Genomic DNA, 47612 nt, shown 5'->3' on the forward strand with positions numbered 1-47612 from the left:
TCCCCGCCCCGGGGACAGCGGCCCGGGGCCCTCGCTATCCTCCGGTGCATGAGCCGTGAGCGTGGCGCCCGACGCGGCGCTGACCAGGCACGACGAGGCCGCGGGTGACCGAGGTGACGGGCCCCGCACCGGCGGGCGCCCGGACCGTAGGGGCCTGGCGCGTCTTCGGCGCCCGGCTGCGGCACTGGCGCAGGCGGGCCGGTCTCACCCAGGCCCAGGTGGGCGCCCGGGTCGGCTACGACCACACCGCCATCAGCAAACTCGAACACGGCAGCCGCAGGACCCCGCTGCCGCTGGCCCGCCGCCTGGACCACCTGCTGGGGTCCGAGGGTGACCTCGTGGCCGCATGCGAGGAGGCCGAACGGGTGGAGGAGGCCGAACGGGCCGAGGCGGGAGAGCGGGCCGAGACGGGGGAGCCGACGGCGCCGGCCCCCGTCGCTCCGATACCGCCGCCGGCCCCGGTCCGGCAGGGCCCGCTGCCCGGCGAACCCGTCGGCGGAGCGCTCACGGCGATGCTCCCGCCCGGAGCCGTCCTGCCCCGGCGGCTGCCCGCGTACGGCGTGGTCTGCCCGCTGCACGGCGGGGACGGCTGCGCGGTCCCCGCGCTCGCCGATGTGGCCGCCCTGCACACGCGGTTCTGCTCCCTGGGCCCCGACACCGCGTACCGTCCGGCCCTGGACACCGACACCCTGCACGCACTCACCGCGCTGCTCGCGGTCTGCCTGCGCGCCGACGACGAGCAGGCCTGGCCGGGGGCGACCGCCGTGGTCGAGCGCACCCTGCACGCCATGCTCCGCTGGATGGACCTCCCGGCCGCCCCCTATCAGCAACAACTCGCGCCGCTGGCCGCCGAGTACGCCCAGTCGGCGGGAAGCCTCCGGCTGCTGTGGGGGCGCAACGGCACGGCGATGGCCTGGCTCGACCGGTCACTGCTGTGGGCGTCCATGGCCGGGCACACCGGTGCCCGGGTGGCGGCGCTCGGCGACATGAGCACCCTGGCCCGGCAGGAGGGCGACGGCGCCTCGGCGCTCGCGTACGGCGAGGCCATACACGGGGCCGCGGCCGGCCGGCTCTGGGCCGGTGCCCTGGGCGATCTCTACCAGGCCCGCGGCCATGCCGTCCGCGGCGACACCGAACGCACGCTCCACCACATCGGCCGGGCCCGGTCGCAGGCCGACCTGGCCGGTGAGCGGGACGAGGCGGAGGCGCCCTGGCTGTCCGTGGCCTCCCTGCGGCTGCGGACCGAGTCGGGCGCCGCCGGTGCGCTGCGCGATCTCGCCGCCGCGACGGGGGAGCGCCGCCTCGCGTTCCGCGCCCTCGACGCGATCGGCACCGCGACCAGGCTGCTGCCGCCCGGCATGCGCTCGGCCCGCATGCTGTTCCTGGCCCGGACGGCCGACGCGTACGTCTGCGCGGGGGAGCCGGTCGCGGCGTCGGCCGTCGCCGGGCACCTCCTGGACAGCACCGAGGTGCACCCCCGGACCCTGCTCGGCCAGGAACTGCGCGGGTTGCACAACAGACTGGCCGGCCGCACCGGCGACCGGGCCGAGATCGACGACTTCGTCCGCAGGCTGGCCGCCGTCGTCCGCTGAGGACGCGGCGAACGGCGGGGGCGGGACGTGTCGGACACGTCCCGCCCCCTCTCACCCGTGCGACCGGGTCAGCTCACATCGAGGGCGACATCGTCCAGGACGAAGCTGGTCTGCAGATAGGCGTCCTCCTTGCTGGTGAAGCCCAGCGTCACCGTCTGCCCGGCGGCCGACGAGACGTCGAAGGTCTTCAGCGCATAGCTGTTGGTGGCGTCGAGGTTCGAGTACGTGGCCAGCGTCCGCGACCCGAGCTTGACGGTGAACGTGTCGTACGCGTTCCCGTCGGGCGTCTCTGCGGTGTCGGTGCGCAGATAGAACGACAGCCGGTACGTCGCACAGCCCGAGGGCACCGTCAGCGACTGGGTGGCGGTGTCGCTGTGGGTGCTGCCCCAGCCGCCGAACCAGGCCTGGTAGGAGCCGCTGTGCGCGGGCTTCTCGGAGGTCCGGTTGTTGATGACGCCGTCGGTCTGGGTCCAGGGCGCGGTCCCGTTCTCGAACCCGCCGTTGGCCACGACCTGGCGCGCCTGGCAGGTGCCGCCGCCACCGACCACGAGCGAATACGTGGTGGTGTGGGTGGCGGTGCCGCTGCCGGTCACGGTGAGCGTGTACGTACCCGCCGCGGCCTGGGAGCCGGCGGAGACGGTCATCGTGGCCGAGGACCCCGACTGGACGGAGGTGGGCGAGAACGAGACGGTGACACCGCTCGGCGCACCGGACGCCGTCAGCCGCACGCTCTGCGCGGAGCCGCTGGTGGTGGCCGTGGAGACGGTCGCGGTGACCGAGCCGCCCGGCTGGACGCTGCCGGAGACCGGGTTCACCGAGACGGAGAAGTCGTCGGCGGGAGCGGTGGAGCCGACCGCTGTCTTCCACACCGTGTAGGCGACCCCGTCGGCGCTGCGGTCGAGTGCGGTGGCGTTGATGTTGGAGGTGGTGTCGCAGGACTGGTGGTAGCAGGGGTCGTACGAACGGCCCGCGGTGCCGCCCCACTTGGTCGCCTGGGCCGAGGTCTTGGTGTCACTGGCACCGGTCGCGTAGCCCGAGGTGGCGATCCCGCCCTGCTGGAACGAGTAGTCGTCGGAGCGCCCCTGGCCCTCCACGTTCTCCTCCGGGGCGAGCCCGAGGGAGGTCCAGTACTCCTTCATCGGCGCTGAGGCGGCCGAGTTGAGGTTGTTGATGAAGTAGCCGCCGTTGACCGAGGCGACCATGTCGAAGTTGTAGTAGGCGGTGATGGCGCTGCGCTGGGCCGAACTCAGCTGGCTGACGTAGTACTTGGAGCCCTGGAGGCCCTGCTCCTCGCCGTTCCACCAGGCGAACCGGACGTGCTTGGTCATGGTCGGGTTCTGCTGGGCCAGGGCGAGCGCGTTCTCCAGCAGGGTCGCGGAGCCGGAGCCGTTGTCGTTGATCCCGGGCCCGGCGGAGACGCTGTCCAGGTGGGCGCCGAACATCACGGTGCTGTCGGCGGGGCCGCCGGGCCAGTCCGCGATGAGGTTCTTGCCGGAGTAGGTGCACGTGGTGCAGGTCTGCTCACTGACGGTGTAGCCGGCCGCCTGGAGCTTGCCCTTCACGTAATTGAGCGAGGCGGTGTAGCCGCTGCTGCCGGCCCGCCGGTTGCCGCCGTTCTGCGAGGCGAGGGTGTTGAACTGTGCGAGGTGCGCCTGCACGTTGGCGACGCTGATGTCGGGTGCGGTGCCGCCGGGGTTGCCGCCGCCGTCATTGACGGTCAGCGTGTACTGGGCGGTGTGCTCCTGGGTGCCCGCGCCCTTCACCGTGAAGGTGTACGAGCCGGGGGTGGCGGCCGACGTCGTCGACACCGTCATCGTGGACGTGGCGCCGGACTGCACCGAGGAGGGGCTGAAGGAGACGCTCACACCGGCGGGCAGGCCGCTCGCGGACAGGTTCACCGTCTGGGCGCTGCCGGAGGAGACCGTCGTACGGACGGTGGACGTCACCGAGCTGCCGGGTTTCACCGAGCCGGACGCCGGGTCGAGGGACATGGAGAAGTCGTTGTTGCCGCTGGGCGAGCAGGTCGGGTCACCGCTCTGCGCGGGCACGCTGACCGCGTCCCACGCCGCCTTCGCGCGGTTGTACAGCACACAGGTGGCATCGAGGTTCTTGGCCGCGGTGAGGGTGGCCGTGCGGTAGCGCTTGTACGTCATCCCGCTGGTCTTGAGGAGCATGCCGCCGTAGAACACCTTGCCGGCGCTCTGGATGCCGACACCGGTCACCGTGGAGCTGTTGCAGGTGGGGCTGGTGGGCTTGCCGCCGCCGGGGTTCGAGCCCTCGGCGAGCAGGTAGAACCAGTGGTTGAGGGGCCCGGCCGCCGCGTGCTCCTCGGTGTTGGGTATGGAGGAGCTGTAGCAGTTGGGGTCGCCGATCTGACCGGGGTTGTACATGATCCGGATCGGCCCGTTGCCGACGAGGTTGATCTTCTCGCCGACGGTGTAGTCCGGGTCGTCGTACGGGGAGGGCTCGTTGGTGTACGCCTCGGTCAGCGCGCCCATGATGTCGCCGGTGGCCTCGCCGAGGCCGGACTCGTTGTTGGCGCCGCCCGGGGTGTACTGGTCGATGCCGTGGCCGAACTCGTGGCCCACGACGTCCATCGCGCCGATCCACTGGTTGGCCTGGTTGTGCCCGATCGAGACCGTGGAGCCGTCCCAGTACGCGTTGACGTCGTTGAGGCCCACCTTGACCGGCCAGCTGCGGCCGTTGCCGTCGTGGCCGTTGCGCCCGAGCCAGTCGCGCAGCATGTTCCACTCGTGCTGGGCGGCCCACATGACGTCGACGCAGCCGGTCTCCTTGCTGGACGCGTTGCCGGTGCCCCAGGAGTCCGAGGACTTGGTGAAGACGCTTCCGGTGCTGTAGTCGGCGCAGCTCAGTCCGGGGCGGTTCGGGTCGCGGAGTGAGTAACTGCCGCCGGAGGAGGTGGTGTCGATGGAGAGCGGGGAGGGCCCGTTCCACTGGCTGTTGCCGGTGCCGGCCTTGACGTCGTCATAGCTGTCGATGACCGCGCCGGTGCCCGCGTCGACGAAGACGTGCATCCGGCTCGGCGCCTTCGCGGTCCGGCCGGTCAGCACGGTCTCCCAGGCGAGCCGCGAGCGCGTGCCGGTGGCCCGCACGACGAGCCGGTGGCTCTCGACCTCGTTCACCGTACGCAGCTGCTTGCGCGAGGTGGCCTCGGCCTTCTTCGCGGAGACCGTCGCGGTGGTGGGCACGTTGATGCGCCGCGAGACGGCCGACTGCGAGCCGCGCACCCGCCCCTTGGAGTCGGCCACCACGACGGCGTCCCCGCCCACCACGGGCAGGCCGCGGTAGGTGCGCTCGTACGCGACGGAGTAGAGGCCGTTGACCCACGGGGTGACCATCCGGCGCTCGTAGCGCTCCTCCGGGCCCTTGGCCAGGGTGTCGAGCCCGCTGGCGGCCGCCTTGTCGGCGGCCGAGACGGCGGCGGTGAGTGCCTTGGGGGCCGGCGGCGGTGTGGGTTCCGCGGAGGCCGGCTGGCCGCTGACGGCGACCAGCATTCCGGCGAGGACGGCCAGGGTTGTCCCGGCCGTCAACGGTCTGCGTTTCATCGAGGCTCCTCGTTTCGTGGGGAGCCCGGTCACGGGCAGCGGCGTGGGGAGACGCGCCCGCCCGTGCGGCCGGCGCGGCCGTCCGACGGGTGGTGTCCGTGATCGAGCGACCGAACACTCACACGCGGTCATGGCCCCGTCAACGAACTGCGTTGGCCCGCCGGGGAGTTGGCAAGTCTCGTCAAGTCGTCCGGAGGCGTCGCGGGGCGCACGGGAGCCCGCGCGCATGCGAAAAAGGGGGATGGACAGGCGGGGAGGCGGACGGTATCCTGCACTCTCACCAACAGGTGATCCACACGCAACTGTCGAGGCGAGCGTATCACTCAACAGGCCTGCGCACAAGTACCGCTGGCTCACCCTCATACGGCACTCCTCTCCTCGTCTCCCACACACAAGGAAGGCACCAGCCTTGACCTCGTACTCCCTCACCGCAGCGGCCGCCGGAACCTGGCGGCTCGGTGATCTGACCGTCAATCGCATCGGCTTCGGCGCCATGCGGCTGACCCAGAACGGCGCGGCGTTCAGTAACGAGCGCACCCCGCACGACCGGGACCGGGCGGTCGCGGTGCTGCGCCGCGCCGTGGAGCTGGGCGTGAACCACATCGACACGGCGGCCTTCTACTTCTCACCCCTGCGCTCCGCCAACGAGCTGATCAACCGGGCCCTCGGCCCCTACCCGGACGACCTCGTCATCACCACCAAGGTCGGCCCCGGCCGCGACCCCAGCGGCGACTGGACCGACTGGGCCAGCCCCGAGCAGCTGCGCGGCCAGGTCCAGGAGAACATCCGTCAGCTCGGCCTCGACCACCTCGACGTGGTGAACCTCCGGATGAACGAGAACCGATCCGTCGCCGACCTCTTCGGCGCCCTGGCCGAACTCCGCGAGGAAGGGCTCATCCGCCACCTCGGCCTCTCCAACGTCCGGCCTGAGCAGATCACCGAGGCCTTGGCCATCGCACCGGTCGTCTGCGTGCAGAACCCCTACGGCATAGGCGAGCGGCGCGCCGGCTCCCGGGAGGTCATGCGCATGTGCGGTGAACTCGGCATCGCCTTCGTCCCGTTCTATGCCATCGCGGGCGCCGGCCGTGAGTCCGGGACCGGCGCCGCCGAGCACGAGACGCTGCTCGGCATCGCCCGCGCCCACGACGCCTCACCCGCCCAGGTCCGGCTGGCCTGGACGCTCCAGAACGGCCCGCACGTCCTGGCGATCCCCGGCACCGGCAATCCGGCCCATCTGGAGGCCAACGTGGCGGCGGGCGCCCTGCGACTCACCGACGAGGAGATGGCGCGCCTCACCGCTCTCGGGCAGCCCGCCGGAGCGGACGTAGCATGATCCTCATGGAGCAGCGCGAACTGGGCAGGACCGGACGGAACGTATCGGTCGTCGGACAGGGCACCTGGCAACTCGGCGGGGACTGGGGCGACGTCCGCGAGGCGGACGCCCTCGGGGTGCTCGACGCGGCCGTCGAATCGGGGGTCACCTTCTTCGACACGGCGGACGTGTACGGGGACGGCCGGAGCGAACAGCTCATCGGCCGCTACCTCAAGGAACGGCCCGACGCCGGGGTCTTCGTCGCGACGAAGATGGGCCGCCGCGCCGACCAGGTGCCGGAGAACTACACCCTGGACAACTTCCGCGCCTGGAACGACCGTTCCCGCGCCAACCTCGGCGTCGACACGCTCGACCTCGTCCAGCTGCACTGCCCGCCCACCCCCGTCTACTCCCGCGACGAGGTGTACGACGCGCTGGACACGCTCGTCGCCGAGCGGCGGATCGCGGCCTACGCGGTCAGTGTCGAGACGTGCGCCGAGGCGCTGACGGCCATCGCCCGGCCGGGCGTCGCGAGCGTCCAGATCATCCTCAACCCGTTCCGTCTCAAGCCGCTGGACGAGGTCCTGCCGGCGGCGCGGGAGGCCGGGGTCGGCATCATCGCCCGAGTGCCGCTGGCTTCCGGGCTGCTGTCGGGCAAGTACACCGCCGACACCGTCTTCGCGCCCGGGGACCACCGCACGTACAACCGGCACGGCGAAGCGTTCGACCAGGGCGAGACCTTCTCCGGCGTGGACTACGGGACCGGTGTGGCGGCCGCCGCCGAGTTCGCCGCGCTCGCCCCCGAGGGCGCGACCTCGGCCCAGACGGCGCTGCGCTGGATCATCCAGCAGCCCGGCGTCACCAGCGTCATCCCGGGCGCGCGCTCGACGGAGCAGGCACGGGCCAACGCCGCGGCCGCCGCGCTCGACCCGCTGCCGCAGAGCACGCTGGACGCGGTGCGCGACCTGTACGACCGCCGGTTCCGCGCGGCGGTGCACGACCGCTGGTAGTTACCGGCCGGCCCCGGGGGCCGAGGGCGCGGTCGTCGTCGTGCCGTCCGGCGTGGTGGCCGAGCCGGTGTCGGGGGAGAACAGGCTCATCCCCAGGAACACGGCCGCCAGGAAGGCGATGGCGCCCGCGATGGCGCTGGCCACCCGGGGCCGGCGCCGGATCGCCTCACCCGCGGTGCGCCGCTTGGGTTTCGCGGTCCGGGCCGCCGCGCGCCGCCCGTGCCCCTGTCCCTGCCCGTGGCCGTGCGCGGCGGGGGCCTGCGGCAGCCGGTACGTGGTCGGCGCGGCGGGGTCCGTCCCGGGACGCGGGACCGGCGCGGCGGCGAAGGGTGCGGGCTGCGGTGGCTGCGCGGGCGCCGGACGGTGCAGCGGCAGCGGCTCGGCCCGGCCGCGCCAGGCGTCGCTGTGGAACCAGTCGGCGACCTGCTGGGCGGTGGGCCGGTCCTCCGGCTGCTTGGCCAGCAGGCCGAGGAGATACGTGTCGAAGGCGGCGGAGACGTCCACGCCGCGCTGACGCAGCGGCACCGGCGGTGTGTCCACGTGCTGGTAGAGCGTGGCGGTGGCGGTGTCAGAGCGGAACGGCGGCTGGCCGAGCAGCAGTTGGTAGATGACACAGCCCAGTGAGTACATGTCGGACGCGGCGTCGGCCGTACGGCCGAGCGCCCGTTCCGGGGCGAGGTAGAGGCTCGTACCGACGATGTGGCCCGTCGTCGTCAGCGCGGCGGACGGGTCGTCGACGAACTGCGCGATGCCGAAGTCGCCGATCTTGACGGTGCCTTCGCCGTCCAGCATCAGGTTTCCGGGCTTGATGTCGCGGTGGACGATGCCCTGTCGGTGCGCCGCGGCGAGACCGGCGGCCGCCTGGCCGGCGATGTGGGCGGCCTGTTCGGGACCCAGCCGTTCCTGAGCCAGCAGCAGGTCCGCCAGACTGCGGCCCTCGACGAGCTCCATCACGAGGAAGAGCCGGTCCTCCCACGCCCCGAAGTCGAAGACGGCCACCAGGTGAGGGTGGCTCAGACGGGCGGCCGTCTGAGCCTCCAGACGGAACCTGGCGGTGGCCGACTCGTCGGCGTGTTCCCCCAGCAGCAGCTTGACCGCGACGGCGCGGCCGAGGACTTCGTCGGTTGCGCGCCAGACCTCACCCATCCCACCCCGGCCGATCGCGGATATCAGCCGGTACCGACCAGCAACCAGCACCTGTGCACACCTATCTCGATAGCTGGGGGGTGTCCTGCCGAACATGGCCGGGCCCGCCCCCAGGACCTCCCGCGCGGCCCGGACCGAGGGCCGCTTCGACTGCCGCGGCGGCGGCCTCGCCSSGGCGAGGGCGGGGTGGGGGAGCGCGGCAAGATCAGGATATCCGGCGCGCGGACCCCGTACGACCGTCGGCCGTCAACGGCCGCCCGCGACCGGCCGGCCCAGCGATTCGACCAGGGGCAGCAGCCGGTGCGGTACGCGTTCGCGCAGCGCCACCTCGGTCCGGGTCCTGACCACGCCGGGCAGCCGGATGAGCCGCTGGATGACGTCCTCCAGGTGCCCGTTGTCCCGGGCGACCACCCTGGTCAGCAGGTCGCCGCCGCCCGTCGTCGAGAAGGCCTCGACGATCTCCGGCACGGCGGCGAGCGCGTCACCGACCTCGTCGAGATGGCCCTGGGTGACCTCCAGGTGCACGAACGCGAGGACGGGGTGGCCGAGCGCGGCGGGCGAGAGGAAGGGGCCGCTCCCGGTGATCACGCCGTCCCGTTCCAGCCGGTCGATCCGCGCCTGGAGGGTGCCCCGGGCGATGGACAGGATGCGTGCGTACTCGCGCACGCTCGTCTGCGGCTGTTCGATGAGCAGCCGCAGGATACGGGTGTCGAGTGCGTCCACCGCCATGCTTCGCCGGCCTCTTTCGTGCGTCCTTCGGGGGCCAGCGACTGTATCAACGGCATCGGGCCGGGCCCGGTCGCCCGGCCGCCGTCGCGGACGGATGTGCCCCGCGCACGGGCGGGTGGCGCGGGGCACGGCCGGGACGGTCAGAACTGCACGTCGGAGCAGGCGTAGAAGGCGTTGCCGGTGTCGGCGATCGTCCACACGCCGAGGATCAGGTGCTTGCCCGACTTCTGCGGCAGCACGCCCGAGTGGGTCACCGTCGAGCCCGGCAGCCTGCCGCCGAACGGCACGGTGAGGAACGGCTGCGGGTCCAGGTCGGCCCGGGTGAGGGGCTTCGTGGGGTCGTAGCCGTCCTTGGTGATGTAGTAGCGGAAGTCGGTCGTGGCGTGACGCGCCTCGATCCGCCAGTTGAAGGTGTAGCTCTGGTTGGCGGTGACCTTGGTGGCGGGCCAGGCGCCGCCGCGCGGGTCGTCGAGCTCGGAGAAGCGGCCGATGCCGCCCGAGCAGATGTGGCCGTCGGCCGGGCCGCGGGTGGGGAAGCCCTTGGGGCCCTCGACGCTCGGCGGCTCCCACTGGATCTGCCCGCAGTGCTTGACGGTGCCGATGCCGCAGAGCTGCTGACGGCTGATGGGGGAGTCGGTGTAGCCGTGGCTCTGGGCGGGGGCGGAGGTGGCCAGCAGGGCCGCCCCGGCGAGCCCGAGCCCGGTCAGTAACGAAGTGATCTTTCTGCGCATCCGTCGCTCCTGGAGATGTGGGGTGATGTCCGGAGAATTCTGCGGTCTAGACCAAGGGTGAGCGTAGCGATGTCAAGTTGACATGTCTAGACCAAGGAAATCTTCTCCTCGGGAAGGCCTGCGCGGCGGACGGCCGCCGCGCAGGCCTCCGGAGCGACGGGGTTCTACCGGCGGGACGCCTTGACCTTCCAGGTCAGCCGCTCGGTGGTCTCGGCGCGGACCGCGGGGTCGCGGACCGACTTCGTGCGGTCCGTCGACTCGAGCGTGACCGTGTGCGTCCTGCCGTCCCTCGGCACGCCCAGCGAGGAGGGGGCGGCGGCGGTGAGACCCGTGGCCCGCTTCACCCGGACCCCGTCGACGTACCAGCGCAGCTCGGGAGCCGCCAGTCCGGTCAGGGCGGCCCGCGTCACCTCGATCCGGTCGGTCCTGCGGATCGTGGCGCCCGAAGGGGTGCTGCTGCTCAGCGCGTTGGCCTCGCGGTAGAAGCCCGCGATCATGGCCTCGCGCCCGGGGAGGTTGAAGTCCCTGACGTTCAGGGCCCGCATGATCGAGTTGGCGGTCGGGCGGTAGATCCCGTACGGGTAGTAACTGCTGCCCTCGTACGTGCCGACTGTGCCGCCCGTGGGGTCGGTCTCGCCGAGCCAGCGGTACCACTTGCTCCTGTCGGAGGCCATCCGGTCCGCGGTGAAGATGCTGGAGTTGATGTCCGGAAGCTCGCCGCCCGTCCAGGTGCCGTAGCTGTCGTACGTGTACTCGTCCGCCAGCAGGCCCACCGAGTGGGCTATCTCGTGGGCGGCGATCATGTTCGACTGCTCGTTGTCGGACGAGAGGGTCGAGACACCGTCGAAGGGGTAGCCCTCGGCCTCCAGGCCCGAGTAGCCGGCGCCGCCGTACTTGGTGGAGTGGGAGACGACGACGACCAGGTCCGCGTCCGGCGCCTTCGCCGCGTACGAGGCGACCTTGTCGATGTCGGCGCAGATCAGCCGCTCGGTCTGCGAGCACCAGAAGTAGCTGCCGAGGGCCGTGTCCTTGGCGACGTCCGCGGTGGGGTCCCCGCTGATGCCGGACTCGGCGGAGACGGCGTCGACCGTCCACACGTTCATCAGGCCCTGATAGCTGGCATAGGGCTCGATGGTGGTGATGTCCGCCCACTTGGCGGCGGCCGCGGAGTGGAAGGCCTCCTGCTCACCGGCCGTGTAGCCGTCGCCGACGATCACCACGTCGAGCCGGTCGTCCGAGGAGCCGGTCACCGACAGCCGGCCGACCGCCCCGTCCGTCGTCGGTGCGGCGGACGCGGAGCTCCGGGCCGCGGTGTGCTTCGTCTCCGTGCGGAGCGGGACCTCGGTCCGGTGTCCCGGACCGCCCGGCTCGGGGAAGTACTCGACGCCGACGTGCGGTTCCCGCGTGGGCTCCGGGTCCGAGGCCGACGCGGGAGCGGCGAGCGCCGCCCCGAGGAGGGTCATGAGCGCGACGCCCGTGGACAGGGCGGCCGCCTTTTTTGTGTTCATGTCAATCCTTTCCTCACGCCCGCACTGGTTAAGTTGTTGGTTCAATGGGCTTGAGTTGGCGCTTAACCTAGGTTGTGCGACGGGGGCGCACAAGGGGTGGCCGGGAGGGTGTGGCGTATCGAGGAGGTATCGCTTCGCGGACCCGACAACGGCCGGTACGTGTGGGAATATGCGTGTCCCCACGGGTGACGAGTCCGACCGGCGCACGCGGCCGCCGGGACCACTGGGGGACGAGAAGCGAGGGGCTGTCATGGCGCAGGCCGACGGGGTGCCGGTCAACGGTGAGGGAACGATCCGCTCCGAGGCCGGGCGGCCGGAGGGGCCGGGGGATCCCGCGGCGATCGGCCGGCGCGTGAGGAGTCTGCGCAAGGAGCGCGGGCTGACCCAGCGGCAGCTCGCCGAGCCCGAGTACACCGCCGCGTACGTCTCGACCCTGGAGGCTGGCAAGGTGCGCCCCTCCGGGGCCGCCCTGCGGTACATCGCCGAGCGGCTCGGGGTCGCCGAGGAGGAGCTGGCCACGGGCAGGCCCACCCATCTCGTCGCGGAGCTGCGGGTCGGGCTGACCGACGCGCAGCGGGTGCTGGCCGTGGGCGACGCGGCGGACGCGCGCGCCGCCTACGAGCAGATCCTGCGCAGGGCCGACGAGTACCAGCTCGCCCAGGAACGGGGAGCCGCGCTCACCGGCCTGGGGGAGTGCGCGCTGGAGACGGGCGAACTCGCCGAGGCCGTCGGCCGCTTCGAGGCGGCGGAAGTCGCGCTGGCCCGCGAACCCCTCCCGGCCCGTGCGCGGGCGGTCCGGGGCCGGTCGATCGCGCACTACCTCGCGGGCGAACTCCGTTACTGCTGCTACCTGCTGGAAAGCGCGATCGACGAGCTGAACACGTCGGGGCTGCACGATCCGGGCGCGCTGCTCCAGCTGTACACGGCGTCGATCGCTCCGTACATGGACATGGGTGCCCACGCCCGCGCCGCGCAGGCCGCCGAACTCGCGCTCGCCCTGGTGCCCCAGGTGTCCGACCCCGCTCTCGTGGCCGGCATGCACCGCACCGTGGCCCGCACCCTGATCGCCGAAGGCAGGGCCGACGACGCCCGGACCTCGCTGGCGCGCGCCACCGAGCTCTACGAGCAACTGCAGATCCGTACCGAACTCGCGCACTGCCACTGGATGCGGGGCTACGTCTGCGCCCAGGACGGCGACCTCGTCCAGGCGGAGGCGGCGCTGCGGACCGCTCGCTCGATGCTGGTCTCCAAGCGCGCGGCCCTGTACGTCTCCCAGGTGGAGGTCGAACTCGCCGACGTCCTGCGCAGGAGCGGGAAGTCGGCCCAGGCCGCGGAGCTGCTGGGGACTCTGCTGGCCGGTCTCCAGCACGACCGCGGCGCGCTGCACGCCGGTGGGGCCCACCGGCTGCTCGGGCTGATCGCGGAGGAGGCCGGGGACACCGAGTCCGCCGAGCTGCACTACGCGACCGCGCTCTCCCTGCTCGAACAGACCGGAGCCGCCGGGGACCTCGCCGACATCTGCCGCCTCCTCGGCGATCTGATGCGCCGCGAGGGCCGTACGGAGGAGGCGCTGAACGCGTACCGGACCGGGCTCGGACACCGCGCCGAACCGGGGACCACCACGCTCGGCCCCGCTCCCGCCCGCCCGCCCTTCACGCCCTGGACCTGAGGCGCGGGCAGGACCGGGCGGGGCCCGCGGCGGCGGCCGTTCGCACGGGTGGCCTGCGAGGCTGGTCCGTTGGCTCTGCCGTGGCCGAGATGAGCGACAGAATTCTGGGCCAGCGGCTCAATGAACCAGGCTCGATTTGAACCATTAGCCCGTCGGATGCTGAGATAGGTCAATCAATGGCGCTGCGGGTCCCTCGGGGACCCATGCGGCGCCTTTCTCATGTCCGGGCATGGTCCAGATACGAAGAAGGGGCGGGGCAACTTGCTGAAGAGGGCGTTCGTCGCACCGGACCCGGGCCGGATCCGGCTCCGGTTCGCCTGCCGGGCCGTGCTCGGCATCGGGCTCGCCGTGGTGGTGTGCGGGCTCGTCGGCCACTCGCTCGTGGCGGCCATCACCGGCGGCCTCGCCGCGCTGCTCGCCCTGTTCACCGTGACCGACCCCACCGTCCGCGGCCAGGCGGTCACCACCGCGCTGCTGCCCGCTGTCGGCTTCCCGGTGCTCGCCCTCGCCGCGGTCCTCCACGACCACCCCGTCGCCCGCGACGCCGCGTTCCTCGCGGTCATGGGCGCGGGGGTCTACGCGAGGCGGTGGGGGCCGCGCGGGCACTCCCTCGGCGTCTTCGCGTTCATGGCCTTCTTCAGCACGCAGTTCCTCCACACCCTGCCCCGCCAGCTTCCCGAGCTCTACTCCGCCGTCGCCCTGTCCCTGCTCTGCGCGGGGCGCGCCGCGGGGCGGGTGTCGGTCGACATCGCGTCACATACCTTCCCGGGTGGAGCGCATGTTCCCGAAGCCGCTGAAGCGGACGAGGATCAGCGAGATCGCGGTGGCCACGACGACGAGGGCGGTCGCGATCGCGGCGGCGTACCCGAGGTCGTAGGTCTGGAAACCGGTGCGGTACATCAGGTACGGCAGGATGGTGGTGTCCGTTCCCGGACCGCCCTTGGTCATGATGAGCACGGTGTCGAAGTAGGTCAGCGAGCCGACGATCATCAGGACCGAGGAGGTCGTGATGGTGTTTCGCAGCTGCGGCAGGGTGATGTGGAAGAACTGCCGGAACATGCCCGCGCCGTCGATCTCGGCGGCCTGGTAGAGGACCTGGGGGATCTGCCGGGTGCCGCCCTGGTAGATCAGGGTGTGGAAGGGCATGAACTGCCAGCCGCCGACGAACGCCACGGTGAGCAGGGCACCGGTGGACGAGCCCATGATGTTCGGGTCGATGCCGAACCAGGGCCCGATCTCCTTGATGACCCCGAAGTTGGGATCGAGCAGCGCGTGGAACAGCATCGCGATGGCTGTGGTGGACAGCAGCAGCGGGACGAAGAAGATCGCGGAGAGCACGGCGCGGCTGCGCTGCCGGCCGGCCGCCCAGACGCCGAGGAGCAGGGCCACCGGGGTCTGGAAGACCCAGCTGATGGTGGTGAGCAGCAGGCTGAGCCAGGCGGCCTGGCGGAACTCGGGGTCCTTGAAGAGCCGCGTCCAGTTGGCCGTACCGGCGGAGGTCGGGGAGTTCAGCCCGTCCCAGTGGCAGAAGGAGAGGTACACGGCGATCGCCAGCGGGACGATCGCGAAGAGGGCGAAGAAGAGGATGCCGGGCAGCGCCCAGGCGACCGGGGGGCGGCCGACGTTGCCGGCGGCCGCCTTCCGTCCTCCGCGCACCTTGGGTGACGAGGAGACGTGCGACATCGTTACTTGACGGCCTTCATTGCGGCGACGAACTGCTCGGGCGTGGACTTGCCGGCGAACAGCTTGCTGATCTCGGTGAGCAGCGGGGTGGCGATCCTGGACTCCAGCGCCTGGTCCCAGGACAGGGTGAAGTCGGGGGCCTTCTGGACCATCTCGTACTGGTCGGTGGCGAACTTCGGGTTCGGCGATCCGCTCAGCATGGAGGCGGCGTTGGAGGTGGTGGGCACGTCGCCGTTGTCCACGAGGGCCTGGGCGTAGGACTTGGAGGCCATGGTCTTGAGGAAGGCTATGGCCGCGTCCTTGTGCTTCGTGCGGGCGTTCACCGACCAGTAGTTGGTGGGGTTGCCGACCACGTCGGCCGGGTCACCGACGCCGCCGGCGACGGTCGGGAAGTTCGTCCAGCCGAGGTCCTTCTCGGCGAATTCGGGCGCCTTGCCGAGCTGGGTGGAGTACTCCCACGAGCCCATCAGGTGCATGGCCGCCTTGCCCTTGTTGAGCAGGGTGGGCGCACCGCCGTTGCCGTAGTCGACGGAGTTGAAGTTCTTGCCGAACGCGCCGTCGTCGACGAGCTGCTTGACGGTCTGGGCGGTCTTCAGGACGGCCGGGTCGCCCCAGGCGGTGCTGTCGCCGTTCTGGATCTTGCGGAAGACGTCGGGGCCGCCGATCCGGTCGAGCAGGTACTCCAGCCACATCAGCTCGGGCCACTTGTCGGACCCGCCGAGGGCGAACGGCGTGATGCCCTTGCTCTTGAAGGTCTTGATGGCCTTCTGCAGGTCCTCCCACGTCTTGGGGGCCGTGACGTCGTTCTCGGCGAAGAGGGTCTTGTTGTAGAAGAGCATCACGGGCTGCATACCGCGCATCGGGACGCCGTAGACCTTCCCGTCGAGGCTGCCGGCCGTGACGATCGACGGCAGGAAGCCGTCCTTCAGGGTGGCGTCGCTCTTGAACGTCGAGGTGAGGTCGACCAGCTGGTTCGCGTCGACGTACGGCTTGATGGAGCCGCCGCCCCAGTTGAAGAAGATGTCGGGGGCGCTCGGGGAGCCCATGGCGCTGCGGAGCTTGTTGACGTAGTCGGTGCCGGGTACGGAGACGAGCTTGACCTTCACGTCGGAGGTCTTGTTGAACTCCTTCACCGCGGCCTGCTGAACCTTCACGGCATCGTCGCCGTAGACGTACGCGGTCAGCGTGGCGCCACCGCCGCCGCTGCCGCCGTCCGATCCGCAGCCCGCCAGGACTCCCGCCATGACCATGGCCGCACCGGCCGCGGTCCATCTCGCCGCCCGCTTGCCCTGAGTGAAAATTCCCGACCGCATGACCGCACCTCTGTCGAATCTTTCGGAGTTGCTTGCGAATGTTGCCGGAACCGTACGGTTGGGTTTCGGGCCAGTCAAGAGGTCGCGGAGCGCGAATTTTTCGCCGGGGCACCCCGCTCGGTTCGGGCGCCGGGCGGTTACGATTCGCTGTATGAGCCCCGCAAACGTCCAGTCACATCAGGAGAATGCGCCTGCCGGAGCGTCGTCGGACGGCGCTGCCACGCTGGCGGAAATCGCCCGAGCGGCCGGAGTCTCGGCTCCGACAGTTTCGAAGGTGCTGAACGGGCGCGCCGATGTCGCGCCCGGTACGCGCACCAAGGTCGAGGAACTGCTGCTGCAGCACGGCTACCGCCGCAGACGCGGTTCCACCACGCAGTCGCAACTCATCGACCTGGTCTTCCACGAGCTGGACAGCGCGTGGGCGATGGAGGTCGTGCGCGGCGTGGAGAACGTCGCGCGCGAGGAGGGCCTGAGCCTGGTCCTCTCGGAGAGCGCGGGCCGCCTCAGCCCCGGGCAGACCTGGGTCGACGGCGTGCTGGCCCGCCGGCCGGTCGGGGTGATCCTGGTCCTCTCCGACCTCACCGCCGCCCAGCGCGCACAGCTCACCAGCCGCAGCATCCCTTACGCGGTGGTGGACCCGGCCGGCGATCCGGGCGACGACATCCCGTCGGTCGGCACGACGAACTGGCAGGGCGGTCTGGCCGCCACCCGCCACCTCACCGGGCTCGGCCACCGCAGGATCGGCGTCGTCAGCGGACCGTCCCGGATGATGTGCAGCCGGGCCCGGGTGGACGGCTACCGCGCCGCCCTGGAGACGGCGGGGGTACCGATCGACCGGTCACTGATCCGCGAGGCCGAGTTCTCGCACGAGGCCGGGTACGCGGCCGGCATGGAACTGCTGCGCTCGGCGGAGCGGCCGACCGCCGTCTTCGCGGGCAACGACCTGCAGGCACTCGGCGTGTACGAGGCGGCGCGCGAGCTGGGTCTGCGCATCCCGGAGGACCTGAGCGTGGTCGGTTTCGACGACCTGCCGCTCACCCGGTGGATCGGTCCGCCGCTGACCACGGTGCGCCAGCCGCTGATCGAGATGGCCGAGACGGCGGCCCGGCTGGTCCTCGACCTCGGCCGGGGCAGGCAGCCCGCGACGACGCGCGTGGACCTGGCGACGAATCTGGTGGTCCGCAGCAGCACGGCCCCGCCCTGCCGCTGAGCGGCGGACCGCGCCGGGACCGGGACACCCGGGCCGTCGTCCACGCCGTTGTCAGTGCCGGGGTACAGACTGGCGCGTATCCGGCACAACGGCGTTTCGGGAGGTTCGGTCATGACCGATGTACTGCTCACCGTGGGCACTCGCAAGGGGCTCTTCATCGGCCGCAGGCGCGGCGGTACGTGGGAGTTCGAGGGGCCGCATTTCAACGCCCAGGCGATCTACTCGGTCGCCATCGACACCCGGGGCGACCGGCCCCGGCTGCTCGTCGGCGGGGACAGCGCGCACTGGGGCCCGTCCGTCTTCCACTCCGACGACCTGGGCGCGAGCTGGGTCGAGCCGAAGACCCCGGCGGTGAAGTTCCCGGAGTTCACCGGGACCTCGCTGGAGCGGGTGTGGCAGCTGCAGCCGGCGGGGCCCGAGGCGCCGGGCGTCGTCTACGCGGGCACGGAGCCGGCCGCGCTGTTCCGCTCGGCGGACGGGGGCGAGTCGTTCGAGCTGGTACGCCCGCTGTGGGAGCACCCGACGCGTTCGCGGTGGGTGCCCGGCGGGGGCGGCGAGGGGCTCCACACCATCCTGACCGACGAGCGGGACGCCCGCGCCGTGACGGTCGCGGTGTCCACCGCCGGGGTGTTCCGGACCGCCGACGGCGGCGCGAGCTGGACCCCGGCCAACAAGGGGGTCTCCGCCGTCTTCCTGCCCGACCCGGACCCGGAGTTCGGCCAGTGCGTGCACAAGGTCAGCCGGGACGCGGCCGACCCGGACCGCCTCTACCTCCAGAACCACTGGGGCGTCTTCCGCAGCGACGACGCCGGGGGCAACTGGACGGACATCGGCGCGGGCCTGCCCTCGGACTTCGGCTTCGCCGTGGCCGCCCACCCGCACCGCGCGGACACGGCGTACGTCTTCCCGATCAACGCCGACGCCGACCGGGTGCCCGCCGAGCACCGCTGCCGGGTCTTCCGGACGACCGACGCGGGCGCCCACTGGGAGCCCCTGTCGGCGGGCCTGCCCGAGAGCGCCCACTACGGCACGGTGCTGCGCGACGCGCTCTGCACGGACGACGCGGACCCGGCCGGGGTCTACTTCGGCAACCGCAACGGCGAGCTGTACGCGAGCGCGGACGACGGGGACAGCTGGGAGCAGCTGGCCTCGCACCTGCCGGACGTGCTGTGCGTACGGGCGGCGGCGGTCGACGTGTGAGGCACCCCGCCTACGGGAGCCGCCAGTCGACCGGCTGGGCGCCCTGTGCGGCGAGGAGTTCGTTGACCCGGCTGAACGGCCTGGACCCGAAGAAGCCGCGGTCGGCGGACATCGGGGAGGGGTGCGCGGACTCGATGGCCGGCAGGTCGCCGAGCAGCGGGCGCAGATTGCGGGCGTCGCGTCCCCAGAGCACGGACACCAGCGGCTTGCCCCGGGCGGCCAGGGCGCGGATGGCCTGTTCGGTGACTTCCTCCCAGCCCTTGCCCCGGTGGGCGCCGGGCGAGCGGGGTGCGGTCGTCAGCGCCCTGTTCAGCAGCAGCACGCCCTGGCGGGTCCAGGGGGTCAGGTCGCCGTTCGACGGGCGGGGCAGCCCGAGGTCGGTGTGGAGCTCGCGGTAGATGTTCTCCAGGCTGCCCGGCAGCCTGCGGACGTCCGGGGAGACCGCGAAGCTCAGACCGATCGCCATCCCGGGTGTGGGGTAGGGGTCCTGACCGACGATCAGGACCCGTACGTCCTCGAAGGGCTGCTGGAACGCGCGCAGCACGTTCGCCCCGGACGGCAGGTAGGTGCGGCCCGCCGCGACCTCCGCACGCAGGAAATCACCCATCGCAGCGATGCGCCCCGCCACGGGGGCGAGGGCGTCGGCCCAGCCGGGCTCGACTACTTCGTTCAACGGTCGTGCTGTCACGGAAGATCACCCTACCGGCGCAACGAGGCCCCCCGGGGATAGGGTGCTGCCCGTCCTCACCCTTCGTCCCCGGGAGCCGGTCCATGACGTCACACGGGCACCCCGCCGGGGAACCGGGCGCGTACGTACTCGGGGTGGATTCGGGCGGCTCCGGGCTCCGGGTGGCGCTCGGCACGACGGAAGCGGACGCTCCGGTGGAGACCGCCGAGTGCGGCGGTCCGGTGCGCACCGGACCGCGCGGCATCGACGCCGCCCATCTGCTGGAGCAGATACTGCCCGCCGTACGCGCTCTGCTCGACGGACTCGGCACCGGTGGGCGGATCACCGCCGCGGCGATCGGCGCCGCGGGCATGGCCACGCTCGGCGACGAGTTGCGCGCCGAACTGCCGGGCGCCCTGGCCGACGCACTGGGCGTGCACCGGATCGCGCTCGCGGCGGACGCGGTGACCGCGTACGCCGGGGCGGTCGGGCAGCGGCCCGGAGCGGTGGTGGCCGCCGGTACCGGGCTGATCGCGCTGGGCACGGACCTGACGGCGTGGCGGCGGTGCCGTCCGGACTGGCGAGGTCGCGGCATTCGTACAGGCAGGCCGGAAGCGGGCCCAGTGGGGGTGCTCATGGCGCCGCATGCTACTGGTTTCGGACGGCCCCTTGCGCGGGGAGGGGCCGGTCGAGCGGGGCGGGGCCTGGATCGGGCGGGCCGGACTCGATGCCGCGATGCGCGCGCACGACGGGCGGCGCGGCGGTTCGTCCACGCTGCTGGCGCGCTTGGAGGCGGTGTTCGGGCCGCCGCAGGAGCTGCCCGGTCTGCTCTACCCACGCGCGGACCGGCCGGCCATGCTGGCCTCGTTCGCACCGGAGGTGGCCGCGTGCGCGGACCGCGACCCGGTGGCCGAGGGCATCCTGCGGGCCGCCGCCGCGCACATCGCGGAGGCCGCGGCGGCGGTGTGCCCGGAGGCGAAGGCGGACGAGGAGGCGTACGAAGTCGCGCTCACGGGCGGGCTGTTCCGGATGGGCGAGCCGTTGCTCGTACCCCTGCACGAGGAATTGGCGCGGCTGTTGCCACGGGCTCGGGCGGTCCCCGGTTCGGGTGATCCCCTGATCGGCGCGCTGCGCATCGCCCGGGCCCTGGCCACCGGGGGGCTGCGGCTGCCGCACCACCCGACGCTGCTCCGCGTTCCTGCGCCCGCGCCGCAGGCGTAGGGTGACGGGCACCCGCACGCTGACGACACTTCAGGGCAGTTGCCCAGTAAGCCACTGATCGGATAAAAGCGGACAGAGGCCGCTCGACCGGCCCCTCCCCGCGCAAGGGGCCGTCCGAAACCAGTAGCATGCGGCGCCATGAGCACCCCCACTGGGCCCGCTTCCGGCCTGCCTGTACGAATGCCGCGACCTCGCCAGTCCGGACGGCACCGCCGCCCGGAGCCCGTGGTCGCACCCGAGGGCGCTGCCGCGCTCGTTCTCGCCGTTCCCGGTACCCCCTCTTCGGAAAGCCGCGGTCTGGCCGAGGAAGTCATCAGCATCGCCCGTTCCGAGCTGCCCGGCCTGAACGCCCTGATCGGTTACGTCGACGGCGACGACGCGGAGTACCCGGCGCTGGCCTCCGTGATCGCGCATTCCGCCGCCGAGCGCACCGCGCGCTACGAGCAGGCGCTGGCCGTGGGCCGTGAGGTCGCCGAGCCCGAGGGCCCGGCCGCCGTGGTGGTCCCGCTGCTCGCGGGTCCGGACAGCGCACTGGTCCAGCGGATACGTCAGGCGATCACCGACAGCGACGCCCCGGCGGAACTGACCGATGTGCTCGGTCCGCACCCGCTGCTGGCCGAGGCGCTGCACGTCCGGCTGTCGGAGGCCGGGCTCGCCCGCGCGGACCGGGCGAGGCTCTTCACGGTGGCGACGGCCGCCGACGGGATCGTGCTCGCCACGGTGGGCGGCGAGGAGGCCGTGCAGGCCGCGGGGATCACCGGCATGCTGCTTGCGGCCCGGCTCGCGGTGCCGGTGATGGCCGCCGCCCTGGACGTGGAGGGTTCGGTCGCCGCGATCGCGGAGCAGCTGAAGGGCTCCGGCTCGCTGCAGCTGGCCGTGGCGCCGTATCTGGTGGGTCCGGAGCTGGCGGACGGTCTGCTGGACGCCGCGGCGAAGGAGGCCGGCTGCGCGACCGCCGAGCCGCTGGGCGCGTACCCGGCTATCGGCAAGCTGGTGCTGTCGATGTACACCTCGGCCCTCGGGATCGCTCCCCCGGTGGCCCAGGGGGCGCAGGCCCGCTGACCTTTTCGGCATGAGTGAGGCCCCGTACCGGACGGCAGTCCCGTACGGGGCCTCACGCGTACCCCGGAGGGATCAGCCGAAGATCACGCAGGAGGCCGCAGGCGCCTCCAGGGAGCCGTCGTGGCGCGGGATGCCGGTCTCCGGGTCCACCGTGAACCAGGCGACGTTCCCGCTGCGCTCGTTGGCCGTGTAGAGCCGGCGCCCGGCCGGGTCGAGCGCGAGGTCGCGCGGCCAGTGGCCGCCGCAGTCCACGGTCGTGACCAGGGACGGCTGCTCGCCGGTCGCGTCGAGCGCGAGCACGGAGATGCTGTCGTGGCCGCGGTTGGCCGCCCACAGGAAGCGGCCGTCGTGCGCGACGACGACCTCGGAGGCGTAGCTCTCGCCGGTCGCGTCCTCGGAGAGCACCGGCGTCTCACCGACCGGCTCCAGGACGCCCGCGGTGGCGTCCCAGCGGCACACGGTGACGGTGGGCTCCAGCTCGTTCAGCACGTAGGCGTGCCGGCCCGAGGGGTGGAAGGCCAGGTGGCGGGGGCCGGTGCCGGCTCGGAGCGCCGTCTCGCCGTGCGGGCGCAGCTCCCCGGTGGCCCGGTCGAGCGCGCAGATCCGCACCGAGTCGGTGCCGAGGTCGACGCTGAGCACCCAGTCCCCGGAGGGGTCGGGCAGCACCTGGTGGGCGTGCGGGCCCTCCTGGCGGTCCGCGACCGGTCCGCCGCCCTCGTGCGCGAGGACCGCGGCGACGGGGCCGAGCGTGCCGTCCCCGGCGACGGGCAGCACGCTGACGCTGCCCGAGCCGTAGTTCGCGGTGACCAGGTGGTCCGCGGCGAGGGCGAGGTGGGTGGGGCCGTCCCCGTCCACCGCCCGGACCTCACCGACCGGGCGGGGTTCGTCCGCGGTGACGTCGAGGGCCGCCGCGGCTCCCGGCTCGGTCTCGCTGACCGCGTAGAGGACCCTGCCGCCGGGGCCGAGCGCCAGGTAGGACGGGTCGGTTACGGCGTCGGTGGCGCCCAGGACCGTGAGCGCGCCGGTCTCCGGGTCCACGGCGGCGACGGTGATGCCGCGCCCGCCCGCCGAGGTGAACGACCCGATGAATGCCCGTCCCGCACCGTTGCTGCTGTCCACCGCTGCTCCTCTCCGCCGGCTGTGCGCGGCGGACGTGCCGTCGTGATCTTTGCGGCGACGGTAGCAGTGCGGCTGCGTGGTCTGGACCAAGGGTGCCGGATCGGGCCGCGCCGAAGGGGGTCAGGCAGTGACCAGGGGTGCGCTCGGCGGGCTGTGCAGCGGTGCGGCGAGCTCGGCGAGCGCGCGTTCCAGGCTGTGCAGGTGGGCGAGGGCGGGTTCGGAGGCGGCGGGGTGCGCGGGCAGGGCGGCCGTGACGGCCGTACGGGCGGGCCGCCCGGGTGCCGTGAGCGCTTCGACCGCGTTCTCGACGCGCCAGCAGGCGGCGGCGAGCCGGGCGTCGTGGGACGCCTCCGGGTCGGCGGCCACCGAGGCGAGACCGCGCACCTCGCGCGCGCACTCGTCGAGCAGGGCGAGGACGTGCCCGGCCCTGGCCCGGCGGGCGCGGAGCGGGCTCAGCGGGTGGACCAGCGGGGCGAGCGAGAGCCGGACGCGTCCGAGAAGGGCCTCCAGCTCGGCGACGCGCGGGGCCGGGTCGGCGGTGGCGGAGCCGGAGAGCCGGGCGGCGGCCTCCTCGGTGCAGGCGTGCACGCAGCGCAGGGCGCGCTGGATCCAGGCATCGGTCGTGGCGTGCGTGGTGACGGGCAGGACGAGCAGCACCGCGAGCATCGCCCCGAGCGCGCCGACGGCCGTCTCGCCGAGCCGCAGGGCGAGCAGGGCGGGATCGAGTACGCCGAGGGACCCGTACAGCGCGCCCGCCATGACCGTCACGGAGAGCATCATCCAGGTGTAGGAGACCGCGGCCGTGTAGAAGATGCCGAAGATCCCGGCGGCGACGATCAGGGCGGTGGGCACGGGCGCGCCGTGCACCGGGATGACGACGGCGAGGCCGATCGGGATGCCGATGAGGGTGCCCAGGATCCGGCGGAAGCCGCGTACCAGGGTCTCGCCGCGCGAGGCGGTGTTCACGAAGACCCACCAGGTGGCGCCGACGGCCCAGTACCAGCGCTGGTCCGACATGAGCTGCCCGGCCAGCAGCGCGACGGCCCCGCCCGCGACCGCCTGGACGGCCTGGCGGGTGGTGACCCGGGCCAGACCGGTACCGGCGGGCGGGGCCGTCGCGCTGCTGGCCGGGCAGCTCATGTCGGACCAGCGCCTCGACGACGGTGCCGCCGTACATGACGAGGACCCGTTCGCAGGCGCGGGCGACGACGCCCATGTTGTGCGTGATGAGGACGAGGGCGGTGCCGGTCTCGCGGTTGAGGTCGCCGAGCAGGGTGAGGATCTGGTCCTGGACGGTGGCGTCGAGCGCGGTGGTCGGCTCGTCGGCGAGGAGGATGTCGGGTTCGCCGGCGAGGGCCATCGCGATGAGGATGCGCTGACGCTGCCCGCCGGAGAACTGGTGGGGGTGGTCGTCGGCGCGGCGGTGCGGGTCGGGGATGCCGACCCGGTCGAGGAGTTCGACGGTACGGGCGCGGCGGGCGGCCTTGTCGTGGTTGCCGTGGGCGCGCAGCACCTCGTCGATGTGGCGGCCGGCGGTGAGGACGGGGTTGAGGGCGGTCATCGGGTCCTGGAAGACCATGCCGATGCGGGCGCCGCGCACGGCCCGCAGTTCCGCGTCACCGGCGGTGACGAGGTCGCGGCCGTTCAGACGGACCGTGCCGCTGGTGATGCGGCCGGTGCCGGGGAGCATCCGGTTCAGGGCGAGCGCCGTGGTGGACTTGCCGGACCCGGACTCGCCGACGACGGCCAGGGTCTCGCCCCGGCGCAGGGTGAAGGAGACCCCGCGCACGGCGTGCAGCGGTGAGCCGTCGGGGGCGGTGAAGTCGACGCCGAGGTCGCGGACCTCCAGCAGCTCCTGGGCGGTCATCGGCGTATCTCCCGGTTGAGCGCCTCGGCGATGAGCGAGAGGCCGAGGACAAGCGCGGTCACGGTGATCAGGGGACCCGCGGCGAAGTGCGGGGCCTGGGCGAGGTAGGGCATGGACTGGCTGAGCACGGCTCCGAGCGTGGGCTGCGGCGGCCGGACGCCGACGCCGAGGAAGCTCATGGCGCCCTCGATGAAGACGGCGACGGTCAGCGAGACGGCGATCTGCACGACGAGCGGGTCGGCCGCGTTGGGCAGGATGTGCCGGACCAGCACCCGGCTGCCCGAACCGCCGCCGACGCGGGCGGCGGTGACGTACTCGCGTTCCCGCTGTACGAGGACGCCGCCGCGCAGCAGCCGGCCGAAGACCGGGACCTCGGCGAGGGCGATGACGAGGACGACGGGGGTACGTCCCGGGCCGAGGATCGCGGTGACGGCGAGCGCCAGGATCAGCCCGGGGAACGCGAGGAGCAGGTCGAAGACGCGCTGGACGACGGTGTCGGCCACCGGGTGGGCGGCGGCGGCCAGGGCGAGCAGGCAGCCGAGCACCGCTCCGGCGGGCACCGCGACGGTGATGATGCCGAGGTCGGTGCGGATGCCGTACAGCACCCGGCTGAGCAGGTCGCGGCCGAGGTCGTCGGTGCCGAGGAGATGTCCGGGCGTGCCGGGTCCGGCGAGGCTCTGGCCGCTCTGGTCGGTGGGCCCGTGTCCGGCGAGCAGCGGGGCCAGGAGCCCGGCGAGGACGACGACGCCGACGAGGACGAGGCCGGTGCGGGCGCGGGCGGTGGACAGGGCGGTGCGGTACGGGTGACGGCTGCGGGCCGCGGTGCGCGGGTTGCGGGCGGCCGGGGGCGGCGCGGGGTTAAGGAGGTCGGTCATCTGGGTCATCAGGGTCACTCCCACCTGATCCGGGGGTCGAGCCAGGCGTACACAAGGTCGGTGAGCAGCTGGACGAGGACGAAGACGGCGACCAGGAGCAGCAGCAGGTCCTGGACGACCGGATAGTCGCGGCGCTGGAGGCCCTGTTCGGCGAGCTGTCCGAGGCCGGGCCAGGCGAAGATCGCCTCGACGAGGACCGCCCCGCCGAGGAGGTTGCCGACCTGCATGCCGAGCAGGGTGACGACGGGCGGGAGGGCGTTGGGCAGGGTGTGGCGCCACAGCAGGCGGCGCGGGGGCACGCCGGCGGCGGTGGCGGTGCGGATGTAGTCCTCGGCGAGGCCGCGTTCGATGCCGTCCTTCAGGTAGCGGCCGAGCACGGCGGCGCTGGGCAGGGCGAGGCAGAGCGCCGGCAGCACCAGGTACTGGACTGCGAGGTCGGGGGCCGTCAGGAAGGCGACCCGGCCGCCGGGCGGCAGCACGGGAAGCGCGACGGCGAAGACCAGGACGAGCAGCACACCGCTGACGAACGGCGGCACGGCCAGCGCGGCGGTGGTGATCACGCGGACGGCGGCCGTCAGCCACCGGCTGCGCGAGGTGGCCCCGAGCACGCCGAAGGCCGTACCGAGCACGATCACGAACAGCAGCGCCGCGACAGTGAGTTCGGTGGTGGCGCCGAGTCCGTCGCCGATCAGGTCGGCGGTCTGCCCGCCGATCGCGTACGAGGGTCCGAGGTCCCCCTTGAGGAGCGAGCCGATCCAGTGGGCGTACTGGGAGAGCAGAGGCGCGTCGAGGCCGAGCCGTTCGCGGATCGCGGCGACGGTCGCCGCATCCGCGTCCGGTCCTGCGAGCGCGGTGGCGGGGTCGCCGGGGACCAGCCGGAGGATGGTGAAGATGACGAAGGAGGCGGCGATCAGGACGAGGAGGGCGGACGGCAGCCGCCGGAGCAGGTAGCTGCGCATGTCACACCAGGTAGGCGTTGTCGAGGTTGAGGTAGGAGAACTTGTTGAGCGTGACGCCGTGCAGCCGGTCGGCGGAGACCTGGAGCTGCCCGCGGACGACGAGGTCGATGAGGAACGCCTCGTCGAGCAGGATGGTGGAGATCTTCTGGTGCAGGGCGTTGGCGGCGGCCGTGTCGGTCTCCGGCTCGGTCCAGGCCTCCTGGACGACCTTGGTGTAGGCGGCGGAACGGTACTTGGAGGTGTTCTTCGCCTCGTTGAAGGGGTACGCGCTGACGGCGAGGGTGGACGGCTGCACCTGGGCGAACCCGTGCCCGAGGGACCACAGGGCCGGCATGCCTTGCGAGATGAGCTTCTTCTGCGCGGTGGCCCCGTCGGTGGGCTGGAGCGTGACGTGGACGCCGACCTGCTTGAGGTCGTACTGGATGGACTCGGCGATCGCCGTCTCGCCGGGCAGCGCGATGTGCAGCATGGGGAGATCGAGCCTGCTGTGGCCGGCCGACTTCAGCAGCTCGCGGGCCTTGGCGGGGTCGTGGGTGTAATGGGTGCGGTTGGCCTCGCTGTAGGCGGGCGAGGACTTGGGCCAGGGAGCGGCGGAGGCGAGACCGTAGCCGCCGAGGGTCTGGGCGACGAGCCGGTCGCGGTCGACGGCCCAGGCGAGTGCCTGGCGGACCGTCCGGTCGTTCAGCGGGGCGACGGTGGTGTTGACTCCGAGGTAGACGGCTCCGGCACCGGTGTCGTAGTCGCTGATGGTGAGCCCGGAGCCGCTCCTGACGACGCCGAGGCTCTTGCCGGGCACGTCGAACGAGAGCTGCGACTGTCCGGAGCGCAGCGACGAGATCAGCGCGTCGGCCTGGGCTATGACCCGCAGTTCGACCCCGTCGAGGTAGGGCCGGCCGGGCTGCCAGTACGCGTCGTTGCGGGTGAGGCTCAGTCCGGAGCCGGGGCTCCACTTCTTCAGCTTGAACGGGCCGGTGCCGATGAACTTCTTCCCGGCCACGGCGTCCTCGACGGACTCCGAGTCCGTGATGATCATGAACTCGAACAGGTCGAAGAGGTTGTTCACCGGGTGCGCCAGCTTGAGCACCAGTTCGTGGTCGCCGCGCTTCTCGAACCCGGTGACCGTGGCCGCGGTGCTCCTCAACTGCGCCGCCCGCACCGGGTTCTGAAGATTCTTCACCGCGAAGATCACGTCATCCGCGGTGAACGCGCGGCCGTTGTGGAAGGTGACGTCGTCGCGCAGCCGGAGCGTGATGCTGCGCCCGTCCTTGGCGTACGTCCAGGAGGTCGCGAGCTCGGGTTTCGGGTGGAGCCGGTCGTCGTAGCGGGTGAGGGTGTTGTAGATCAGCCGTTGCTGGAGGGACTGGCCGCTCTGGGCGAACAGCAGGGCGGGCGTGAAGTCGGCGTTCACGGCGACGTTCAGCACACCGCCGCGCCGGGGTGCGGCACTCGCGCCCTGCGGGGCGGACGAGGTGTCCGACACCGCCGAGCGGCAGCCCGCGAGGCCCAGTCCGAGGAGCAGGGCGCCACCGCCGGCGGCGCGCAGCGTGGAGCGCCGGGACGGTCCGGAGGGCGTGAGGGGGTACAGCTCGGTCATCGAAGCCTGCCTGTGACGGTGAGGAAGGAGAGTGAGGGCGCGCGGCGGAGCACGTCCGGGTATTCGTTCCGCTGCGTAAGCAATGGAGCGACGGGAATGCGCTGCGCGAAGGCCGCACCGACCCGGCGGCCGCTGCGACGGCGTACGGGAAGGGGCGCGGGTAGGCGTGAAGGACCCCCGCGACGTGCGGGAGCAGATGAGGCCGTACGGGAGAGAGGGCCCCGGGTCTCAGCGAGTTGTGGCTACCGGTGAGAGATCAGCGCGGCGAGGAACGCGGGCCTGGGGGCCGCGGTCGGCTCAGCTGCGGGCGGCACAGACCGCGCTGGCCTGTCGACAGAGGTCGACGTGCCTGCGGGAGATGAGGCGCATGTCCGGGTTCACGGGAGCAATATGACAGCGGCCTCGCCGGACGGTCAACCTGCGGGGTCCGCATCCTGGTACGAAGCGCTTACCGTGCCCCACCGTCCGGCTACCGCACCGAGGCCGCGAGAGGTGCTCTGAACAGGGGATTCAGCGCGACGGCACCGGCCGCCACCGGGAGCACCGCCGTCCCGGCATGCGGACTGACGACCCGTTCGGGGTCCTGGCAGACGTGCGAGTGGTCGACGGCGGCGCCCCGGATCTCCTCCAGGTACTCCGGGTTCACCAGGCTGGCGTGCTCGGTGACAACCACGAGATCCGGGTTGAGGACGTCGAGCAGCAGGGCCGTCGCCCGGCCGACCGCGCGGGCCCGTTCGCGCAGCAGCCGGTCGGCGCGCCGGTCCCCGGCCGCCGCCGCGTCCACCACCAGGAACGCGTCGGGCCAGGGCACGATGCCGCGCCGCACGGCGGTCCGGGCCATGGCGGTGTTGGAGACGGTCGCCTCCAGGCAGCCGGAGCGCCCGCAGGGGCAGACCGTCGTGGAGTCCGGCACGGGCAGGTGCGCCACGTCCCCGGCGCCGGACCCCGGCCCCTGGTGCACCACACCGGTGATGCCGAGGGCCGCGTCGACCACGTTGCCGATGAACAGGTGGACCAGGCTGCGCCGTGCCTCGGGCCGGCCGAACAGGATCTCCGACTGGGCGACCGCGCGGGCGTGGTTGTCGACACGCACCTCGAAACCGCCCAGGCCACGGGCGAGTTCGGTGGCCAGCGGCCGTCCGGACCAGCCGAGCGAGGCGTGCCGCACGGCCGTGCCCGTGCCCGGGTCGACCCAGCCGCCGAGGGCCGCGCCCACCCCGAGCAGCGGCCTGCCGCGCGGGGCCCCGTCCAGGAAGGCGCGCAACCCCTGGACGATCTTCGAGGGAAGGTCCCCGGGGGCGAGGCCGTCATGAGGGAAGGCGCGCCGGTCGAGGAGCCGGCCGCGCAGGTCGAGCAGTCCGAACGTCGAGGACGGCACCCCGATGTGGAGACCTGCGACCAGTGGCCCGTCGCTCTCACCGGTGTGCAGGTCGACCGGGATCTGCGGCCGGCCGACACCGTTGCCGCCGCCACCCGGCTCCGGCAACTCCCGCACCAGGCCCAGCTGCACGAGATCGGTGCACTGCCGTGAGACGGCGGCCTGGCTGAGGCCGGAGCGCTCGGCGATCGCGCGGCGGGCGACGGGCCCGTGGTCGAGGACGGTGCGCAGCACGGTGGCGGCGTTCGTCTCGCGTCTCCCGTCACCGGTCGCGCGGAAAAGGCGGGGGACGGTGGTCATAGGGCCTTCCTTCGGTCCTGCGCCGGCGGGGCGCTCGCAACGTTACGACGGCGTGAAATCGCACGGGGCCGGTTGCCCGGCCTGGGGGCGGCACTCTCGCGATGCCCGGCCACCTGGACGAACTCGCAGGTGGGGACGGGTTTTTCGGTGCGCGCCCGAGTGGGCCGCGAGCCCCGTGCAGGCGCCGATTGAACCACTGCCGCACGCCCCGCGGGGTGCCTTCGGGTGCTTGACGTACGCGGCGGGACGCTGGAAGTCTCCGGGACATGTTCGCGACGGCACTCACCGATGCGCGGCCCGCCCGCGCCGGCCGCCCCGCCCCGCGGCCTGTGTGTCCGGGCCGCTGTACCGCCGCCTGATCTCAGCGGCCGACACCCCTCGCGTCGTGCTCCCGCACAGGAGCCCGATCTCCGCGCCCACCGTTCAGGGCTCCGCATCCACCGCCCGTGATCGCGTCCCGCCCGAATTAATTCCTCTCCACAATTAATCAGCCCGCCGTCGGCCGCGCTCTGAGCCCGGCCGGGCCGGGCACGTCCTTCCCGAAGGGAATCCGTCATGACCTCCACCACCACCGCTCCCGCCCCCGCCGTCACCGTTCAGAAGCTCGGCGGACGCATCGGCGCCGTCGTCTCCGGGGTCCGGCTCGGCGGCGACCTCGACCAGGAGACGGTCGCCGCCGTCCGGGCCGCCCTGCTCGCCAACAAGGTGATCTTCTTCCGCGGCCAGGACCACCTGGACGAGGAGAGCCACGAGGCGTTCGGCCGGCTGCTCGGCACACCCGTCGCCCACCCGACGGTGCCCTCGGCCGACGGGCGTTACTCGCTCGGCATCGACTCCGACCACGGCGGCCGGGCCAACCAGTGGCACACCGACGTCACCTTCGTGCCCGCCTACCCGGCCTTCTCCATCCTGCGGGCCGTGGTGATCCCGCCGTACGGCGGCAACACCCTGTGGTCCAACACCGCCGCCGCCTACGCGGAGCTGCCGGAGCAGCTGCGCACCCTGGCGGACAGTCTGCGGGCCGTCCACTCCAACGACTACGACTACGTCGCCCTGCGGCCCAACGCGCTGCCGGAGGCGCTGGAGAAGTACCGCGAGGTCTTCACCTCGACGAAGTTCCTCACCGAGCACCCGGTGGTCCGCGTCCACCCGGAGACCGGCGAACGCGTCCTGCTGCTGGGCAACTTCGTGCAGCGCATCAGCGGGCTGACCGGGCGCGACTCGCGGGCCCTGGTGGACCTGTTCCAGTCGCACATCGAGCGCCCGGAGAACACCGTGCGCTGGGACTGGCAGGTGGGCGACGTCGCGATCTGGGACAACCGCGCCACCCAGCACTACGGCGTGGACGACTCCGACACCCACGAGCGCAAGCTGCGCCGCGTCACCATCGACGGTGACGTCCCGGTCGGTGTGGACGGCCGCTCCTCCACCCTGATCAGCCCGGAGGCCGTGCCGGACCCGTCCTTCGGGATCGCGTCGGGCGCTTCCACCACCGAGGCGTCGGCCGCGTGAGCGAGCTGTCCACCGGCCCGGCGGGCGGCGCGCAGGCGCCGCCCGCCGGGGCGCCCCCGCAAGTGATCGTCGTCCTCACCGACCAGCAGCGCTGGGACACGGCCGGGGTGCACGGCAACCGGGCCGGTGTGACGCCCGAGTTCGACCGGGTGGCCCGCGAGGGCACCCTGTTCGAGCAGGCCGTCACCTCCAACCCGGTCTGCGCGCCGGCCCGTTCGGCGCTCCAGACCGGCCGCTATCCCACGTCCACCGGCGTCTTCCGCAACGGACTGCCGCTGCCCGGAGACGTCCCCACGCTCGCCGGTGAGTTCGCGGCGGCCGGGTACGCCACGGGTTACATCGGGAAGTGGCACCTGGCGGGTGACGAGAATCCCGACGGGCCCGTTCCGCCCGCCCTGCGGGGCGGCTACGGCAGCTGGCTCGCATCGGACCGGCTGGAGTTCACCTCGGACGCGTACCGCACGGTGGTGTACGACGAGGACGGGGATCCGGTCCGGCTCCCGGGCTATCGCTCGGACGCGCTGATCGATGCCGCGATCCGGTTCGTGGCCGACCATCACGACCGGCCCTACCTGCTGTTCGTCTCCCTCCTGGAGCCGCACCACCAGAACCCCACGGACGACTACCCGGCCCCGGCGGGCTACCGCGAGCGGTACGAGGGTGCGTGGCTTCCGCCCGATCTGGCGGCCCTCTCCCCGGGGGCCTCCCAGGGCGGCGCCCACCGTCACCTCGGCGGGTACCTCGGACAGATCAAGCGGGTCGACGAGGGTGTCGGCCGGCTCCGCGACGCCCTGCGCAGCCTGGGCACGGAGGAGAACACGGTCCTGGCGTGGACGGCGGACCACGGCTCCCATTTCCGTACCCGCAACAGCGAGTACAAGCGCTCGGCCCACGAGGCGTCGGTCCGGGTCCCGTTCGCCGTCACCGGGCCCGGCTTCACCGGCGGCGGCCTCGTACGGCAGTCCGTGACCACGCTGGATCTGATGCCGACGCTGCTGGAGACCGCTGGCCTCGCCGTACCGGACGGCGTCCAGGGGCGTTCCCTGCTGCCGCTGACCGGCGGGGGCCGCGATCCCGGCCGGCCGGACTCCGTGTTCGTGCAGATCAGCGAGGACCGGGTGGGCCGCGCGGTCCGCACCTCGCGGTGGAAGTTCGCGGTCGAGGCACCGGACGCGGACGCCTGGAACGACGCGGACGCGGACAGCTACACGGAGACGGAGCTGTACGACCTGGCGGCCGATCCGTACGAGCTGGACAACCTCGCCGGACTCGCGTCGCACCGCGCGGTCGCCGACGAGCTGCGCGGGGAACTCCTCGCCTGGCTGGAGCGGATCGAGGGCGTGAAGCCCGCGGTCGAGCGGGCGGCGCCCCGGCCGTCGGGACAGCGCCGCGCGGAGTCGTACCCGGCCGGGACACCGTGGGAGGGGGTCCGCTTCGGCCACCGTCCGCGCGGCTGACGACGCGAGGCGGCGGGCCGGTCCGTCCGCCCCGCCGCCCCCGCGCGCTCAGGCGCTCCGCGCCACGGTGGCGGGACCGGTGACCGTGACGGCGTGCGGCCGCGTCCCCGCCGCCCACCTCGCCACCGGCCCCAGCGCGTACGAGGCCGCGAGGACCAGTGCGCCGAGCAGCAGCCAGCCCGCCGTGCCCCAGCCGATGAGCAGCGCGGTGAGCAGCAGCGGCCCCAGGGTGCGCGCGACGGTGACGCCGGTGCCGAAGAAGCCCTGGTACTCCCCTACGCGTCCGACCGGCGCCAGGTCGAAAGCGAGCTGCCAGGAGCCCGCCGAGTGGAACATCTCGGCGGCCACCAGAAGCACGGATCCGGCGATCAGCGCCGCCGCGGCACCCCATGGCGATCCGACCGCCGAGAGGGCGAAGACGGCGCAGGTGAGGAGCATCAGCCCTCCGGACCGGCGCAGCGCGCGGGCGGCCGTGGGGATGCCGTGCACGGAGCGGGCGGCACGCACCTGGAACAGCATCACGGCCCCGGTGTTGAGCACGAAGAGCGCGGAGACCAGCCACTCGGGGGCGGTGGTCCGCTCGGTGATCCAGAGCGGCAGGCCGAGGCTGAGCAGCGGCATGCGCAGGAGCAGCACGGTGTTGAGCAGGGTGACGACGGCGTAGGGCCGGTCGCGGAGCACTTCGAGCTTCGCGCCCCGCTCCCCCGGCACCGGTGCCACGGCCGGCAGCCTCCGCAGGACGCGTGCGCAGAGCAGAAAGCTCACGGCGTCGACGGCGAAGACCGCGAGGTAGGCGGCGGTGCTCCCGGCGGACAGGGCGAGCCCGCCGAGCGTGGCGCCGACGGCGAGACCGGCGTTGAGGGTCGACTGCAGATGGGCCAGGGCGCCGGTGCGCCGCTCGTCGGGAACGAGGCCCGCGAGGAGCGCCTGCCGGGCGGCGGCGAGTCCGGACTGCGCGGTGGCGTAGACGCAGGCCGCCGCGAGGAACAGCCAGAAGTCCCGTACGACCAGGAAGGACGCGACCGCGAGCCCGGTCACGAGCGCGAGACGCACCGCCGTGCCCCTGGGCCCGCGCCGGTCCGCGAGCCGGCCGAGCGGCACTCCGGCCACCGAGCCGACGGCCCAGGCCACGGTGAGGCCGAGCCCGATCCGCGCGGGTGCGAGCCCGACGACATGGGTGAAGTAGAGGGCCGAGGTGACGTAGTAGGCGCCGTCACCGACGGAGTTGCTCAACTGGGCGAGCGACAGGGTGCGTTGAGGCCCGACGGGCGGCAGAAGGTGCGGCATGCCGTTGACACTAGGGATCAGGCGGCGCACGCGCATGGGGCAATTACGCGCCATGGGAGTGGGCCACTTGGACTGGACTTGTGGGTCCATTTTTGTGTTTCTACGGTGACATGCGTCGCCGCGACACCCGCGTCACGACGACGGCTCACGGAGAGGCACACCTGATGCACGCGATCCACATCACCCGGCACGGCGGCCCCGAGGTCATGGCCTGGACCGAACTGCCGGATCCCACCCCCGCCCCCGGTGAGGCCCTGGTCCGGCTCGGTGCCGCCGGGGTGAACTTCATGGACGTGGGCGCCCGCAAGGTGGGCGGTCCGGGCTGGGCCGCACCGACCGTGCTCGGCGCCGAGGGCATGGGCTACGTGACCGCGCTCGGCGAGGGCGTCGAGGGGCTGGCCGTCGGTGACCGGGTGGCCTGGTTCTACCACCCGGGCAGCTACGCGGAGCTCCTGGCCGTCCCGGCGGAGCGGCTGGTCAAGGTGCCCGATGAGGTACCGGACGAGACCGCGGCAGCGGTGATGATGCAGGGACTCACGGCGAACCACTTCACCACCGAGACGTATGCCATCAAGCCCGGCGACACGGCCGTGGTGCATGCCGCCGCCGGTGGGGTGGGGCTCATGCTGACCCAGATGATCAAGGCGCGCGGCGGCCGTGTCATCGGCCTGGTGTCCCGCGCGGAGAAGGCGGCCATCGCCGAGGAGGCCGGCGCGGACCACGTCCTGGTGTCCTCCGGGGCCGGGTTCGAGGACCGGGTGCGCGAGCTGACGGGCGGCGAGGGCGCCCATGTCGTGTACGACGGCGGCGGGACGTCGACGTTCCGGTCCTCGCAGCTGGCCCTGCGCCTGCACGGGGTGCATGCCTACTACGGCCCCTTCATGGGCGTACCGTCGCTCTCGGTGACCGATCTGCCGAGCAGCATCCTGCTGTCGTACCCGACCGTGCAGGACCACGTCCCCACCCGGGAGGCGCTGGTCGCCCGGACCGAGGAGGTCTTCGCGATGGTGCGGGCGGGACAGGTGTCCCCGCGTATCGGCGGGCGCTACCCGCTCGCCGACGCGGCGCGGGCCCACAGCGACCTGGAATCCCGCCGGACCACCGGAAAGCTGCTGCTGATTCCCTGACCTCCCGCACGGACCCGTTCATGACCGCAGAGAAGGAGAGACATCGTGCCGCTGACTCCCAAGGGCGCCGCGACCAAACAGCGCATCGTCGAGGGCGCCGCCACGGCGGTCCGGCGGCACGGTGTCTTCACACTGACGCTGGACGACGTCCTGGCCCTCACGTCGACCAGCAAGAGCCAGCTGTTCCACTACTTCCCCGGCGGGAAGGACGACTTGATGCTGGCCGTCGCCCACCACGAGGCGGACCGGGTGATCGGCGACCAGCAGCCGGAACTGGGCGCCCTCACCTCGTGGCCGGCCTGGCTGAGCTGGCGCGACAAGGTCGTCGCCCGCTACCGCGAGCAGGGCCGGGAGTGCCCGCTGGACATCGCGGTCTCCCGCATCGGGTCGGCCTCGGCGGGCGCGCAGGCCGTCGCCACCGAACTGCTGGAACGCTGGCAGGACGCCCTGGCCGCCGGTATCCGGCACATGCAGTCGATCGGGGAGGTCGACGCCGACCGGGACGCGGACCGCTCGGCGGCGGCCCTGCTGGCCGGAATCCAGGGCGGGGTGATCATCCTGCTGTCCACCGGCCGGCTGGGCCACCTGGAGGCAGCCCTGGACCAGGGCATCGACGACCTGCGCCGACGCACCCGCACAGAAAACGAAAGGCCGTAAGAGGGGACGGCTGCTAAGGTCGTCTGGCCGTTCAGTGTGTACCGAGGAGACCAGACATGGCAGGCGACGACGACATCTCCGGGTGATCCCGGAGCCCCGTAGCCACAGCGCGCGCCCAGGGCGCCACCGCAGTGGCCATGTCGTTGTTCCCTCTGGCCATTCCTCCGGGGCCGCGCTCCGCGCCGACCCCGGATTCACACGCGAGGTCTCCGCATGTCCGACGCATCCCTCATCTGCTCGAACCTTTCCTTCTCCTGGCCGGACGACACCCCGGTCTTCGCCGGTCTGTCCTTCACCGTGGGCACCGGCCGCACCGGTCTCGTCGCCCCCAACGGCTCCGGGAAGAGCACCCTGCTCAAACTGCTCGCCGGTGAGCTGCGGCCGAGCGCCGGTTCCGTCACCGTCGACGGCACACTCGCGTACCTGCCGCAGAGCCTCCCCTTGACCGGTGACCTGTCGGTCGCCGAGGTCCTCGGTGTCGACGCGGTGATCCGCGCGCTGGACGCCGTGGAGTCCGGTGACGTGGACGAGAAGCACTTCGCCGTGATCGGCGACGACTGGGACATCGAGGAACGCACCCGCGCCCAGCTCGACCGGCTCGGCCTGGAAGGCCTCGCCCTGGACCGCGGCATCGGCACGCTCAGCGGCGGTCAGGTCGTCTCGCTCGGGCTGGCGGCCCAGCTGCTGAAGCGGCCGGACGTGCTGCTGCTCGACGAGCCGACGAACAACCTCGATCTCGACGCGCGCCTCCGCCTCTACGACACGCTGGAGACGTGGAACGGCACGCTGCTCCTCGTCAGCCACGACCGCGCGCTCCTGGACCGCATGGACCGCATCGCCGAACTCGGCCCGGAGGAACTGCGCCTGTACGGGGGCAACTTCACGGCCTACGAGGAAGCCGTGCGGGCCGAGCAGGAGGTCGCCGAGAAGAACGTGCGCAACGCGGAACAGGAGCTGAAGCGGGAGAAGCGCGAGATGCAGCAGGCCCGCGAACGGGCCGAGCGACGCGCGAGCAACGCGGCCCGCAACCTCAAGAACGCGGGTCTCCCCCGCATCTTCGCCGGGAACATGAAGCGGGGCGCCCAGGAGGCCGCCGGCAAGTCCGGCCAGACGCACGCCGCCCGGGTCGGCGAGGCGCAGGCCCGTCTCGACGAGGCGGGGCGTGCCGTACGGGACGAGCAGCGCATCACACTCGACCTGCCGGACACGGGCGTGCCGGCCGGCCGCACCGTCCTGCTCGGCGAGGACCTGCGCATCCGTCTCGGCGGCCGGGAGCAGTTCACCGGCACCGGCGTCGGCCTGACGATCCGTGGCCCCGAGCGGATCGCGCTGACCGGGCCCAACGGGGCCGGGAAGAGCACCCTGCTGCGGCTGGTCAACGGCGACCTGGAGCCCGACGAGGGGTCGCTCAGGCGCGCCGAGGGGCGGATCGCCTACCTCTCGCAACGGCTCGACCTGCTGGACCTCGACCGCACGGTGGCCGAGAACTTCGCGGCGTTCGCCCCGCACCGGGACGAGGCCGAGCGAATGAACCTGCTGGCGCGCTTCCTCTTCCGCGGCGACCGCGCTCATCTGCCCGTCCGGGTGCTGTCGGGCGGCGAGCGGCTGCGGGCCACCCTGGCCTGCGTCCTGTGCGCGGAGCCGGCGCCGCAGCTGCTGCTCCTGGACGAGCCGACGAACAACCTCGACCTGGTCAGCGCCGGGCAGCTGGAGAGCGCGCTCGCCTCGTACCGCGGGGCGTTCGTGGTGGTCAGCCACGACGAACGGTTCCTGGAGCGGATCGGCGTGGAGCGGTGGCTGCGGCTGGCGGACGGGGAGCTGCGGGAGACGGGGGCGCCGGAGTCGTGAACCGCTGACGTGCCGTGCAGGCCCGCGCCCGAGGCCCCGTGCCCGGCGGGCCCCGAACCGCTCACGTCGGAGGTACCCATATGACCGTCCCCACCCGTCCGTCCGCCCTGCTCGCCCACGACATCGTCCGCGTCCTCGGCACGAAACGCGTCCTCGACGGCGTGTCGCTCACCGCGTCGCCCGGCGACCGCATCGGCCTGATCGGTGAGAACGGTGTCGGCAAGTCGACTTTCCTGCGCCTGCTGGCCGGGGTGGACGAACCCGACGCCGGCCAGGTCGTGCGCCCGGCCGATGTGGGCTTCCTGCACCAGGAGATGCCCTTCGACGCGGGGTCCACCGTGGCCGGTGTCCTGGACGACGCCCTGCGCGAGGCACGGGCCGGCCTCGCGGAACTCGACCGCCTCTCCGGGCTCCTCGCCCGTACACCCGAGGACTCTCCGCAGTACGCGCAGCTCCTGGAGACATACGGCCATCGCCTCGAAGAAGCCGAGGAGCGGGAGTCCTGGGACGCCGACCGGCGCGCGGCCGTGCTGCTCGACGGGCTCGGCCTCGGCTCCCTGCCTCACGGGCGGACGCTCCGCTCGCTCTCGGGCGGGCAGCGCGGCCGTCTCGCGCTCGCCGCGCTGCTCGTACGGCGGCCGTCGGCCCTGCTGCTGGACGAGCCGACCAACCATCTGGACGACGAGGCCGCCGCGTTCGTGGAGGAGCAGCTGCGGACGATGCAGGGGCCGGTGGTGCTCGCGAGCCACGACCGGGCCTTCCTGGACGCCGTCTGCACGGATCTCGTCGACCTCGATCCGGCGGTCGACGGGCCCGTGCGCTACGGCGGCGGGTACAGCACGTACCTGGCCGAGAAGCGGGCGGAACGGGCGCGGTGGGAGCGGCGGTACGCCGAGGAGCAGGAGGAGATCGAGGCGCTGCGCCGCTCGGCCGCGGTGACCGCGCGCCAGGTCGCGCCGGACCGCGGACCCCGGGACAGCGAGAAGATGGGGTACGGGCTGCGGGCCGGCCGGGTGCAGAGCCAGATCGCGCGCCGGGTGCGCAACGCCGGGCGCCGTCTCGACGAGGCGGAGCGCCGCCAGGTCGCCGAACCGCCCCGGCCCTTGCGGTTCCGGTACACGGAACGGGCCGAGCCGTCCGAGCCGTCGCCGCGGGACCCGCTGGTGTCCCTGCGCGATGTCCGCTTCCCCGGCCGGCTGGCGATCGACCGGCTCGATGTCGAGCCGTCGGAACGCCTGCTGGTGACGGGCGGCAACGGTACGGGGAAGTCGACGCTGATCTCGGTGCTCGCCGGCCGCCCGGTGGCGTTCGGCGAGGTGGTCCGGCGGCCGGGCCTGTCCGTGGGGGTGCTCGCGCAGGACTCCGTGTTCACCCGCCCGGACCTGACCGTCGGCAAGACGTACGCCGGGGTGCTGGGCTTCGAGCGGGCCGAACTGGTGCCGTTGGCGTCGCTGGGGCTGCTCCACGAGGCGGACACGGACAAGCCGGTGCGTCAGTTGTCGGCCGGTCAGCGGCGCAGGCTGGCCCTCGCCCTGCTGATGGCCCACCCGCCGGAGCTGCTGCTGCTCGACGAGCCCACCAACCACCTCTCCCCCGCGCTGTGCGACGAGTTGGAGGAGGCGTTGGGCCCCGGGCCCGGCGCGATCGTGGTGGCCAGCCACGACCGCTGGCTCCGCAGGCGTTGGCGGGGGCGCGAACTGCGGCTGGGAGCCTAGGCGTTGCCCGGAGCGGCGTCGTGGTGGATGGGTGTGCGTGAGCCGGTGAGCGGGGCACCCGTACCGCCCCGGCGTACGGCGACGATCTCGGCCGCGATGGACAGGGCGGTCTCCTCGGGGGTGCGGGCGCCGAGGTCGAGGCCGATCGGGGAGTGCAGCCGGGCCAGCTCGCCCTCCGTGACGCCCACGTCACGCAGCCGCCGGTCGCGTTCCTCGTGGGTGCGGCGGGAGCCCATCGCGCCGATGTACGCGACCGGCATCCGCAGGGCCGTCTCCAGCAGGGGCACGTCGAACTTGGTGTCGTGGGTGAGCACGCACAGCACGGTGCGTTCGTCGGTCGTGGTGCGCCGCAGATAGCGGTGCGGCCAGTCGACCACCACGTCGTCGGCCTCCGGGAAGCGCTCCGGGGTGGTGAAGACGGGCCGGGCGTCGCACACGGTGACGTGGTAGCCGAGGAAGGCGCCGGCGCGGACGAGCGCGGTGGCGAAGTCCACGGCGCCGAAGACGATCATCCGGGGCGGTGGCACGCCCGCCTCGACGAAGAGAGTGAGGCCGCCGGGGCAGTGCGAGCCGTCCTCGGAGATCTCGGCGGTCCCGGTGCGCCCGGTGTCCAGCAGGGCGCGGGCGTGGGCCGCCGCCGCACGGTCCAGTTCCGTACGGCCGCCGATGCGGCCCTCGTACGAGCCGTCGGCGTGGACGGCGAGCGCTCCGCCGAGCAGGTCCTCGGGGCCCCGGACCACCCGGGCCAGCGCCACGGGCTCCCGCCGCGCCGCGGCGGTCAGCGCCGCCCGGACCGCCGGTGCGGCAGGACGCACCGGCGCGATCAGGATGTCGAGGACGCCGCCGCAGGTGAGCCCGGCGGCGAAGGCGTCCTCGTCGCTGTACCCGAACCGCCGGCGAACGGTCCGGCCGTCGAGCAGGGCCTGTGCGCAGAGTTCGTACACCTCCGCCTCCACGCAGCCGCCGGAGACGGAGCCGACGACGGCCCCGTCCCGGTCGACGGCCAGGGCGGCGCCCGGCCCGCGCGGCGCGCTGCCGTCGACGGCCACGACCGTGGCGACGGCGAAGTCCCGGCCGTCCTCCAGCCAGGGGCGCAGCCGGTCCGCGATCTCAAGCACGCGCGGTGCCCTCCGCCGCCAGCAGCACGCGGTCCGGGCGGATCGGCAGCTCCCGGTGGCGTACCCCGGTCGCGTGCCACACGGCGTTCGCGATCGCGGCGGCGACGCCCACGATGCCGATCTCGCCGATGCCCTTAATGCCGACGGGGTCGCCGGGCACCTGGTCGTCCACCCAGTCCGCCTCGATGAGCGGCACGTCGGCGTGGGCGGCGACGTGGTATCCGGCGAGGTCGGCGTTGACATGGCCGCCGGTCGCCGCGTCGCGGACGGCCTCCTCGTGGAGCGCCATGGACAGCCCCCAGGTCATGCCGCCGATGAGCTGGCTGCGGGCGGTGAGCGGGTTGACGATGGTGCCCGCGGCGAAGATGCCCAGCAGGCGGCGGGCGCGTACCTCGCCGGTGGTGACGTCGACGGCGACCTCGGCGAACTGCGCGCCGAACGAGTGCCGTTCCTGCTGCGGAAGGGCGGCGATGGCGTCTTCGGTGTCCGAACGGGCGGTGATCCCCTCGGGCGGGATGCCACCGCCCAGGGCCAGCCGTTCGCGCACGTCGGCCGCCGCGAGCCGCACCGCCCAGCCCCAGGAGCGCGTCCCGGTGGAGCCGCCGGCGATCATCGCGTGGCCCAGGTCGCTGTCGCCGATGCGCACCTGGACGCGGTCCGGGCCCACCTGGAGCGCGTCGGCGGCGACGAGCGTCATGGCGGTGCGGGCTCCGGTGCCGATGTCCGCCGCGTTGATCCGTACGGTGAAGGTGCCGTCTGCCTCGGCGGTCACGGCTGCGGTGGAGCGGCCGACGCCCGAGGGGTAGGAGGCGGCGGCGGTCCCGGTGCCGAGCAGCCAGCGGCCCTCGCGGCGCAGACCGGGGCGCGGGTCGCGGTCCGCCCAGCCGAACCTGCGGGCGCCCTCCTCGAAGCAGGCGAGCACGTTGCGGCTGCTGAACGGCAGGCCCGAGACGGGGCCGGTGGCGGGTTCGTTGCGTGCCCGCAGCGCGATGGGGTCCACACCGCACTTCACGGCGAGTTCGTCGAGCGCCGATTCGATGGCGAAGGAGCCGGGTGCCTCGCCGGGGGCGCGCATCCAGGTGGGCGTCGGCACGTCGAGCCGCAGGACGCGGTGCCGGGTGCGGTGCGCCTCGGCGTCGTAGAGGACGCGGCCGAGCACGGCGCTCGTCTCGACGAACTCGTGCACGGTGGAGGTGAGGTTCAGCGCCTCGTGGTCGAAGGCGCGCAGCCGGCCGTCGGCGTCCGCGGCGACCCTGATCCGCTGGGCGGTGGGGCTGCGGTAGCCGACGAGCGAGAACATCTGACGACGCGTCATAACAACCCGTACGGGCCGGTGCAGGATGGTGGTCGCCATGACGGCGGCGACCTGGTGGGCGCTCAGCCCCTTCGATCCGAAGGCGCCGCCGATGTGTTCGGAGCGGACCCGCACCGATGCGGGATCCAGGGAGAAGAGCTGGGCCAGTTCCCCGGCGACCCAGCCGCTGCCCTGGTTGGAGTCGACGACGTCGAGCCGGCCGTCGTCCCAGCGGGCGGTCGCGGCATGCGGCTCCATCGAGCAGTGGTGTTCCTCCGGGGTGGTGTACTCCTCGTCCACCACGAAGGCCGCACCGTCGATCCGCTCCTGTACGTCCCCCCTGACCGCGTCGGCCGTCACCATCGGGGAGTCCTCGGGCCGGTACGCGTCCTCGCGCCCGGCGCGGAACGCCACGTCGTGCGGTTCCTCCTCGTAGGTGACGACGAGCGCTTCCGCCGCCTCCCTGGCCTGCTCGGGCGTCTCGGCCACCACGAGCGCGACCGGCCAGCCGACGAACGGCACCCGGTCGTGCTGGAAGAGTCCGACGACCGGGTTGGGCCGTCCCAGCATGCCCACGTAGCCGGTGTCGACGCGCGGGGCGTTCCCGTGGTGCAGCACGGCGAGCACGCCCGGCAGGGCGAGCACGGGCTCGTCCGCCACGGCGGTGACGCGTCCCCGGGCGACCGTGGAGAGCACGAGCCAGCCGTGGGCGAGCCGGGCGAAGGGAATCTCGCCGGCGTAACGGGCTGCGCCGGTGACCTTGTCGCGGCCCTCCACCCGGGTGCGGCCGGCGCCCACGGCTCCCGTGGCGGCGTTCGTGCCGGTCGTCGTGGTCATCGGGCGGCCTCCTCGGCGAGTTGGGTGAGCACGGCCACGACGAGGTTGCGCATCAGCGTCACCTTGTAGCGGTTCTCGGGCAGCGGCCGCGCTGCGGCGAGTTCGGCGTCCGCCGCCGCGGCGAACGCGGCCGCGTCGGCCGGGCCGCCGGTCAGCGCCCGTTCGGCGGTGAGCGCCCGCCACGGCCGGGAGGCGACGGCCCCGAACGCGAGGCGCACGTCGCGCACGGTGCCGTCGCGTACGTCGAGCGCCGCGGCGACCGAGCCGATCGCGAACGCGTACGAGGCGCGCTCGCGCACCTTGCGGTAGCGGGAGCGCGCGGCGGCGGATGCGGGCGGCAGCGCGACACCGGTGATCACGGCACCGGCGGGCAGCGCGGTCTCGATGTGCGGCGTGTCGCCCACCGGCAGGTAGAACGCCTCGACCGGCAGCTCCCCCGGCCCGTCCGCCGTTTCGTAGAGGACGACCGCGTCGAACGCCGCGAGCGCGACCGCCATGTCGGAGGGATGGGTGGCGACGCAGTGCTCGGACGCGCCGAGGATGGCGTGGTTGCGGTGCTCCCCCGCGATGGCGGGGCAACCGCTGCCGGGCGTGCGCTTGTTGCAGGGTTTGCCGAGATCCGCGAAGTATCCGCAGCGGGTGCGCTGGAGCAGGTTTCCGCCGACGGTGGCCATGTTGCGCAGCTGCCCGGAGGCTCCGGCGAGCAGCGCCTGCGCGAGGGCCGGGTAGTGGCGGCGTACGCCGGGGTGGGCGGCCACGTCGCTGTTGCTGACCGTCGCGCCGATGCGCAGCCCGCCGTCCGGTGTGGACTCGACGCGGTCGAGCGGGAGTTCCCGTACGTCGACGAGGAGGCTGGGGCGTTCCACACCGGCCTTCATCAGGTCGACGAGGTTGGTGCCGCCACCGAGCAGCCGGGCGCCGGGGTCGGCACCGAGCAGGGCGACCGCTCCGGCGACGTCGTGAGCCCGTTCGTAACCGAACTCCCTCATGCGACCGGCTCCTTGACCTCGTTCGCGACGTTCTCGGCGGCGCGGGCGACCGCCTGCACGATCTGTGTGTAGGCCCCGCAGCGGCACAGGTTGCCGCTCATCCGCTCACGGATCTCCTCGGCGGTGAGCGCGGGCGCCCCGGCCTCGGGCCGTACGTCCTCGGTCACCGCGCTGGGCAGTCCCGCGGCGTGTTCCTCGATGACCGCGATGGCGGAGCAGATCTGGCCCGGGGTGCAGTAGCCGCACTGGTATCCGTCGAGATCCAGGAACGCCTGCTGCACGGGGTGCAGCCGGTCGCCGTCCGCGACGCCTTCGATGGTCGTGATCTCGCGTCCTTCGGCGGCCACCGCGAGTTGCAGGCAGGCCACTGCCCGGCGGCCGTCGAGCAGCACCGTGCAGGCGCCGCACTGGCCGTGGTCACAGCCCTTCTTGGTGCCGGTCAGATCGAGGCGTTCGCGTAATGCGTCGAGCAGTGTGGTGCGGTGGTCGACGGGCAGCGTGTATTTTTCGCCATTGATGTGCAGGGTGATGGCACTGGACGTCGAGCGGGCCATGATCAGCCTTCTTTCGCATTGCTTGGGCGCGTCGAAAGCGACGGTGCGGGGCCGGTGCGGGAGGCGGAGAGCGCGGCGTGCGTGTGGGGGCCGAGGGATGCCGGTCGGTCAAGTGGCCTGATCCGGCGTTGCGATGGAGGAAAGCGGACAGTTGTCCGCTTGGTTGTCGAACCTAACGGACGACTGTCCGGTGAGCAAGGCCGTCCCCGGCCGTGGCTCGGGAGGGGGAAAGCGTGCGGGACGCGAGGAGCACACCCACGCGCCCGGACGCGCAGCGCAATCGCGAGCGCATCCTGGCCGTCGCGCTCGCCGAGCTGACGCGGGCCGCGGACACCCCGGTGAGCGTGATCGCGAAGAAGGCGGGCGTCGGCCAGGGCACTTTCTACCGCAACTTCCCGCACCGCGAGGCGCTGGTCCTGGAGGTCTACCGGTACGAGATGCAGCAGGTCGCCGACACGGCCGCCCAGCTTCTCGACGACCGCCCGGCGGACCAGGCCCTGCGCGAGTGGATGGACCGCCTTGCCCGGTACGCCATGGCGAAGGCGGGCCTGGGGGACGCCCTGCGCGCGGCGACCAGTGGGCACGGCAGCCTGGCGCAGGTCGGCCACGGTCCGGTGACCGAGGCCGTCACGCTCCTGCTGGAGGCCAACGAGACGGCGGGCACCATCCGCCCCGGCGTGACGCCCGACGACTTCTTCCTCGCCATAGCCGGTCTCTGGCAGCTCGACCCGCACAGCGACTGGCAGCCCCGCGCCGCCCGCCTCTTCGACCTGGTGACGGACGGACTGCGGGCGGGCGCGGGCGGGGACCCGGGCATCGAACACATGCGCCGTCACCCGGATCAACGGTTCCCCGGCTAGCCGATGTTGACGACGCGCGCCCAGGCGGGCGGCGCGTCCGGTACGTAGTCGGGGTCCTCCTCGTCCCAGGACGCCCTGTCCGGCCGGTCGAACAGGCCCACCACCGTCCGGCACGCCGGCTGGGCCGAGGGCCACGGGGTCTGCCCGTCGGTGAGCGCCACGACGACATCGGGCCGGGGGTGCGTCCGCAGGGCCCTGTCGAAGCCCTTACGCAGATCCGTTCCGCCGCCGCCCACCAGTGGGATGCCCTCCGCGCGGCACAGCGGATGCACGACCCGGGCGGCGGCGTCGCAGGACAGGACCGTGACCAGGTCCCGGCGCCCGCCGACCGCCCGGGTGATCGCGGCCACCTCCAGCAGCGCGCTGCCCAGCTCCGCGTCGCTGACCGAGCCCGAGGTGTCGATGACCACGGACACCCGCGGTGGCCGGCGCCGCAGGCTCGGCAGGACGACCCCGGGCAGGCTCGCCGACCGGCGCGACGGACGCCCGTACGAGTAGTCGTCGCCCGCGCCGGGGCCCGAGGCCGCCGACCGGAGGGCGGCGCCCAGCAGGTCGCGCCATGCCTGGGGCGGGTGGAACGCCTCCTCGGCCCAGCGCTTCCACGCCTTCGGCGCCCGGCCCGGCCGGCCGGTGATGCCCTGGGCCACCCGGAAACGCACCGCGTCGCGTTCCTGCTCGCTGAGCCCGTGCGCCCCGTCGGGACCGAGGTCCCACGCCCGGTCGAGGCCGTCCGAGCCGCTGCCGCAGTCCAGCCAGGCGAACTCCGCGGTGTGGCGCCCGAGCCGGAAGTGGCGCAGGTACTCCTCCATCAGCTTCCCCTCCGGGAGCCCCAGGGGCTCGGGCAGCACCACCGCGTCGGGGGCGACCAGCCCGTCCCCGTACACGTCGTCGTTGATCTCGCAGTCGGCCGCGATGTTCATGCGCAGGCGCTCGGCGGCACCGGTCAGCCCGTGTTCGCGCGCGTACCGGTCACTGCGCCCATGGTGGTCGCGCAGCAGATGCGACACCTCGTGCACCCACGCCCCGGCAAGCTCCTCCACGGGGGTCCGGTCGACGAACCACGGCGAGACGTAGCACCGCCAGTGCCGGTCGACGGCCATCGTCGGGACGCGCCGCGACTCGACCACGTGCAGGGCGAACAGCGCCGTCGCCAGGTAGGGGCGGGCCCTGACGGCCTGCAGCCGGGCGGCGAAGAGCCGGTCGAGGTCCAGCTCGCCCCCGGTCACCGGCCGCCCTTGGTCGCCGCGACGGCGCGGGCCGCCGCTTCCTCGGCGCGCCGTGACAGCGATACGACTCCGGCCAGCGCCCCGATCGACGCGGGCACGTCCCACTCCTCCTGCCTGAGCGCGGCGAGGGTGGTCGCCGGTACGACGACCAGATCGGGCGCTCCCGTCTCCACCGCGCGGACCAGCAGCGACCATGCCGCGTCCCAGCGCGCCCGGTCCGGGCGTTTGCGCACCGCGGCGACCACCCCGTCGAGCACCGCCTGCCGCAGGTCTCCCCGCTCGGGGAGCACGGCGCTCGCAGGATCGGCGAGGAGCTCCTCCGGGTCCGGGAGGTCCATCCGGTCGATGGCGGCGAGCAGTTCCAGTCCCGGTCCGTCCCCCACAGCGCCCCTGACCAGCAGCGAGAGCACATCACGGGAGACACCGGACGCGGTCGCGAAGGCGATCAGGGTCAGGGTCATGTCCCAGCTCCGGGGCGACGGCCAGGCGCCGCCCCTGCGGGTCTCGCTGCCGGGCAGCCGGTGGACGAGCGCGGGGCGGGCCGCGAGGAGGCCGCACACCGCGCGGCGGGCGAAGCCGACGGCCTCGGCGAGCCGTTCGGGCCGGAGACGGGGCAGGGTCGCCCGGGGCCAGGTCCCGCCCAGTCCGCGCACCACGACGTCCTGGTCGTGGGCCCACTGCAGATGGACGAACCGGTTGGCCAGCGGCGGGCTCAGCTCCCAGCCGTCGGCCGCCGACGACCGGGGGTTGGCCGCGGCCACGATACGTACACCGGGCGGCAGTTGGAGGGCCCCGACGCGCCGTTCGAGTACGAGACGGAGGAGGGCCGCCTGCACGGCGGGCGGGGCCGTGGACAGTTCGTCGAGGAACAGCAGGCCACGCCCCGCGCGGACGAGACGCACCGCCCAGTCGGGCGGAGCCATCGGGACGCCCTGCTCCGCCGGGTCGTCCCCGACGACCGGCAGGCCGGAGAAGTCCGACGGCTCGTGCACGCTGGCGATCACCGTGGTGAGGGGCAGGCCGAGGTCATCGGCGAGCTGGGTCAGGGCCGCGGTCTTGCCGATGCCCGGCTCGCCCCACAGGAGGACGGGCAGGTCGGCCGCGACAGCCAGCGTCAGGGCCTCCAGCTGGGTGTCGGGGCGCGCTTCGGTCGTCGTGTCACGCAGCAGGGCCATGAGCATCCCGGCGATGTCGAGCTGGGAGGCCGGGGACGGGGCGCCCGGAGAGCGGGCCGGGGCGGAGGGAGCGTGCAGGGACATCAGTCATCACCTTGTCGTTCGTGGTGGTTTCATGGCGGAGCAGGAAGTGCCGGTTCCCCGTGCGAGGGAGACCGGGATGGGGCGCGGGGCGGGACGCACCCGTCAGCGGGCCTCCGCCCGGCGCGGGCGCGAGCGGCGGTCACGGGGGCGCGGTGGGCCGG

Annotated in this window: 35 protein-coding genes and 4 pseudogenes; 16 read left to right on the forward strand and 23 right to left on the reverse strand. The window is 72.9% G+C overall.

The window, feature by feature from the left end:
* Positions 1-104: 104 nt before the first annotated feature.
* Positions 105-1592 (forward strand): helix-turn-helix domain-containing protein, encoded by a 1488-nt coding sequence (locus tag EAO73_RS24910; protein WP_147973810.1) that lies wholly within the window; start codon positions 105-107, stop codon positions 1590-1592.
* Between the two features lie 68 nt (positions 1593-1660).
* On the opposite strand, the gene EAO73_RS24915 is transcribed toward EAO73_RS24910, so the two are convergent.
* Complete coding sequence (locus EAO73_RS24915; RefSeq protein ID WP_224756434.1) at positions 1661-5158, reverse strand: M28 family peptidase; 3498 nt, start codon at positions 5156-5158, stop codon at positions 1661-1663.
* 409 nt (positions 5159-5567) lie between these two features.
* On the opposite strand from EAO73_RS24915, the gene EAO73_RS24920 reads away from it, so the two are divergent.
* Positions 5568-6491: an aldo/keto reductase gene (locus tag EAO73_RS24920; RefSeq protein ID WP_147973811.1), complete on the forward strand. Its 924-nt coding sequence runs from the start codon at positions 5568-5570 to the stop codon at positions 6489-6491.
* Positions 6488-7480 carry an aldo/keto reductase gene (locus EAO73_RS24925; RefSeq protein WP_147973812.1) on the forward strand — a complete coding sequence of 331 codons (993 nt, stop codon included), beginning with the start codon at positions 6488-6490 and terminating at the stop codon, positions 7478-7480. The genes EAO73_RS24920 and EAO73_RS24925 overlap by 4 nt, the downstream gene beginning before the upstream one ends.
* On the opposite strand, the gene EAO73_RS24930 is transcribed toward EAO73_RS24925, so the two are convergent.
* The 4 genes from EAO73_RS24930 to EAO73_RS24945 form a co-directional block, all read right to left on the reverse strand.
* Positions 7481-8626 carry a serine/threonine-protein kinase gene (locus EAO73_RS24930; RefSeq protein ID WP_412075192.1) on the reverse strand — a complete coding sequence of 382 codons (1146 nt, stop codon included), beginning with the start codon at positions 8624-8626 and terminating at the stop codon, positions 7481-7483. It lies immediately after the preceding gene.
* A gap of 246 nt (positions 8627-8872) precedes the next feature.
* Positions 8873-9355: an Lrp/AsnC family transcriptional regulator gene (locus EAO73_RS24935; protein WP_147973814.1), complete on the reverse strand. Its 483-nt coding sequence runs from the start codon at positions 9353-9355 to the stop codon at positions 8873-8875.
* A 140-nt stretch (positions 9356-9495) separates the two neighbouring features.
* Positions 9496-10086, reverse strand: coding sequence for a lytic polysaccharide monooxygenase (locus EAO73_RS24940; RefSeq protein ID WP_147973815.1), 591 nt, complete (start codon positions 10084-10086; stop codon positions 9496-9498).
* Positions 10087-10250: 164 nt separating this feature from the next.
* Complete coding sequence (locus EAO73_RS24945) at positions 10251-11594, reverse strand: M64 family metallopeptidase (protein WP_147973816.1); 1344 nt, start codon at positions 11592-11594, stop codon at positions 10251-10253.
* 250 nt (positions 11595-11844) lie between these two features.
* On the opposite strand from EAO73_RS24945, the gene EAO73_RS24950 reads away from it, so the two are divergent.
* Together EAO73_RS24950 and EAO73_RS36700 are read left to right on the forward strand one after the other, a co-directional pair.
* Positions 11845-13263, forward strand: coding sequence for a tetratricopeptide repeat protein (locus EAO73_RS24950; protein ID WP_147973817.1), 1419 nt, complete (start codon positions 11845-11847; stop codon positions 13261-13263).
* 261 nt (positions 13264-13524) lie between these two features.
* Positions 13525-13980 (forward strand): annotated as a pseudogene (locus EAO73_RS36700) (FUSC family protein); the annotation flags it as partial.
* A 36-nt stretch (positions 13981-14016) separates the two neighbouring features.
* On the opposite strand, the gene EAO73_RS24960 reads toward EAO73_RS36700, so the two are convergent.
* The gene (locus EAO73_RS24960; protein ID WP_147973818.1) at positions 14017-14946 is read right to left on the reverse strand and encodes a carbohydrate ABC transporter permease; all 930 of its coding nucleotides are present in this window, start codon (positions 14944-14946) and stop codon (positions 14017-14019) included.
* Positions 14947-14948: 2 nt separating this feature from the next.
* Entirely contained in the window at positions 14949-16196 is a 1248-nt protein-coding gene (locus EAO73_RS24965) for an extracellular solute-binding protein (RefSeq protein WP_147973894.1), read from the reverse strand.
* Positions 16197-16410: 214 nt separating this feature from the next.
* On the opposite strand from EAO73_RS24965, the gene EAO73_RS24970 reads away from it, so the two are divergent.
* Both EAO73_RS24970 and EAO73_RS24975 read left to right on the forward strand, forming a co-directional pair.
* Complete coding sequence (locus EAO73_RS24970; protein WP_224756435.1) at positions 16411-17469, forward strand: LacI family DNA-binding transcriptional regulator; 1059 nt, start codon at positions 16411-16413, stop codon at positions 17467-17469.
* A 111-nt stretch (positions 17470-17580) separates the two neighbouring features.
* A complete protein-coding gene (locus EAO73_RS24975; protein ID WP_147973819.1) occupies positions 17581-18669 on the forward strand; it encodes a WD40/YVTN/BNR-like repeat-containing protein in 1089 nt (362 codons plus the stop codon).
* 10 nt (positions 18670-18679) lie between these two features.
* Here EAO73_RS24975 and EAO73_RS24980 read toward each other — a convergent pair whose 3' ends face one another.
* Positions 18680-19357: a uracil-DNA glycosylase gene (locus EAO73_RS24980; protein ID WP_147973820.1), complete on the reverse strand. Its 678-nt coding sequence runs from the start codon at positions 19355-19357 to the stop codon at positions 18680-18682.
* 83 nt (positions 19358-19440) lie between these two features.
* On the opposite strand from EAO73_RS24980, the pseudogene EAO73_RS24985 reads away from it, so the two are divergent.
* Together EAO73_RS24985 and EAO73_RS24990 are read left to right on the forward strand one after the other, a co-directional pair.
* A pseudogene (locus EAO73_RS24985) lies at positions 19441-20557 on the forward strand (ATPase).
* Between the two features lie 138 nt (positions 20558-20695).
* Positions 20696-21619 (forward strand): sirohydrochlorin chelatase, encoded by a 924-nt coding sequence (locus EAO73_RS24990; RefSeq protein WP_147973821.1) that lies wholly within the window; start codon positions 20696-20698, stop codon positions 21617-21619.
* Positions 21620-21691: 72 nt separating this feature from the next.
* On the opposite strand, the gene EAO73_RS24995 is transcribed toward EAO73_RS24990, so the two are convergent.
* The 8 genes and pseudogenes from EAO73_RS24995 to EAO73_RS25025 form a co-directional block, all read right to left on the reverse strand.
* Complete coding sequence (locus EAO73_RS24995) at positions 21692-22738, reverse strand: lactonase family protein (protein WP_147973822.1); 1047 nt, start codon at positions 22736-22738, stop codon at positions 21692-21694.
* A gap of 120 nt (positions 22739-22858) precedes the next feature.
* Positions 22859-23857: pseudogene (locus EAO73_RS25000) on the reverse strand (FUSC family protein); the annotation flags it as partial.
* Positions 23817-24605, reverse strand: a pseudogene (locus EAO73_RS25005) (ABC transporter ATP-binding protein); the annotation flags it as partial. The pseudogenes EAO73_RS25000 and EAO73_RS25005, both read right to left, overlap by 41 nt.
* On the reverse strand, positions 24602-25489 hold the full coding sequence (locus EAO73_RS25010) for an ABC transporter permease (RefSeq protein WP_147973823.1): 888 nt from the start codon (positions 25487-25489) through the stop codon (positions 24602-24604). The gene EAO73_RS25010 and the pseudogene EAO73_RS25005, both read right to left, overlap by 4 nt.
* Before the next feature lie 5 nt (positions 25490-25494).
* Positions 25495-26439, reverse strand: coding sequence for an ABC transporter permease (locus tag EAO73_RS25015; protein WP_147973824.1), 945 nt, complete (start codon positions 26437-26439; stop codon positions 25495-25497).
* A gap of 1 nt (position 26440) precedes the next feature.
* Positions 26441-28033 (reverse strand): ABC transporter substrate-binding protein, encoded by a 1593-nt coding sequence (locus EAO73_RS25020; RefSeq protein WP_147973825.1) that lies wholly within the window; start codon positions 28031-28033, stop codon positions 26441-26443.
* A gap of 297 nt (positions 28034-28330) precedes the next feature.
* Positions 28331-28402: a putative leader peptide gene (locus tag EAO73_RS37365; RefSeq protein ID WP_376556267.1), complete on the reverse strand. Its 72-nt coding sequence runs from the start codon at positions 28400-28402 to the stop codon at positions 28331-28333.
* Between the two features lie 100 nt (positions 28403-28502).
* Positions 28503-29711: an ROK family transcriptional regulator gene (locus EAO73_RS25025; RefSeq protein WP_147973826.1), complete on the reverse strand. Its 1209-nt coding sequence runs from the start codon at positions 29709-29711 to the stop codon at positions 28503-28505.
* 555 nt (positions 29712-30266) lie between these two features.
* Here EAO73_RS25025 and EAO73_RS25030 point away from each other — a divergent pair.
* Together EAO73_RS25030 and EAO73_RS25035 are read left to right on the forward strand one after the other, a co-directional pair.
* Positions 30267-31223 carry a TauD/TfdA dioxygenase family protein gene (locus EAO73_RS25030; RefSeq protein WP_147973827.1) on the forward strand — a complete coding sequence of 319 codons (957 nt, stop codon included), beginning with the start codon at positions 30267-30269 and terminating at the stop codon, positions 31221-31223.
* Positions 31220-32680 (forward strand): sulfatase-like hydrolase/transferase, encoded by a 1461-nt coding sequence (locus EAO73_RS25035; protein ID WP_224756436.1) that lies wholly within the window; start codon positions 31220-31222, stop codon positions 32678-32680. The genes EAO73_RS25030 and EAO73_RS25035 overlap by 4 nt, the downstream gene beginning before the upstream one ends.
* Before the next feature lie 48 nt (positions 32681-32728).
* On the opposite strand, the gene EAO73_RS25040 is transcribed toward EAO73_RS25035, so the two are convergent.
* Positions 32729-33967 carry an MFS transporter gene (locus EAO73_RS25040; protein ID WP_147973828.1) on the reverse strand — a complete coding sequence of 413 codons (1239 nt, stop codon included), beginning with the start codon at positions 33965-33967 and terminating at the stop codon, positions 32729-32731.
* A gap of 164 nt (positions 33968-34131) precedes the next feature.
* On the opposite strand from EAO73_RS25040, the gene EAO73_RS25045 reads away from it, so the two are divergent.
* The 4 genes from EAO73_RS25045 (at position 34132) to EAO73_RS25060 (ending at position 39314) form a co-directional block, all read left to right on the forward strand.
* Entirely contained in the window at positions 34132-35094 is a 963-nt protein-coding gene (locus EAO73_RS25045; RefSeq protein ID WP_147973829.1) for a quinone oxidoreductase family protein, read from the forward strand.
* Between the two features lie 45 nt (positions 35095-35139).
* Positions 35140-35751, forward strand: coding sequence for a TetR/AcrR family transcriptional regulator (locus tag EAO73_RS25050; RefSeq protein ID WP_147973830.1), 612 nt, complete (start codon positions 35140-35142; stop codon positions 35749-35751).
* A 213-nt stretch (positions 35752-35964) separates the two neighbouring features.
* Positions 35965-37599: a ribosomal protection-like ABC-F family protein gene (gene abc-f / locus EAO73_RS25055; protein WP_147973831.1), complete on the forward strand. Its 1635-nt coding sequence runs from the start codon at positions 35965-35967 to the stop codon at positions 37597-37599.
* 80 nt (positions 37600-37679) lie between these two features.
* Positions 37680-39314, forward strand: a complete 1635-nt coding sequence (locus EAO73_RS25060) for an ABC-F family ATP-binding cassette domain-containing protein (RefSeq protein ID WP_147973832.1) — start codon at positions 37680-37682, stop codon at positions 39312-39314.
* Here EAO73_RS25060 and EAO73_RS25065 read toward each other — a convergent pair.
* From EAO73_RS25065 to EAO73_RS25080, 4 genes are read right to left on the reverse strand one after another with little or no spacing between them, the layout of a single operon-like run.
* Positions 39311-40432, reverse strand: coding sequence for an XdhC family protein (locus EAO73_RS25065; RefSeq protein ID WP_147973833.1), 1122 nt, complete (start codon positions 40430-40432; stop codon positions 39311-39313). The two genes, EAO73_RS25060 and EAO73_RS25065, sit on opposite strands and share 4 nt — an antisense overlap.
* Positions 40425-42563 (reverse strand): xanthine dehydrogenase family protein molybdopterin-binding subunit, encoded by a 2139-nt coding sequence (locus EAO73_RS25070; RefSeq protein ID WP_147973834.1) that lies wholly within the window; start codon positions 42561-42563, stop codon positions 40425-40427. Before EAO73_RS25070 ends, EAO73_RS25065 begins: the two co-directional genes overlap by 8 nt.
* The gene (locus tag EAO73_RS25075) at positions 42560-43552 is read right to left on the reverse strand and encodes an FAD binding domain-containing protein (protein ID WP_147973835.1); all 993 of its coding nucleotides are present in this window, start codon (positions 43550-43552) and stop codon (positions 42560-42562) included. The genes EAO73_RS25070 and EAO73_RS25075 overlap by 4 nt, the downstream gene beginning before the upstream one ends.
* Complete coding sequence (locus tag EAO73_RS25080) at positions 43549-44106, reverse strand: (2Fe-2S)-binding protein (protein WP_147973836.1); 558 nt, start codon at positions 44104-44106, stop codon at positions 43549-43551. The genes EAO73_RS25075 and EAO73_RS25080 overlap by 4 nt, the downstream gene beginning before the upstream one ends.
* Before the next feature lie 233 nt (positions 44107-44339).
* Between EAO73_RS25080 and EAO73_RS25085 the strand changes: the two genes are divergently transcribed.
* Positions 44340-44966: a TetR/AcrR family transcriptional regulator gene (locus EAO73_RS25085; protein WP_147973837.1), complete on the forward strand. Its 627-nt coding sequence runs from the start codon at positions 44340-44342 to the stop codon at positions 44964-44966.
* Here EAO73_RS25085 and EAO73_RS25090 read toward each other — a convergent pair.
* Positions 44963-46192 (reverse strand): DUF2201 family putative metallopeptidase, encoded by a 1230-nt coding sequence (locus tag EAO73_RS25090; protein WP_147973838.1) that lies wholly within the window; start codon positions 46190-46192, stop codon positions 44963-44965. The two genes, EAO73_RS25085 and EAO73_RS25090, sit on opposite strands and share 4 nt — an antisense overlap.
* The gene (locus EAO73_RS25095) at positions 46189-47451 is read right to left on the reverse strand and encodes an AAA family ATPase (protein ID WP_147973839.1); all 1263 of its coding nucleotides are present in this window, start codon (positions 47449-47451) and stop codon (positions 46189-46191) included. Before EAO73_RS25095 ends, EAO73_RS25090 begins: the two co-directional genes overlap by 4 nt.
* Positions 47452-47612 lie beyond the last annotated feature (161 nt).

This window comes from Streptomyces sp. col6 (assembly GCF_008042035.1).
GTDB lineage: Bacteria > Actinomycetota > Actinomycetes > Streptomycetales > Streptomycetaceae > Streptomyces.

Coding starts and splice junctions, on each gene's coding strand:
- EAO73_RS25010 (WP_147973823.1), bottom strand. CDS start 25,489: ATGACCCAGATGACCGACCTCCTTAACCCCGCGCCGCCCCCGGCCGCC.
- EAO73_RS24915 (WP_224756434.1), bottom strand. CDS start 5,158: ATGAAACGCAGACCGTTGACGGCCGGGACAACCCTGGCCGTCCTCGCC.
- EAO73_RS24960 (WP_147973818.1), bottom strand. CDS start 14,946: ATGTCGCACGTCTCCTCGTCACCCAAGGTGCGCGGAGGACGGAAGGCG.
- EAO73_RS24950 (WP_147973817.1), top strand. CDS start 11,845: ATGGCGCAGGCCGACGGGGTGCCGGTCAACGGTGAGGGAACGATCCGC.
- EAO73_RS24975 (WP_147973819.1), top strand. CDS start 17,581: ATGACCGATGTACTGCTCACCGTGGGCACTCGCAAGGGGCTCTTCATC.
- EAO73_RS24945 (WP_147973816.1), bottom strand. CDS start 11,594: ATGAACACAAAAAAGGCGGCCGCCCTGTCCACGGGCGTCGCGCTCATG.
- EAO73_RS25045 (WP_147973829.1), top strand. CDS start 34,132: ATGCACGCGATCCACATCACCCGGCACGGCGGCCCCGAGGTCATGGCC.
- EAO73_RS24970 (WP_224756435.1), top strand. CDS start 16,411: ATGAGCCCCGCAAACGTCCAGTCACATCAGGAGAATGCGCCTGCCGGA.
- EAO73_RS25020 (WP_147973825.1), bottom strand. CDS start 28,033: ATGACCGAGCTGTACCCCCTCACGCCCTCCGGACCGTCCCGGCGCTCC.
- EAO73_RS25025 (WP_147973826.1), bottom strand. CDS start 29,711: ATGACCACCGTCCCCCGCCTTTTCCGCGCGACCGGTGACGGGAGACGC.
- EAO73_RS24930 (WP_412075192.1), bottom strand. CDS start 8,626: ATGGGTGAGGTCTGGCGCGCAACCGACGAAGTCCTCGGCCGCGCCGTC.
- EAO73_RS24940 (WP_147973815.1), bottom strand. CDS start 10,086: ATGCGCAGAAAGATCACTTCGTTACTGACCGGGCTCGGGCTCGCCGGG.
- EAO73_RS25080 (WP_147973836.1), bottom strand. CDS start 44,106: ATGGCCCGCTCGACGTCCAGTGCCATCACCCTGCACATCAATGGCGAA.
- EAO73_RS24935 (WP_147973814.1), bottom strand. CDS start 9,355: ATGGCGGTGGACGCACTCGACACCCGTATCCTGCGGCTGCTCATCGAA.
- EAO73_RS25040 (WP_147973828.1), bottom strand. CDS start 33,967: ATGCCGCACCTTCTGCCGCCCGTCGGGCCTCAACGCACCCTGTCGCTC.
- EAO73_RS24965 (WP_147973894.1), bottom strand. CDS start 16,196: ATGGTCATGGCGGGAGTCCTGGCGGGCTGCGGATCGGACGGCGGCAGC.
- EAO73_RS25075 (WP_147973835.1), bottom strand. CDS start 43,552: ATGAGGGAGTTCGGTTACGAACGGGCTCACGACGTCGCCGGAGCGGTC.
- abc-f (WP_147973831.1), top strand. CDS start 35,965: ATGTCCGACGCATCCCTCATCTGCTCGAACCTTTCCTTCTCCTGGCCG.
- EAO73_RS25095 (WP_147973839.1), bottom strand. CDS start 47,451: ATGTCCCTGCACGCTCCCTCCGCCCCGGCCCGCTCTCCGGGCGCCCCG.
- EAO73_RS24925 (WP_147973812.1), top strand. CDS start 6,488: ATGATCCTCATGGAGCAGCGCGAACTGGGCAGGACCGGACGGAACGTA.
- EAO73_RS25070 (WP_147973834.1), bottom strand. CDS start 42,563: ATGACCACGACGACCGGCACGAACGCCGCCACGGGAGCCGTGGGCGCC.
- EAO73_RS25060 (WP_147973832.1), top strand. CDS start 37,680: ATGACCGTCCCCACCCGTCCGTCCGCCCTGCTCGCCCACGACATCGTC.
- EAO73_RS25015 (WP_147973824.1), bottom strand. CDS start 26,439: ATGCGCAGCTACCTGCTCCGGCGGCTGCCGTCCGCCCTCCTCGTCCTG.
- EAO73_RS25030 (WP_147973827.1), top strand. CDS start 30,267: ATGACCTCCACCACCACCGCTCCCGCCCCCGCCGTCACCGTTCAGAAG.
- EAO73_RS24990 (WP_147973821.1), top strand. CDS start 20,696: ATGAGCACCCCCACTGGGCCCGCTTCCGGCCTGCCTGTACGAATGCCG.